The sequence below is a fragment of the Streptomyces sp. NBC_00286 genome, assembly GCF_036173125.1.
In the GTDB taxonomy this organism is placed as follows: Bacteria; Actinomycetota; Actinomycetes; order Streptomycetales; family Streptomycetaceae; genus Streptomyces.
This window is the reverse complement of record NZ_CP108054.1, coordinates 5,536,182-5,589,553: the sequence shown is the minus strand read 5'-3', so window position 1 is coordinate 5,589,553 and position 53,372 is coordinate 5,536,182. Positions and strand designations below refer to the sequence as shown.

Sequence of the window (53,372 nt, the reverse complement as noted above, 5' to 3'; positions counted from 1 at the left end):
GGTTTCCGTACCCGCGCGGACGCCACGTACAAGCTCCTCCAGGCACCCGGCACGGCCTTCCTGGTGGTGGCGGCCCCGGAGCGCGACGCGCTGCGCGAGGCCGCGTACTTCGTGGAGCGGCTGGCCGCCGAGACCATGCCGCTGGCGGGTCTGGTGCTGAACCGGGTGCACAGCAGCGGCGCCGCTCAGCTGTCCGCCGAGCGGGCGCTCGCCGCCGCGGAAAATCTTGCGGAAGCCCGCATTGTCGATCAGGAGGGTGGGAAAGCTGGACTTCGTAACTCTCCCGACACGTATGACAGTTCAGAATCTCCCGCTTCCGCCGTTCCCGAGGCTCCCGCACCCGACGCAGGCTCCCCCGCCGCGGACCGGATCGACGCCGAAGGAGCAGGGACGGCCCGGACCGTCGAGCAACTCACCGCAGGTCTACTGAGGTTGCACGCCGAGCGCATGCGGCTGCTCTTCCGCGAGCAGCGCACGCGCGACCGCTTCACCGCGCTCCACCCCGAGGTGGCGGTGGCAGAAGTGGCCGCGCTGCCCGGCGATGTGCACGACCTCGCAGGGCTGCGGGACATCGGGGACCGGCTCGCGGCCGGTTCGTAGTGCGTGTCCGGCCGGAGCTGCGTGGGCCTCTCGGGGTCGCCTGGACCCGGCTGCGTACGGGACCTCGCGGGCCCATGTTCGCAGACAGCGTCGTATACGGCCCGTACGGCAGCAGTCGTGGACGGCTGCGCACGGTGCTTGTAGGTACGCGCGACCGCGGCGGTACGTACCTGACGTGACCGCGGTTCCGCGGGAGGTGACCGCGGCGAGCGGTCAGCCCACCGCCGCGTAGTGCTCGTACACCTCTTCCTCGTCGAGGGGCAGAATGCCCGCCCCCCGCTCGTACTCAGTGCGCGCTGTCTCGAGCAGCCTGCGCCAGGAGGTGACGGTTGGCCGCCTGCGCAGCAGTGCGCGGCGCTCCCGCTCCGTCATCCCTCCCCACACGCCGAACTCGACGCGGTTGTCCAGCGCGTCGGCAAGGCATTCCGTACGCACCGGACATCCGGTGCACACTGCCTTCGCCCTGTTCTGCGCTGCTCCTTGAACGAACAGTTCGTCCGGATCGGTAGTGCGACAGGCCGCCTGCGCACTCCAGTCGGTTACCCAGCCCATACCGGCGCCGTCCTCTCCCGAATCGAGGCTCCCCCACGGCGGCAGCGGCATATTCACCGCCGCCAGTTGAGGACGTTACGGAAGGTGGGCACAGTCAACCAGCCCCTGCGGGCCCAATCTTGAATGGCCCGAATGGACTATGGGTACGCGGCAGATCACCCAACGGAGTGAGCTGACGGCATACGTAACCTTCCTGGCAAACCAGGACAGTTGAGCTGCGTCACAACGGACGCCAAGTGACACATGAGGCGGATTCGGGCACGAGCCCAACAAAAAAGTTGGGAATCGACTGGAACGATTCGGGGTCGCCAGCCGTATTGATACGTAGCCCTGCTGCTGTGACAGTTGTGAGCAGCTTAGGCCAAGGCCTATACGCGTGTCCGGCGAATGAGAACGTAGGCTGCCCTCATGGCAAACAAGCGATCGGGTGGAGGCCTGTCTCCGGTTCAGCAGGCCGCCAAGTTCCTGGGTGTCAGCGTGCTCGCCGGAGCCGTCGCGGCGGGCATCGCGCTGCCCGCGGCCGGCGCACTCGGGCTGGCGGCCAAGGGCTCGGTCGAGGGATTCGACGAGATCCCCGCCAACCTCAAGCGTCCGCCGCTGAGTCAGCGCACCACGATCCTGGACAACCAGGGCGGGCGTATCGCCACGGTCTACTCGCGCGACCGCACCGTGGTCGAACTCAAGGACATCTCGCCGTACATGCAGCAGGCGATCGTCGCGATCGAGGACTCCCGCTTCTACAAGCACGGTGCGGTGGACCTCAAGGGCATCCTGCGCGCGCTCAACCGGAACGCGCAGAGCGGCGAAGTGTCCCAGGGCGCGTCCACGCTGACGCAGCAGTACGTGAAGAACGTCTTCGTGGAGGAGGCCGGCGACGACCCGACGCTTGTCGCCCAGGCCACGCAGCAGACCCTCGGTCGCAAGATCAAGGAACTGAAGCACGCGATTCAGGTCGAGGAAGAGCTCGGCAAGAAGAAGATCCTCGAGAACTACCTGAACATCACGTTCTTCGGCCAGCAGGCCTACGGCGTCGAGGCCGCGGCCCAGCGCTACTTCTCCACGTCCGCCAAGGACCTGAAGCTGGAGCAGGCCGCACTGCTCGCCGGCGTCGTCCAGTCACCGACCCGCTACGACCCGGTCAACGACGAGCAAGAGGCGATACAGCGGCGCAACGTGGTGCTCCAACGCATGGCCGACCTGGGCAACGTCTCCCAGGCGGAGGCCGACGAGGCCAAGGAGATGCCGCTCGGCCTGAAGGTCAGCAAGCCGAACAACGGGTGTATTACGGCAGTCAAGGGCGCGAGCTTCTTCTGTGACTACGTCCGCGAACTGGTGCTGAACGACAAGGTCTTCGGCAAGACCAAGAAGGCCCGGGCGAAGCTCTGGAACGAGGGCGGCCTGACGATCCGTACGACGCTCGACCCGCAGTCCCAGAAATCGGTCCAGGCCTCGATCAAGAACCACGTCCGGAAGTCGGACAAGGTTGCCACGGCGGCCACGCTGGTCGAGCCGGGCACCGGCAAGATCCTCGGCATGGGCCAGTCGAAGCCGTTCGGCTACGGCAAGAACGAGACCGAGCTCAACTACTCGGTCGACCGCGGTTTCGGCGGCTCGGCCTTCGGCTTCCCGACCGGTTCGACCTTCAAGCCGTTCCTGGCCGCGGCCGCCCTCGAGGAGGGCACCCCGCCGATCCAGGAGTACCCGGCACCGTTCGAAATGCCGTATCCGGAGACGGTGCAGACCTGTGATGGGAGTCCTTGGCGGAACTCGGAAGGCGCCAAGGTGGAGAACGAGGACGAGTCCGAGGTCGGCCCGTACCGCCTGCGGGAGGCGATGGAGAAATCCGTCAACACCTACTTCGTGCAGATGATCGAGGACATCGGCATGTGCCCGGTGTCCAAGATCCTGGACAAGATGGGCGTCGTGCAGGGCAACGGCAAGAAGCTGCCGATCGTGCCGTCTTCCCTCACTCTCGGCTCCACCGGCATCTCGCCGCTGACGATGGCGAGCGCGTACGCGACCTTCGCCAACCGCGGGACGTACTGCACGCCGATCGCCATCGAGTCGATCAACCGGCGGATGGGCGGCGAGACCAAGTCGATCGAGGTTCCGAAGTCGACCTGCAGCAGGGCGATGTCCGAGACCACGGCGGACACCATCAACCAGCTGCTGGGCGGAGTGGTCGACTCCGGTACGGGACAGCAGGCAGGCCTCTCCGACCGCGACAACGCGGGTAAGACGGGTACGACCGACGAGCGCAGGAACGCCTGGTTCGTCGGCTACACGCCGAACATGTCCGGCGCCGTCTGGGTCGGCAGCGCCACCCAGGCCGTCAAGATGTCGAACATCACGATCGGCGGCCAGTGGCACGAGAAGGTTTACGGCGGCAGGGTGCCCGGCCCGATCTGGAAGGACGCCATGACCGGCGCCCTCGAGGGCAAGGAGGCCCCGGGCTTCAACCCCGTCGTCATCCCCGACCCGCCCGACGAGGACAGGGACCGCCCGGGCGACGGCGACAACGGCGACGACCGCGGGAACGGCAACGGTGGGAACGGCAACGGTGGCATAGGTGACCTCCCCATCCCCCAGCCGTCCTTCTCGATCCCGGAGGAGTGGACGATCGGCGGTGGCAACGGGAATGGCGGGAACGGGAACGGCGGTCGGTTCCCGTAGGCCGTAGGCCTCTTGGCCGTTGACGGTAAGCCTCCTGGCCGTTGACGCCGTACGACGGCATTGATGCTCGTACGACGGTGGGGGCGCCCCTTGTTGCAAGGGGCGCCCCCACCGTCGTATCGGCGTATCGCGTACGGCTGTGCAGGCCTCGGAGTACGGCTGTGCAGCCTGGGAGTCCGGATCCTCAGCCCGCGAGCTGCTTCTTGACCAGTGCGGCGACGCGGCCACCCTCGGCCAGGCCCGCCACCTTCGGGTTCACGATCTTCATGACCTGGCCCATGGCGCGCGGGCCCTCGGCGCCGGCCGCCTTCGCCTCATCGACCGCCTGGGCGACGATCTGCTGGAGCTCGTCGTCGGACAGCTGCTTGGGGAGGTACTCGGCGAGGATCTCGCCCTCCGCCTTCTCCCGCTCGGCCGACTCGGCGCGACCGCCCTGCGCGAAGGCCTCGGCGGCTTCACGGCGCTTCTTCGCCTCACGGGTGATCACCTTGGTGATCTCCTCGTCGGAGAGCTCGCGCTTCTCCTTGCCCGCGACCTCCTCCTTCGTGATCGCGGCGAGGGTCAGCCGGAGCGTCGAGGAGCGGAGCTCGTCGCGCTCCTTGATCGCGGCGTTGAGGTCTTCCTGCAGCTTCGACTTGAGCGTGGTCATGGGGTCGATTGTCGCAGGTGTGGTGGGACAACGGCCCGTCGTTTTCCCGCGGCACGCGTTCGGTTGCCCGGGGAAGGCCGCCGTGCGGCTTCGGTCGTACGGCCCTGGGGAGAGGCGTGCGGCTTCGGTCGTACGGCAGTGGGGACAGCCGTGCGGCTTCGGGGTACGCGCCGTCTGACACGATGGGCGTATGCGCGCGCGATACGGAGTACCTTTGGGAATCACGGCGGCCGGTGCCGCCGGTCTGGTCTACTCGGTGGGTTTCGAGGCCCGTTCCTTCCGCCTGCGGCGGGTGACGGTGCCCGTACTGCCGCCGGGCATGCGCCCGCTCCGTGTCCTCCAGGTCTCCGACATCCACATGGTGAGCGGCCAGCGCAAGAAGCAGCGCTGGCTGCGCTCGCTGGCCGGGCTGCGCCCCGACTTCGTGATCAACACGGGGGACAACCTCTCCGACTCGGAGGCGATCCCGGAGGTCCTGGACGCGCTCGGCCCGCTGATGGAGTTCCCCGGCGCATACGTCTTCGGCTCGAACGACTACTACGGGCCCAGACTCCGCAACCCCGCCCGGTACTTGCTGGAAAAGGTGCAGGGACGGCACGGGCTGAACGGCAACCCGCCCGTCGTAGGCGCCCTCCACAACCCGTGGGAGGACCTGCGCGACGGCTTCAACTCGGCGGGCTGGCTGAACCTGACGAACGTCCGGGGTTCGCTGAAGATCGACGGCCTGGAGATCGAGCTGACCGGCCTGGACGACCCGCACATCAAACATGACCGGTACGAGAGCGTGGCCGGCGGCCCCTCCGACTCGGCCGACTTCTCGATGGGCATCGTCCACGCCCCGTACCTGCGCGTCCTCGACGCCTTCACCGCGGACGGCTACCCCCTGACCCTGGCCGGCCACACCCACGGCGGCCAGCTCTGCCTCCCCTTCTACGGCGCCTTCGTCACCAACTGCGACCTGGACACGGACCGCGTGAAGGGCCTGTCCACGCATACGTCGGCCGACCGAACCTCGTACCTGCACGTCTCGGCAGGCTGCGGCACGAACCGCTACACGCCGGTACGGTTCGCCTGCCCGCCGGAGGCTACGTTGCTGACGCTGGCGGGGCGGGAGTAGCGGCCGGCTCCGCACCGCCGGCTCCCGAAAAACCGGATTTCGCCTCCAGCCACCAGTGGGCTAAAGTAATCGACGTCGCCACGACACAGCCCACTCGAAGTGGCCTGCTCAAAGCGACACCGGGGTGTAGCGCAGCTTGGCAGCGCGCTTCGTTCGGGACGAAGAGGTCGTGGGTTCAAATCCCGCCACCCCGACGCTGGTCAGAGGGCCATTCGCATGATCGCGAATGGCCCTCTTTCATGCTCGGGGGGCCAAACGGGGGGCCAAACGAATTTGATCAGGCCACCTCGTCACCCTCTTCCTGGTCTTCCGCCTCCTCCTCTTCCTGATCTTCGGCGAAGATGTCGTCCATCGCTTCGGCACCCTTCGTGATCACGGGCCGGAGCTGTTTTCGGTAGACGGCTTCTGTGGTGGCCTGACTGCTGTGGCCGACCAACAGGGCGATGGTCTCCAGCGGGATGCCGTGGTCGGAGAGCAGGGACACGAAGCTGTGCCGAGCTCTCTGGGCGTCCACTCGTCGGCGTTGATCCCCTCGGCATCCTTGAGCGCCTGGCGGAAGGCCCGTCGGACGTTGGTCGCGTCAAGGCCCGCGCACGGCGCGGGCGCGCGCCGCCTCTGCGGCGCGCTCGGCGGCTGCGGGCATGAAGTGGGAGACACCCTCTGTGGCCGGGGCGGTCGGCTCCGCGACTTCAGCCAGCCACTTTGGGGCGAGCCTCGAAGATCATGGCCCCAACGTCGTGCTTTAACGGGTAGGTCCACAGACTGCCCGACTCGCCATGAGCTTACGGGGCCATGATCACTCGCCCCAAAGCAGCTCCCGGCCAAAGTCGCTCCGCCGACCGCGTGGAAAGGTGCAGGTCGCGGCAGAGAAACAACCCTTGGCAACGAGCGCGATCACCTGTCACGATCTAGCCGTGGCCAGCCTTTCGAAGACCGCGAGGCAGGCAGACGTCCTCCTCGACCTAGGGCGCGCCCTAATGGGCGTGACGGTCGGTTCACTGCTGCTGGTGATCGGTATCGAGACCTACCGCGACGGTGGATCCGTAGGCTGGCCGATCGCCGGATCAGTGCTGTTCTTGGTCAACCTCTGGGTAGCCTGCCGTCGATTTACCCGGCGCGGGAAGCCGACTCCGTCGTCCTAGCCCACACACACGCAGCCATCCGTGCCCCTTGCGTGCCCGACGGGAGAGCAAGCAGCGGGGACCAACGGGGAACGTCGGCGATTCTCCCGAGAACACGCAGGTCAACGTTCTGCCAGGTCAGGTTGGGCCCGCATACGCGATCTTCCAAACTGGCGACGGCCCGGCGCGAAGTCCGCGCCGTCTCTGGGCCGTCCAAGGTCAGCCGACGCTAACCAACGACGACGGAAGCCCACGGCATCTGAGCTGGTCAGAGCCGTGGGCTTCTTCAGCCTCGCTGGTCAGCGAGAACGTTGTTCAGTAGAGCTGTAGGGATATAGCCATTTGGCCTGATCGCACTCATCATGAGCAACATGCAGAAGACACGTGGATCGCTTGGTAACGCCTCGGTCTGCTGGTTCCTGCTGGGAAGCTTTAGCGCGGGGATTTACGTTGCTGAGTTGATCATGGATGGGGACCGCTACGTCGCGATGCTAGAGTCCGCATCTGGCCTACTGTTCGCAAGCTGGATTGCCGGAGCCGTGCACCTTCGCCGGATCAGGAAGGCAGAGAGACAGAACACGTAGGGATCACAGGCGTCCGATTCCTGATCGGTACAGCAGCGAAGTCCTGTCAATCCCCAGTTTTCGTAGAGACGTTGGTTATGCGGCCTGGCCTTCCTGATCGGTCCGGGCTCGCGCTTCCTGGATGATCCGTTCGAACTCAGCGGGCGGTTTCCCGCCGGCCGCGCTGTGGCGGCGCTTGGTGTTGTAGAAGTCTGCGATCCACGTCGCGGTCTTCAGCCGGGCCTCGGCCCGCGTACGGAACGTGTGCCGGTGGACGTACTCGACTTTGAGGACGGAGTGGAACGACTCCGCGGCGGCGTTGTCCAGGGCGGACCCGACGCGCCCCATGGACTGCACCACGCCCCAGCGGCCGCACAGCTGCTGGAACGCCTCGGACGTGTATTCGCTGCCGCGGTCCGTGTGGAAGATGACGCCGTCGACCTGGCCGTCTCTTGTCGCGATCGCCATCTGCAGGGCGGCGCTGACCAGCGCGGTATCGTGCCGCTCGCCCATCGCGTAGCCCAGAGCGCGGCGGGAGAAGGCGTCGTGGACGGATGCGAGGTAGAGCGTGCCCTCACCGGTGTCGATCTCCGTCATGTCGCCCCACCACAGCACGTCGGGCGCGATGGCGTCGAACTTGCGTCGTACCAGGTCAGGGACGGCTTTCCGCTTGCCGGGGCGGGTCAGCGAGCGGCGTCGACGAGGCGGCTTGCGGCCCTGCAGGCCGAGCTCGGCCATGATCTCGGCGACGGTGTTCTGCGACACCTGCCAGCCCTCCTCCCACAGATCCAACGTGATCCTCGGGGAGCCGTACGTCTGGCCGGAGCGGTCGAAGAAGCAGCGGATCCGCTCGGCCAGGGCAGTCCTTCTGACCTCACGCTTCGTCGGCTCGGCCGGGCGGCGGCGCCACTTGTAGAACCATCGCTGATCGCCCCGACCACTGCGGCCGGGTCCGCCGCAGCTACTTCACCCACAAGACCATGCAGCGTTTGAGCACATCACGCTCCATGGCCAGCTCCTTGTTGTCCTTCTTCAGCTGCGCGTTCTCCCGCCGCAGCCGCGCGAGCTCCTCGCTCTCACCAGCCGTCTCGGCCCCTCCCGCCCTGCGGGCCCGGGACACCCAACTGGCCAGCGTGGTCTCGTTGATCCCGAGGTCCTTCGCCACCTGCGTGATCGGCTTGCCGGTCTCGGTCACGATCCGCACAGCCCCCGCACGGAACTCCGCGTCAAACTTCCGTCTCTTGCCCGCCATGACTCCCAACTTCCCCTGCAGTCACGGTCTCTACGCTACGAGGGGAAGGTCAGGTACGGCGTGTACCGCAGCCGCGGTGACGCGGACGGCGGATTGGCTTCCATCGCGTGTCTGAAAGCGCAGAACGACCGGATCGGCGGGTCGCTGCTGGTCGCCCTCCCGACGCTCATGCTGTCCGGTGCGCTGCTGGCGCAGCGGTACATCACCAAGCATCACGAGAACGAACACCTGACGCACCGGACGAGCTGACCTCAGAAGTTCTCCACGAGCAGGGTCGCCAGCCACAGCAGCATTGCCAGGGCGGCGAGCAGGCTGATCGCCTGGGCGAGCCGGCGGGGGATTCCGGACATCCGCGTACCTCCTCACCTCGGGAGCTCGGGTGCTGCCCGGCTTATACCCGGCGTCCCCGAGCCAACCCTGCCGGGATCAGCCGCTTTCGGGGCAGGCCGGGGTCAGGCTGATCCGGTTGTCGGTGCCCGGCTTTTTCCAGGTGGTGGCGTTGGCGTGGACGATGTAGGCATCGCTGGTTTTGTCCAGGCCCTCGACGACTATCAGGCGGCGGCTTCCCTTGGCCGCGCCCATGTCGATCTGGGTGAAGCCGGGGAAGGAACGCAGTATGGGGGTGATGTAGCGGGTGCCGAAGATGTCGAAGACCTGGTACTTCTCGGTCTTGTTGCGCTTTTGGTAGGCCAGGCGGAGATAGTGCGCCCCGGCGCCTTCGACGGCCATGCGGTAGGCGGGGTGGTTCCGGACGGCGCCGAGGGTGGCGTTCTGGACGTTGCCGTAATTGCCGGTCATGCCGAATAAGGGCAGTTCGTCGATCAGCGGGCCGATGGGCTGGGTGCACCAGGAGTCGGCGTCGGTGTAGACGCCGCCGTACTGCGCGAGGATTTCGAGGCGGAGCAGGTCGGCCCGTACGGCGGGCGGCTGGTCGGCGAGGGCGTCGTAGACCCACTGGTTGTGCAGGGTGGGGAGGTTCTTGTCGGTCCAGAGTTGGACCCGGTAGTCGGGGTGGTGCTTCTTCCAGGTGCGGAAGTTGTCCCGGTACGGGAAGGCCTGCTCGCCGATCCAGATGATGTGGATCAACTTGGGCACGCCTGCCTGCGTGGTATCCCCTGCATCCCCGGCATCCGCGGTGTTCATGACGGACCTACGGAATCTGCTGCGGATCACGGTCCCTCTGCCCTCCCCCAGTTCCACCGGCCCCCCAGGCGCGTGGAATGGACTCGATGCTAGGACCGTCGGTGGGGCGGGACAGGACCTCACGTGTTGCTTTTGGGTTCCATCGGCGTGACACGGACGCGGGCAGATCAGGGGCAGATATGCGGCAGACACGGGGCAGATATAGGACAGGATTCGGCCTATACGGCTCCTACTGTCGTGGTGGATTCTCGCTCGTCCGACATCAGGGAGCACGCGATGAGTTACGTCAGCAGCATTCAGCCGGACGGTACGCCCACGTGGATCGACCTCCGGGTGCCCGATCTGGAGCGCGCGATGGAGTTCTACGGTGCGCTCTTCGGCTGGGAGTACGACACGAAGGGCGCGGAGAGCGGCCTCGGCACCGTGTGCCTGCTGCGCGGCCGGCCCGCCGCGGCCCTCGCGCAGGCCCCGGCCACCACGGGCTTCGGCTGGACCATGTACTTCGCCGCCGCGGACTGCGACGGCACCGCCAAGCGCATCGTGGACGCGGGCGGTTCCCTGCTCAAGGCGCCGACGGACGTCGGGGATCAGGGCCGTATGGTCATCGCCGAGGACCCGGTCGGCGCCCGGTTCGGTCTCTGGGAGGGGCGGGCGCACGTCGGCTGCGAGGTCGTCAACGAGCCCGGCTCGCTCGTACGGAACGACCTGGTCACCCCCGACCCCGAACCCGCACGGGCCTTCTACACGGCCGTCTTCGACTACACCCTGGACCTCAACGAGACCCTTCCCGACTTCGACTTCACCTTCCTGCGCCGCGGGGACGGCAAGGAGATCGGCGGCATCTTCGGCTTCCCGGGCGCCCCCAAGTCCGTCTGGGCGACCACGTTCGAGGTGGCCGACACGGACGCGGTGGTGGAGCGCGCCCGCACGGCGGGCGCCACCGCCGACACCCCCGAGGACACCCCTTACGGCCGGAGCGCCACCATCACGGACCCCTTCGGAGTGGAGTTCTCCGTCATTACGAGGCCCTGAGCCCATCACCAGACGCTGGGTCGCGGCTCACCGCCGGCCGGCGGTGAGCCGCGACCTCAGGATTCGAGACGGCGTCGGTCCTCCTCGTCCCACTTCCGGGTGTCGCGCGGCTGCACGTACGGCTCCTTCTCGGCCGGGTGGCCGCCCGCGACGGCGCGCTGGCGGGCCAGCTCCGCGTCGAACTCCAAGCCGAGCAGAATCGCCAGGTTGGTGATCCACAGCCACACCAGGAAAATGATCACCCCGGCGAGCGTGCCGTAAGTCTTGTTGTACGAGCCGAAGTTGGCCACGTACAACGCGAACCCCGCCGAAGCGATCATCCAGATCACCAGCGCCAGGAAACTGCCGGGCGTGATCCAGCGGAAGCCGCGGACCCTCGCGTTCGGCGTCGCCCAGTACAGGATCGCGATCATGACCGTCACGAGGACCACCAGCACCGGCCACTTGGCGTACGACCACACCGTCAGTGCCGTGTCACCAACGCCCAGCGTGGTGCCGACCTGCCGGGCCAGCGCGCCGGTGAACACGACGATCACCGCACTGACCACAGCCATGATCATCAGCGCTACGGTCACCCCGACCCGTACCGGCAGGACCTTCCACACGGGACGGCCCTCGGGAACGTCGTACACCGCGTTCGCGCTCCTGATGAACGCGGCGACATAGCCGGAGGCCGACCACACCGCGAGCACCAGACCCACGATCGCCATGACGGAGCCGATCCCGGCGTTGCCCTGCAACTGCTGCACGGCGTTGCGCAGGACGTCCTGCGCGGCCCCCGGGGCGAGATTCTCGATGTTGTCCAGCACCTGCCGTGTCGCCGACTCCCCGGCGACTCCGATCACCGAGATCAACGCCAGCAGCGCCGGGAACAGCGCCAGGATCCCGTAGTACGTCAGCGCCGCGGCCCGGTCGGTCAGCTCGTCCTTCTTGAACTCCTTGAGGGTCCCTTTCAGCACCGCCCACCAGGAGCGCTTGGGCAGATCCGTCGGCGTGTCCGGCGCCTGCCGCTCCACCTGCTCATCCGGCCCGGCGTCCGGTCCGGCCTCCGGGGCCCGTACGGTCCCGGCCTGCTGGTCGGCCGTACTGTGCCCGGCGTGCGTGCCGTGTCCGTCGTGCCTTCCATGCCGTCTCAGTGTCCGTACCATGCCGCACGGGTATCCGGCTGAGCGCCCACCCATTCGTTCCGCGTATGCCTACTTTTACGGCATTCGAGGGATAGCCGGGGAATCACGCAACCAGCGGCAGCCACCGGGCGACTTCAACGGGCAGACACACACCCGAGCAAGGGAGATCCGCGGTGACCGCATTCAGCGACACCCTCGCCCCGACCGAGGACGTCTGGCCCGGCTACGCCCCCATCTGCGACCCCGTCCGCGACCCCATCGGCACCAGCGACCACCTGTTGCCGCCTCCCGATCCCGCTCAGCGTCTGGACTTCACCGTCCTCAGCGCCGCCGACCAGCGCCGGCTGGACCTGTACGCCGCACTCACCGTCCGCGGTATCGCACCGCGCCCCGGCGACCGGTACGCCGTGGACGCCATCAGCTCCCTCGGCGACGCGGTCACCGATTCCGTCCTCCGCTGGATCACCCACCGCTCGTGAAGGGGCCGGCGGGAGTGAGTCACCGCCGGCACCCCGCTCCTGGGTGAAGCCTGAGCCACCCTCCGCGCCGCGGGGCATGCATGGAGATCCCGGCCGGATTCGGCCGAGTCGGTGGACACGACACACTCTGGAGGCGCGTGATGAACGTAAGAGCCGATCGAGCCGGCCCGAGAACCCACCAAGTGCCGGTCCTCATCGTCGGCGGTTCCCTCGTCGGCCTGTCGACCTCGCTCTTTCTCGGCCGGCTGGGCGTGCGGCACACGCTGGTGGAGCGTCATGCCGGTACGTCCCTCCATCCCCGCGGCCGCGGCAACAACGTACGCACGATGGAACTGTTCCGGGTGGCCGGTGTCGAGCCGGCCATCCGGAAGGCCGCGGAAACCCTCGCCGAGAACCACGGCATCCTGCAGACGCCCACCCTCGTCGGCGACGCGGGCGAGTGGCTGTTCAAGGAGATCGACCCGGGCGGCGGGCTGGCCCGCTTCAGCCCGAGTTCCTGGTGTCTGTGCAGTCAGGACGACCTGGAGCCGGTGCTCCTCGAGCGTGCTACGGCACTCGGCGGCGACCTGCGGTTCTCCACCGAACTGATGTCGTTCGACGCCGACTCCACCGGAGTCAGCGCGGTGGTCAAGAGCCGGCAGACGGGCGAACACACCACCATCCGCGCGGACTATCTCGTCGCCGCCGACGGCCCCCGAAGCCCCGTACGGGAACAGCTCGGCATCGGCCAGAGCGGCCCCGGCGACCTGTTCCACAACATCAGCGTGACCTTCCGTTCCCGTCGCCTCGCCGAGGTGGTGGGCGACCGTCGCTTCATCGTCTGCTACCTGACCAACCCGGAAGCCGACGGCGCGCTGCTGCCGGTGGACAACCACGAGAACTGGGTCTTCCACGCCCCCTGGCACCCCGAACTCGGCGAAACGCTCGAGGAGTTCACCGACGAGCGCTGTGCCGACCACATCCGCCGCGCGGTCGGCGACACGGACCTCGACATCGAGATCACCGGCAAGGCGCCCTGGCACGCCGCCCAGCGCGTGGCCCGCAGCTACGGGTCGGGGCGGGTCTTCCTGGCCGGCGACTCGGCCCATGAGATGTCCCCGACCGGCGCCTTCGGCTCCAACACCGGGATCCAGGACGCCCACAACCTGGCCTGGAAGCTGGCCGCGGTGCTCGGCGGCTGGGGAGGGGAAGGGCTGTTGGAGACGTACGACATGGAACGGCGTCCGGTGGCGGAGGCGACCAGCGCCCGCGCCGCCGTCCGGTCGGCCGAGCACAGCCACCCCGGTTTCGCCCCGCCGCCCGGCGTGGGCGGCGGGCCACGGCAGGGCATCCTCAACGTCGTCCTCGGCCACCGTTACCCGCAGGGCGCCGTCGTCGGCGCCGATCCAGCGGCCCCGGTCGTCCCGGAGAAGCTCGACCTGACCGGGGCACCCGGCAGCCGGGCGCCCCACCTGTGGGTACGGCACGAGGGCAGGCGCGTCTCCACCCTCGACCTGTACGAGCGGTCCCTGGTCCTGCTCAGCGATGCCGGCGCCAACGCCGAGGCCGACGAGGCGAGCGGCTGGCATCAGGCCGCCCTCCGCATCGCCGAGGAGTCGCCGGTGCCGCTCGTCTCGTACCGGCTGGGCTCCGGAGACGACTGCGAGCTGACGGTCGAGGACGGTGCGGACTGGGCGGAGCGCCATGGCACGACTCGTACGGGCGCCGTGCTCGTACGGCCCGACGGGTTCGTCGCCTGGCGGTCGTCAGGTCCCCTACAAGATGCGGAGTTGACGCTGCGCCAGGTGCTGACGACGGTCCTGGCACTGGGCTGAACGGTACCGGCGATCACCCGGCTGAGCGTCCCGAGTGGTGGGCGGCTGACAACTGACTGACGGTGGTTCACATCGGGGTCGGGTGACTCAGCTGACGCAGTGTCAGCTGCCCGGCCACGCCCGGAAGGAACGTCAGATGCGCTCTGCTCGAATGATCCTGGCCACCGCGGCGGCTTCGGCCGTCCTGGCTCTCGGCGCTCCCGGCGCCTACGCGAGTGACTGGGACCCGTCCTCCAAGGGCGAGAACTCCTCCTCCTACGGCAAGGAGCACGACAAGCACGACAAGCACGACAAGCACGGCAAGCACGACTGGCCGCACGGCGGTGTGAAGGCCGGCGGTGGCGCGCTGACCTCGGTCGGCGCGGACGACTGGAGCAAGGAGAACGGGGACAAGGGGTACGGCAAGGACGGGCACGGCAAGGACGGGCACGGCAAGGACGGGTACGGCAAGGACTGGAAGGACAAGCACGACAAGCCGCACGGTGGCGTGCACACCGGTGGGGGCGGGCTTTCCGAGCCGTCGGTGACGGCGGGTGGGCTGGCCGTTCTGGGCGTTGCCGCCGCGGGGCTTTTTGCGGCTCGCCGCAGGAAGACTGCCGGCAGCGTGGCCTGACCCCGATGCCGTCCGCCATAGCCGTCGGGGCCGCCACCTGCACGCCGCGTGGCGGCCCTGACGCTCCGCTGGAAGTGCGGTTCGAAAGCTGCGGGTCCGTTGTGGCTGGTCGCGCCCACGCGGCGGAGCCGCATATGTCACAGCCCCGCGCCCCTAAAAGGAAGGCCTTCGGCCTCCTTTTAGGGGCGCGGTACCGCACGGGCCCGCCACGAGAACCGCTCTCCCCCTCCCCTGCTGCCGCGTCCTAATGAGGTGGTCCCCGAATGGCAGCCCCCCCTTCCTCTTATCCGTCCCCTCCCCCTTATCCGCCCGCTCCTCCGCCCTATCCCCCCTCTACCGACCGCACCCCCTTCACCAACACCTCCCCCAGCGACGACCCGCCCCCGCCCCCGAGTCGGCTGCGCACCGCCCTGACCATGCTCTGCGCCGCGGTCTTCGTCGTCCTCGCGGCCACCCTGTACGAGGGCTTCAACTCGGCCTCCGAGACCCCGCAGCGCTCCCTTGTCCCGCCCACAGCCCAGCAGGCCCCGCCCGCCGCGCCCCAGGCGGAGACGCCCACGCCCCAGACGCCTCCCCAGGCCGTGAAGCCGGAGAAGCAGCTGCCTCGCTCGCAGCCCACTCGGCTGCATATCCCGAAGATCCTGGTCAACGCCCCGTTCACCGACCTCGGCCTCGACGCCAAGGGCCAGCTCGAAGCGCCTCCCGTCAACAACACCAACCTCGTCGGCTGGTACGCCGCGGGGGCCTCGCCCGGTGAGCTGGGTACGTCGATCATCGCGGGGCATGTCGACACCACCACCTCCGCGGCCGTGTTCGCGCGGCTGCGTGAGCTGAAGAAGGGGGATGTCCTCCACGTCGCGCGGGCCGACGGGCGTAGGGCGTCGTTCGTGGTCGACAGTGCGGAGACGTTCAAGAAGGACAAGTTCCCCAACGATCGGGTCTACGGCGACACGAACCGGGCCGAGGTACGGCTCATCACATGCGCGGGTGTCTACGACCGTTCGGCCAAGGACTACCCGGAGAACCTGGTGATCTTCGGCCATCTCGTCTGAACCCCGGCATCCGAAGCCCCGGCCACCTCAGTGCAGTTGGGTGCCGGGGTTCCCTCATGGCCCATCACCCGCGTAGTCCATACGAGTCGCGCGCTCCCGCAGGCGGACACAGGATCGAGGCACGCCGATGTCGCAGCACCGCGGCCGACGTCCACCTCTGCCCGCGAAGGAGATGTGAGCAGGATGACCACCACGTCCGCACCTGCTTCAGAACGGCTGACACGCCAGGTCTCGCAGCGTGTCTCCCAGTCCGTGTTCGACGGCTCCCGGCTTCGTGTCGTCCTGCTGGTGGACGTCCATGACGGGGCCCAGCAGCAATTTCTGGAGGCGTACGAACAGCTGTGCAACCAGGTCGCGTCCGTTCCCGGGCATGTCAGCGACCAGTTGTGCCAGTCGATCGAGAACCCCTCCCAGTGGCTCATCACGAGTGAGTGGGAGAGCGCCCCGCCGTTCCTCGCCTGGGTGAACAGCGAGGAGCACGTCCGGATGGTGGAGCCGCTGCACAGTTGTGTACGGGACACCAGGTCGCTGCGCTTCCATGTCGTACGCGAGACCGGTGGCCCGGCGGAGGCCACTCCCGCGAAGCGCCGGCTGCAGGCCTCGCCGCGGATCGGTGACGGGGTGATCCGGCACGCTCTCACCTTCACGGTGAAGCCGGGCAGTGAGGCGGAGGTCGCGAAGATCCTCGCCGACTACGCCTCGCCCGAGCCGCGGGTCGACGACACGACCAGGCTGTGCCGTACGTCCCTGTTCATGCACGGCAACCGGGTCGTGCGGGCCATCGAGGTGCGGGGCGACCTGCTCACCGCGCTGCGTCATGTCGCCCGGCAGCCCGAGGTACGGGCCGTGGAGGAGGCCATCAACCCCTACCTGGAGCAGGACCGGGATCTCGACGACCCCGAGTCCGCGCGGGTCTTCTTCACCCGGGCCGCGCTGCCCGCCGTACACCATGTGACGGCGGAACGGGACAACCCGCGGGCGGAGCGGCATGCGCTGTACTACCCGGCGCGGCCGGGTCTCGGCATGCGGCTGGCCGAGGTTCTGGCGCGGCAGGACGAGGCGGCGGCGGGCAGTCCGTACAGCCCGATTCTGCGCAGCACGATCTTCCACCGCGGCGATGTGGTGGTCCGGCTGATCGATGTGCTCGGCGGCCTCGAGGCGGCCGACCCGGTGCTGGCTCTCGGCTTCCCGGACCCCGGTCCCGCGGCCGAGCTGACGACGCTTGTGGACAAGGCCGCCGACACGGACCTCAAGCGCCTCATCGGCCTGGCCCGGATGGACCTCGTCACCGACCGCCGCTCGCCCGAAGTCTGACTCGACCGAAGCCTGATCCGTCCACCACGCGGGTCGCGGCGACCACGGCCCTCAAGCCGACCGGCTCTCAGGTCGGCACAGCACACGATCGGAGCAACGTCGTGATCAAACCCCGTCCCAGAATCGTGGATCTCAGCGAGGTTGAGCCCAACACCCGGCGCGGCGGCGATCTCCGCGCCATGCTCACCCCCGCTACGGTCGGCTCCACCAGCGGTTTCATGGGCGTGGCCATCGTGCAGCCCGGCGACCGCATCGGTGAGCACTACCACCCGTACTCCGAGGAGTTCGTGTACGTCCTCTGCGGGGAGCTGGAGGTCGACCTGGACGGCGACCCCCTTCCGCTGCGGCCCGAGCAGGGGCTCATGATCCCCCTTCGTATGCGGCACCGTTTCCGCAACGTCGGCAAGGTGGAGGCGCGCATCGTCTTCCACCTCGGTCCGCTGGCGCCGAGCCCGCCGCTCGGTCACGTCGACACCGAGGGGACCGAGGCCGTCGCGGTCGCGTCGGAGGGGGCCTGCACGACCGGGGGCCGGACGGTCGACCGACGCAAGGTCGGTTCATGACCGGGCGCGTGGCGGTCACCGGCATAGGCGTCGTCGCCCCGGGCGGCATCGGTGTACCGGCGTTCTGGGATCTCCTGGCGGGCGGGCGTACCGCGACCCGGGGCATCACCTTCTTCGACCCGACAGGCCTGCGTTCGCGGATAGCCGCCGAGTGCGACTTCGATCCGGCGGCCCACGGGCTGGACGCGGAGCAGATCGCACGCTCCGACCGGTACGTACAGTTCGCCCTGGTCGCCGCGGAGGAAGCGATACGCGACGCCGGCCTGGACCTCGGCCGGGAGGACCCCTGGCGGGTCGGGGTCTCCCTCGGGACCGCGGTGGGCGGCACGACCCGCCTCGAGCACGACTATGTCCTGGTCAGCAACCGCGGAGAGCGCTGGGACGTGGACCACCGGGAGGCCGGCCCGCATCTGGAGCGGGCGTTCTCGCCGAGCACGCTCGCCTCGGCGGTGGCGGAGCGGTTCGGGGCGCACGGGCCGGTGCAGACCGTCTCCACGGGCTGCACCTCGGGCCTCGATGCGGTCGGCTACGCCTTCCACACCGTCGGGGAGGGCCGGGCGGACATCTGCATAGCCGGTGCCTCGGACTCGCCGATCTCACCGATCACCATGGCCTGCTTCGACGCCATCAAGGCCACGTCCGCGAACAACGACGACCCCGCCCACGCATCCCGCCCCTTCGACGCCAACCGTGACGGGTTCGTCATGGGCGAGGGCAGCGCCGTACTCGTCCTGGAGAAGCTCGAACACGCCCTGGCCCGCGGCGCCCACATCTACTGCGAGCTCAGCGGCTACGCCACCTTCGGCAACGCCTACCACATGACCGGCCTGACCAAGGAGGGCCTGGAGATGGCCCGGGCGATCGAGTCCGCCCTCGGCCACGCGGGGCTCGCCGGCACGGCGATCGACTACGTCAACGCGCACGGCTCGGGCACCCAGCAGAACGACCGGCACGAGACCGCCGCGGTGAAACGAGCCCTCGGACAGCACGCGTACGACATCCCGATGAGCTCCATCAAGTCCATGGTGGGCCACTCCCTCGGCGCGATCGGGGCGATCGAACTCGTCGCCTGCGTGCTGGCCCTGGCCCACCAGGTGGTCCCGCCCACCGCGAACTACGAGACCCCGGACCCCGAATGCGACCTGGACTACGTCCCGCGCGTCGCCCGCGAACGGAGACTCAACAACGTGCTCTCCGTGGGCAGCGGGTTCGGCGGATTCCAGTCCGCGGTGATCCTGACCCGGCCAAAGGAGGCACGATGAGCGAACCGCAGCCACGGCGTGCGGCCGTCACCGGAATCGGTGTGATCGCGCCCAACGGACCCAGCACCGAGTCCTTCTGGAAGTCCACGCAGGAGGGCATCAGCGTCCTCGACCGGGTCACCCGCGAGGGCTGTGAGCATCTGCCGCTGCGGGTGGCGGGCGAGGTACGGGGCTTCGAGGCCTCGGAGGCGGTCGAGGAACGCCATCTCGTACAGACCGACCGGTTCACGCACTTCGCGCTGGCCGCGTCCGACCTCGCGCTGGACGACGCCCGCCTCGGCCAGGCCGACACCGGCGAATCGCCGTTCTCCGTGGGCGTGGTCACCGCGGCGGGTTCCGGCGGCGGTGAGTTCGGGCAGCGCGAGCTGCAGCAACTGTGGGGGAAGGGCAGCCGGTATGTCGGCCCGTACCAGTCCATCGCCTGGTTCTACGCCGCCAGCACCGGCCAGATCTCCATCCGCCGCGGCTTCAAGGGCCCCTGCTCGGTCGTCGCCGCCGACGAGGCCGGCGGCCTGGACGCCCTCGCGCACGCGGCGCGGGCCGCACGCCGCGGCACCGATGTGATCGTGGCCGGCGCGACCGAGGCACCGCTGGCCCCCTACTCGGTGGTCTGCCAGCTCGGCTACCAGGAACTGAGCACCGCTCAGGACCCGGCCCGCGCCTACCGCCCCTTCACCGCCGAGGCCTGCGGATTCGTACCCGCCGAGGGCGGCGCCATGCTCGTCGTGGAGGACGAGCGCGCGGCCCGGGAGCGGGGCGCGAGCATACGGGCCACCGTCGCCGGACACGCCGCCACGTTCACCGGCGCCTCCCGCTGGGCCGAGTCCCGGCAGGGGCTCGCCCGGGCCATCGGCGGCGCCCTGGAGGAGGCGGGCAGCGCCCCCGGAGAGATCGACGTGGTCTTCGCCGACGCCCTCGGCGTACCCGAGGCGGACCGCGCCGAGGCCCTGGCCATCGCCGACGCCCTCGGCGCGCACGGCGGACGCGTACCCGTCACGGCCCCCAAGACCGGGATCGGCCGCGGCTACTGCGCGGCGTCCGTGCTGGACGCCGCGGCGGCCGTACTCGCGATGGAGCACGGACTGATCCCGCCCACCCCCAACGTTTTCGACGTCTGCCATGACCTCGACCTCGTGACCGGCCGGGCCCGCGCCGCCGAGCTGCACACGGCGCTGATCCTCAGCCGGGGCCTCATGGGGTCGAACTCGGCGCTCGTACTGCGGCGTGGCACCCCATAGGCGAACGACCAGAAAGATCGAGCATCGAGCGCCGGGAGTGAACCGGAGGAGCGCGCCGGTGTCGAGAGCGCGTGGGGGTCCCCCCGGACGAAGTCTGGGGGAGCGCGGAGTGCCCGACGAAGGAGGGTCGAGCACGGTCGTGCTCTCGACACCGGCTCCAGCGCTCCGTAGGCGAACGACCCAACAAAAAAGGAGATGAACGGCATGAGTGATCACATCACCGTGGAAGAGCTGGCCGAACTCATGAAGAAGGCAGCCGGAGTCACCGTCGCCCCGGGCGAACTGCAGGAGCGCAGCGACTCCGGCTTCGACGCCCTCGGCATCGACTCGCTCGGTCTGCTCGGCGTCGTGGGCGAGCTGGAGAAGCGGTACGGCACCCCGCTGCCTCCCGACGCGGAGCGCTGCAAGACCCCGCGGCAGTTCCTCGACCTCGTCAACGGTGCCCTCGTGGCGGGAGCGTGACATGACCGGACACACGGAGAACGACATCGTCATCGCCGCCCCGCTGGACCTGGTCTGGGACATGACCAACGACGTGGCGAACTGGCCTCAGCTGTTCAGCGAGTACGCCTCGGTCGAGATCCTCTCCCAGGAGGGGAACAAGACCACGTTCCGGCTGACCATGAAGCCCGACGAGAACGGCACCGTCTGGAGCTGGGTCTCGGAGCGCGAAACGGACCGCGACGCGCGCAGCGTGCGCGCCCGCCGCGTGGAGACCGGCCCCTTCGCGTACATGAACATCCGCTGGCAGTACAAGAAGGTGCCGGAGGGCACCCGGATGGTGTGGACGCAGGACTTCTCGATGAAGCCGGACGCACCGGTCGACGACGCCTGGATGACGGACAACATCAACAAGAACTCCAAGGTCCAGATGGCCCTGATCCGGGACCGCATCGAACAGGCCGCCACTCAGCGCCGCCGCGAGCCGTCCCTCACCGACTGACCCGGACGGAGAACAGGCCGATGCCCCAGTCCAAGTCCAAGTCCAAGTCCATGCACCAGAGCCTGATCGTCGCCCGGATGACGCCGGGCTCTGCCCCCGACATCGCCAAGATCTTCAAGGAGTCCGACCGGGGCGAACTGCCGCACCTCGTGGGAGTCGCCCGCCGCAGCCTCTTCCAGTTCGGCGAGGTGTACCTGCACCTCATCGAGTCCGAACAGGACCCCGGCCCGGCCATCGCCAAGATGGCCGGACACCCCGAGTTCCGGGACATCAGCGAGCGCCTGTCGGCGTACGTCACCGCGTACGACCCAGCCACCTGGCGCTCCCCGAAGGACGCGATGGCCCACTGCTTCTACCGCTGGGAGCGTGACCCCACCGCCTGAACCGCGCAACGCCGAACGGCCGCCGGGCCCGCGACAGTCAGTCAGTCGCGGGCCCGGCGGCCGTCAGGTCAAGCTCTCGTCCGAGGCACCCGCCGATCACCCGGGCACGGTGCAGTCGAACGCGTGCAGATACGGATTGACCGGTCGTACGTCCCCGATGGCCAGCCCCGCGTCGGTCAGCCGCCGGGTCATGCTCTCGGTGGTGTGCTTGGCCCCGCCGACGTTGAGGAGCAGCAGCAGGTCCATGGCGGTGCTGAACCGCATCGACGGCGTGTCGTCGACGAGGTTCTCGATGACGACGACGCGCGCCCCGGGCCCGCCCGCCTCGATGACGTTGCGCAGGGTCCGGGCGGTGCTGTCGTCGTCCCACTCCAGGATGTTCTTGATGATGTACGCATCTGCCCTGATCGGAACGGCCACCCGGCAGTCCCCGGCCACGATGCGCATCCGGTCGCCGAACTCGCCGCCCACACGAAGCCGCGGATCGGCGTTGTCCACCACGCGCGGCAGATCGAGCAGCGCGCCGTGCATCGAGGGGTACTTCTCCAGCAGGCTCGCCACCACATGCCCCTGACCGCCCCCGATGTCGGCCACCGATGAACTCCCGGACAGATCAAGGAAGTTGGCGACGTCCCGCGCGGACTGCACGCTGGAGGTCGTCATGGCCCGGTTGAAGACGTCGGCCGATTCCGGGGCGTCCTCGTTGAGGTAGGTGAAGAACTCCTTGCCGTACAACTCCTCGACGACATTGCGGCCGGTGCGTACCGCCTCGTCGAGCCTGGGCCACGCGTCCCAGGTCCATGGCTCGGTGCACCACAGCGAGATATGGCGCAGGCTGTGCGGGTCGTCCTCGCGCAGCAGCCGGGACATGTCGGTGTGCTCGAACGTCCCGTCCGGCCGCTCGGCGAAGACGCCGTAACAGGACAGGGCCCTGAGCAGCCGCCGCAGCGGCCCCTGTTCGGCCTTCACGGCGCCCGCGAGATCCTCCACGGCCATGGGGCCGTCACCGAGAGCGTCGGCGACGCCCAGCCGGACGGCGGCGCGGAGGGCGGCGGCACATGCCGCTCCGAACACGAGCTCCCTCAGCCTCATGGGGGGCGGCGGGGCGGTCTGTGCGGTCGTCATGTGCCGCGTTCCTTCCTTCACTTCTCTTGATCCTCGGGTGGATACGGCCGGCGGGTCAGCACAGTCCCGCGGGCCTGGAGGCCATGCAGGAGTTGCCTTCGAAGGTGTTGCCCTTGCCGGCGGTGTCTGTGTTGACGATGTCGGCCGGCGCGTTGCCCTCCAGCCAGTTGCCGCTGATCCGGTTCCGCTCGCTGGTGACGCCGACCATGCTCTTGAACAGGACGATGCCGCCCGACAACGGCGAGGTACCGACGTTCTCCGAGATCTCGTTCCCGCTCACGAGCGTCTGCTCGGCGCCGGTCAGCACGATGCCGGAGCCCTGCAGGAAGGGCAGCCGTTCGGTCTTCGGGCAGTACGCGTTGTTCCGCGAGATGTGGTTGTCGCGTACGGCCAGATCGCCGGCCCTCGGCTTGTTCTCGTCGCCGACGACGAAGACTCCGGCGCAGTTGCCGGTGACGTGGTTGCCCACGACGCCGAGGTTGCGCAGGCGCCGGACGGTGACGCCGATGCGGTTGTCCTCCAGCCGGTTGTGCTCCACCATCGTTTCCCGGCTGTCCGCGGCGCCCTTCTCGGCCGTGACCGTGTTGGCGAGGAACAGGCCCGCGTCACCGTTGTCCCGGGCGGTGTTCCACCGGAACACACCGCGTACGGAGCTCTCCTGGGCGATGCCCCACACCCCGTTGTCCGCCGCGGTCACGTTCCGCACGGTCAGATGGTCGGTCCGCGCGCTGTACACGCCGTTCTTGGCGAAGCCGGCCACCTTCAGGGAGGCGATGGTGACGTCCTCGACTCTGCGGTCCTTCGTCCCCACCACGCAGATGCCGTTGCCGTTCGCGGCACAGCTGTTGGCGGCCTTCTTCGCGCTGGGCTTCGCGCTGGGCTTCGCGCCGGGCCTGATCACGACGCCGCGGTCCATGCCGCGCAGCGTGAGCCCGGGTGTGCTCACGTTGACGCTCTCGCGGTAGGTGCCGCGTCTCAGGAGGACGGTGTCTCCCGGTTCGGCGGCGTCCACCGCCTTCTGGATCGACTGTCCCGGTTGGACCACGTGGACCGTATGGCCGACGGCCGGCGGGGCGGCCCCGAGCCCCGTCCCGATGACCGCTGCTGCGCATGCCAGGTAGGCGATATTACGTTTCTTCATATTCCGCACTTTATGCACCAGTTGCGGCAGCGCAGTCCGGATGCGCCATCCGGCGGCGTGTCCCGTACGGCAGCGGGGTCGACAACGACATTGCCGGTACCGCTGGATCACCAGTGGCCTGGATCACACGTACCGGATTGAGTGGCCCACCCGGTGGTTGTCCGTATTGGGCTGTGACGGCCCAGTTGCCGGTGCAAGGATGAAGCCGCCATGAGTGCTGGACGGAGTGTTCGTACGCTGAGGGCCGCGATGTTCGCGGTCGTCTGCGTGCTGTTCGCTGTCCAGGGGCATGTGATGACCTCCGGTGTCGCCGTGCCCGGCTGGGCGCTGGCCTCCGGAGCCGTGGCCGCGGGCGGCATGGCATGGGGATTGGCCGGCCGGGAACGCGGACTCTTCGTGGTCGGTTCCCTCGCGGTCGCCACCCAGGTGCTCCTCCACGCGGTGTTCTCGCTCGCGCAGGCGGTCGTACGGCCGGATTCGGCGTCGCTCGCCGAGAGTTGGGTGCGCCGTCTGCTGTGCACGCCGCCGGGGAGCGGCACGCACTCCCACGAGGCGCCGGCGGGCGCGCACTCCATGGGCCATGACATGGCGGGCATGACGTCCTCCATGGACTCGTCCACGGCCCACGCGGGTCACCTCATGGACGGCATGTCCACCACGAGCATGCTCGCCGCTCACCTGGCCGCCGCCCTGCTGGGCGGACTGTGGCTCGCCCACGGTGAGCGCGCCGCCTTCCGTATCCTGCGGGTCCTCGCCGGATGGCTCGTCGCACCGCTGCGGCTGGCGCTCCGGCTGCCCGCGCCGCCGTACCGCCCGCGCGTCCGCGCCCGCCGGGGCCGTACGGCTGACGCGCTGCGGCAGCTTCTCCTCGTATACGCGATCACTTCTCGGGGTCCGCCCGCCGGTCCCGCTGTCCTCTGACGACAGCCGGAGCCACCCACAGTCACCGGAACCGCCGAGCCCTGTGCTGCGGCCTGGTTCCCGGACCCCGAGAAGGACACCCGTGTTCACTCCTGCTCTGCACAGCACACGCAGCGCCGATCGCCCGCACGACGAGTCGATAACGTCCTGGGCGCTCGCCGCCCGTGGCGGTGACCTGGACGCCGTCGAGAAGTTCGTGCGCGCCCTCCACCGGGACGTCAGCCGTTACGTGACGTACCTCGGCGCCGACCCGCAAGCCGCCGACGACCTGACCCAGGACACCTTCCTGCGGGCCCTCGGCAGCCTGCACCGTTTCGAAGGCCGTTCCTCGGCGCGGAGTTGGCTGCTGGCCATCGCGCGCCGCGCGGTCGTCGACAACCTCCGGTACGCCTCCGCCCGGCCCCGCCTGTCGGACCGGGACAACTGGCAGTCGGCCGCCGAGCACGCCCAGCCGCGCGGCCTGCCCGGCTTCGACGACGGCATCGCCCTCGCGGAACTCCTGGCCGCACTGCCCGACGACCGCCGCGAGGCCTTCGTACTGACCCAGATGCTGGGCCTTTCCTACGAGGAGGCGGCCCGGTTCAGCGGCTGCCCGGTCGGCACGGTGCGCTCACGCGTGGCCCGCGCCCGCAGCTCACTGATCGAGTCACTGTACGAGGCGGAAGGCCATCGGCCGCTGGCCGCGGTGGCTGCCTGAAATTCCGTACGGCCCCTGTGCGGCCGTACGCCGCTGCCGCCGCCCGGCCTCATGGGCTGGGCGGCGGCGCCCAGAGACCCGAACCAATCCCCCTACACCACCGCTACTAGGAGCCCCCGTGCAGTACGCGAGCCCCGCCCTCCCCCTCCCCCGCAGCCTGCGCCGAGTCGGCACTCTCGGCGGCCTCACGGCAGCCGCGTTCGTGGTCGCCGTCGTCACCGCGGGGCCGGCCGCCGCCCATGCGCACGTCGAGGCGGAGGGCGCCCGGGCCCTCGACCAGAACGTCGCGCTGACCTTCTCCGCGGCATCGGAGTCCGGCACGGCCGGCATCAGCAAGCTGGAGGTGATCCTGCCCAAGGGCATCGCGCCCGGCGACGTCACCTACAAGAAGGGCCCGACCGGCTGGAAGCTCACCGCCACCGACCGGGGTTACACCGTCTCCGGACCGAAGCTGGCCGTCGGGGAGGACGCCGAATACGTCGTCAACGTACGACAGTTGCCCGACGCCAAGTCGCTGGTCTTCAAGACCGTGCAGAGCTACAGCGACGGCAAGGTGGACCGCTGGATCGAACTCGAGGAAGAGGACAGCTCGGACGGTCACGGCCACGGTCACCCCGCGCCCCGCCTGGACCTGAAGCCCGCCGCCCCCGGCGCCAAGCCCGTGAGCCCGACCCCCTCGGAGGAGCCCACACCCTCGGCCCCCTCGTCCGACGCGGCCGCGAGCGAACCGAAGACCGGCACGTCGACCCCGGCGGCGGAGCCCGCGGCGAACAACGCGGAGGGCGACGACGGCATGCCCGTCGCCGTACCGGTCGGCATCGCCGCGACTGTCCTGGTACTCGGCGGCGGGGCGTGGTGGCTGCGCAGCCGGCGCAACGAATCGGCCTGAGGCCGAAGGGCTCAGGGGCTCAAGGGCTCAAGGCCCAGTGCCCGAAGGGCCAAGGGCACCTTCGAGAGGCGGGCAGGCGCCACCGCCATGACGCGGACAGGCCCGGCATACCCACACGGGCATGCCGGGCCTGCCTGTTCCCTACCTGGCGCTCTCCGTCAGGCGGTCGGCGCCCCCGTCAGCACCTCCACCCGCCCCGAGTCCAGCGAGTAGTAAGCACTGACGACCGCCAGCTCGCCCTTCTCCACCAGCGGCCCCAGATCCCTGTTCGACCGCAGGTCGGCGGAGGTCTTCTTGATGTGCACCCGAGTCATGGCGTCGACCGGATCCGCCTGCTTCTCCTTGGCGATCACCTCGTACGCGGGGCGCAGGGCCTCGGCGATCGAGTGGAGGTTGCCGGGCAGCGGCTTGTTGTCCTTAAGCGCCTTGTGCGCCGCCTTGACCGCGCCACAGCGCTGGTGACCGAGTACGACGATGAGCGGGGTGCCGGAGGTCATGGGGCCGTACTCGACGGAACCGGTGACCACGTCGCCGACCACCTGCCCGCCCGTACGCATCACGAACAGGTCCCCGAGCCCGGTGTCGAAGAGCAGCTCCGGCGGCACCCTGGAGTCGATGCAGGAGAGGACCACGCCGAACGGGTCCTGCTCCTCGGCGACGAACTCACGCCGACGGGGATCCCGGTCCGGGTGCCGAAGCTGCCCGTCCACCCAGCGCTCGTTGCCCTCCATGAGCCTCGCGAACGCCGCCCACGGCGAGTCCGGCCGCTCGCCCGCGGCCGGTGGGCGCGTGGCGGGACTCTTCTTCGCCGCCCCCGCGGCCGCAGCCGGGTCCGCCGCCCCGCCGCCGTCCGTCTTCGACGAACAGCCGGTGAGGAAGGCCACGGCGGCCGCCGCCAGTCCTCCGGTGAGAACGGCCCTGCGCTGTGGTCGCACAGCACTACGCATGTGTCTTGCCCCTTCCAGTGTGGTGCGGGAAGGCCACTCTGGCGGGCTGTCGATCAGCGTCTGTACAGCTCTGAAGCAGGGCGAAAGAAGGGCTCAGCCAGCGCACCCGGCGTCACATCGGGTGACGCCGGGTAACCCAGGCCGAGCAGGGCCGAACCAGGCCGATAATCGTCACTCGTACGGGCGGTGCGGCTCGACGCCGACAAGAACTCGACGCCAACTCGACGCCGCCTCAGACAAGCAGGTCGTCCACGCGCGCTTCGCCCTCGCGGTACCGGCGCGCGATCTCCGCGCCACAGTCGTCGGCCGTCCGCTGCAACTGGCGGCGCCGGCGCGAGACTTGCTGCTCGTACCGGACGAGGCGGCCCATCGCGGTGTCCAGCTCCAGATCCGTACGGGCCTCGAGGTCGGACAGCTCCACCTCCGCGAGCATGTCCGCGGCCTGCCGCCGGTACTCCTCGCTGTGCGGCGTGCCGAGCGTGACATGCCGGGCCGACGAACGCTGCCGCGCGGGCATGTCCGTAAGGATCTCCGACAACCGCGCCACGACAGATGAGACAGAAGAGACGGATGAGCCGACCGACTCCCCCTCGGCAGCCGTTGCCGCGGCGGACGACCCGGCGTCCCGGGCGGGCTCGGCCCGTCGCCCCAGTTCCGCGCGCAGGATGTCGATCCGCCCCTGGACGAGCCGCCGTACGTAGCTGAGATCCGCCTCGTCCCGCTGCGCGCCCCGCCGCATGGTGCGCAGTTCGGGCAGCCCCAGGCCCGACAGATCGCGTTCGACCGGCGGGCTGTCGGTCCGCTGCGCGGGCGGTCGTACCCCTGCGATGGCCCCCGCGACCGCAGGTGGTGACTGCCCCATACCCGATGTGCTCATGGTGCTCATATGCCTCAACCGTCCCCTCGACCGGCGTGTGGATGCATCGTGCCAGCTCCGCAGGCTGCTATGAGCCGGAGTGCATCCGATACGCCCCAGATGGAGGCTTAAGGAGTGATAAACAGACCTCAGAGAACCCCCTACGGAGGTCAAGCCGACGCACGGCATGATGGTCCGTATGCGTGCGGTGGTACAGAGGGTTGACGGCGCGAGTGTGGTCGTCGACGGCGAGACGGTCGGAGAGATCAACGGCGAGGGGCTGTGCGTCCTGGTGGGCGTCACCCACGAGGACACCAAGGACAAGGCGGCCCAACTGGCCCGCAAACTCTGGTCGATCCGGATGCTGGACGACGAGAAGTCGTGCAGCGACATCGACGCGCCGCTGCTCGTCATCAGCCAGTTCACGCTCTACGGCGACGCCCGCAAGGGCCGCCGCCCCACCTGGAACGCCGCCGCCCCCGGCGACATCGCCGAACCCCTCGTGGACGAGGTCGTCGCCCAGCTCCGTGCCCTCGGCGCGACGGTGGCGACGGGCCGCTTCGGCGCCAAGATGCGCGTATCGCTGACGAACGACGGCCCGTTCACGGTCCTGCTCGAGATGTGAACCCCGCGAAAGATCCCGTGCCCTACACCTCGACGACGGCCTCCTGCGAGGCAGCCGTCGAGTCCGCCATCAGCGGCGCGTCGACCGGCACGTTCCGCTTCACCAGCGCCAGGGCGACCGGGCCGAGCTCGTGATGACGTACGGACGTCGTGATGAAACCGATCTTGCGCCCCTCCGGGCCCTCCTCCGCGAGCCGGATCTCCGTACCGTGCGGCGGCAGATGCACCTCGCTGCCGTCCAGGTGGAGGAAGACCAGCCGCCTCGGCGGCTTGCCCAGGTTCTGGACGCGGGCGACGGTCTCCTGCCCCCGGTAGCAGCCCTTCTGCAGATGCACCGCCGTACCGATCCAGCCCAGCTCGTGCGGAATGGTCCGGTGGTCGGTCTCGAACCCGAGCCGCGGCCGGTGCTGCTCGACGCGCAGCGCCTCGTAGGCCAGGAGCCCGGCGGCCGGCCCGTGCTTCTCGGCGTACGACTCCAGATCGCCGCGCGGCAGGAACAGATCACGCCCGTACGACATCTCTCGTACGACGACACCGTCCGGCACCTCGGCGATGGAACCCGCCGGCAGATGCACGACCGCGAATTCGCTTGTCCCGTCCGCGACTTCGACCCGGTAGAAGAACTTCATCGACTCCAGGTACGCGATCAGCGCCTCCTGCGTACCCGGCTCCACATGGGCCCACGTGGTCGTCCCGTCGTCGACGAGATACAGCGCGTGCTCGATATGGCCGTGCGCGGAGAGGATCAGCGCCTCGGTGGCGTGGCCGGGCGGGAGGTCGGAGACGTGCTGGGTGAGCAGCAGGTGCAGCCAGCTGAGCCGGTCGTCGCCGGTGACGGTGATGACGCCGCGGTGCGAGAGGTCGACGAAACCCCTGCCGTCGGCGAGGGCACGCTGTTCGCGGAACAGGTCGCCGTAGTGCGCGGCGACGCCTTCGTCCACGCCCTCGGCGGACACGGCACCGGGCAGGGACAGCAAGGGGCTCTTCATGGGCATACACCCTACGACCGAGTAGTTGCGTGTTTTATTTCCTGCTCGCGCTCTTGCCCGCGCAGTCCTTGCACCGGCCGAAGATCGCGAAGTGCTTCATATCGGTGTCGAACCCGAAGCTCTCCCGCAGCTGCGCCGTGAAGTCCGCGGCGACCGACACATCCGCCTCGATGACGTTCCGGCAGTCCCGGCACACCAGGTGGAGATGGTGATGACGGTCGGCGAGATGGTACGTGGGCGCCCCGTGCCCGAGGTGGGCGTGCGAGACGAGCCCGAGCTCCTCGAGAAGCTCCAGCGTCCGGTACACGGTGGAGATGTTGACCCCCGACGCCGTCTTCCGCACTTCCCCGAGGATGTCGTCGGGCGTCGCATGCTCCAGCGAGTCCACAGCCTCCAGCACAAGCTGCCGCTGCGGCGTCAGCCGGTACCCGCGCTGCCGCAGATCACTCTTCCAGTCAGTGCCTTCGGCACTGCTTCCGGTGCTTCCGGTACTGCTCTGAGTGCTCACCACACTGGAAAGTCTATGGCTACTTGAAGAACGCGATCCCGTCGTCCGGCATGTCGTCCGGAAGGGCCTTGGCCCAGCGTTCGACGTCCTCGGGGCTGACGACCTTCTTGAGCTGGGCGGACATGTAGGGACGGAGCGGTACCTCGGGGGTCTGCTTCTCGCCGACCCACATGAGGTCGCTCTTGACGTAGCCGTACAGGCGCTTGCCGCCGCTGTACGGGCCCGAGGCCGCCGTGCGCGCGACCGCGTCCGTCGCCAGGTCGATCTGCGGCTTCTTGTCGGCCAGCTCGCCGTACCAGACCTCGACGACGCCGTCGTCGCGGACCATCACGACCTCGACCTTGCGGTCGGCGTCGATACGCCAGTAGCCGGTCTCGGTCTCCAGCGGCTTCACCTTGTTGCCCTCGGAGTCCAGCACCCACGTACGCGAGTGGTACTCGAGGAAGTCCCGCCCGTCGTGGCTGAAGCTGACTTCCTGGCCGAAGTTGCACTTCTCGGCACCGGGGAAGTCGTGGACGCCCGCGCCGGTCCAGCTGCCGAGCAGGAAGGCGAGGGGGACCAGGTCCTTGTGGAGGTCGGACGGGATCTCGATCATGATCAGCTCAGAAGTCTCGTACGTGGGTGATGGGGGCGTCCGTGACGGCGCTCAGCGCTGGCCCTGGTACAGCTTCTTCACGGTCAGCCCGGCGAAGGCGAGAACGCCGACGCAGACCAGGATCAGCAGAACCTCGAAGAAGATCTCAAGCACAGGGTGCTCCTTGAATGAGCGGGGTTGGGCGTAGGGCCCGTACACAGAGCCGGGCTCCAGCTTACGCGGCCGTGGAACGGCGCTCCGTGCGAGGTGCCGCGACCAAGCAACCATGCTGAAGTCCGATGCGGTTCGGGCAGCGCCCCAAAGGGGCGCGGGGCTGTGACATATGCGGCTCCGCCGCGATGGGGGTCCCCCCGCTCGAGCGCAGCCGAGAGTGGGGGAGCGACCAGCCCCCACCGGCCCGCGGCCTCATCACTGCACTTCCAGCGGAGCGCCTAGGCTTCTTCCTATGGCGAAGAAGCTCGTGATCAAGGTGACGGCCGGGGCGGACGCTCCCGAGCGGTGCTCGCAGGCGTTCACGGTGGCGGCGGTCGCCGTGGCCAGCGGGGTGGAGGTCTCGCTCTGGCTGACCGGTGAGTCGGCGTGGTTCGCGCTGCCGGGCCAGGCCGCCGAGTTCGAGCTGCCGTACGCGGCCCCGCTCCCCGACCTGCTCGAATCGGTACTGGCCGGCGGCCGCCTCACGCTCTGTACGCAGTGCGCGGCCCGGCGGGACATCACGGAGAAGGACGTGATCGAGGGCGTACGGATCGCGGGGGCGCAGGTCTTCGTGCAGGAGGCGCTGGCGGACGACACCCAGGCGCTCGTCTACTGACCTGTTGGGTCTGTCTGTGTCCACAGGCAGAACGGGTGCCCGGAGGGGTCCAGCAGCACCCGTACATCGTCCTGCGGCTGATAGTCGGCGAGCGTCGCGCCCGCCGCGACGGCCCGCGCGGTCTCGCCCTCCAGGTCGTCGACCTCGATGTCGAGGTGCAGCATCATCTGCTGGTCACCGGGTTTGCGGGTGGGCCAGACGGGCCGGACGTACTCCCGCTCGGTCTCGAAGGCGAGCGAGACGCCGTCCCCGTCCGGGGGCCCGATGAGCACCCAGTCGGGCTCGTCGCCACGTACCTCGTACCCGAGCAACCGCACGTAGAAATCGGCCAGTTGATGCGCGTCGTGCGCGTCGAGCACGACGGTGGACACCTTCGTACGAGTCATGGCCCCGTTCTAGCGGCGGCGCTTCGTACCGTCGAGTCTTACCGCTCTTACCGTCCAGGCCGCCGCTTCTTGCCGTCCAACTCGTCCCACCACTCGTCGGACTTCGGATCGCCGGAGGGGTCGTCCCACCAGCGGTCGTCCGGGCCGCGCCGGTTGGCGACCATGGCGGCGAGGGGCGGAATCACCATCGCCACGACGCACATCCCGACGGCCACGGGCATCGACCAGAGCCGCACGACTCCCCAGGCCAGGACGAAGAGTCCGATGCACGTGCCCATCATGGCGAAGTAGGCGTGACGCCGTCGTGCGTACATACCTCCAGCGTAGGCCCGGAGAGGCCCGGAGTTCCGGGCAGGCCGAAGGGCCGCACCCCGACCAAAAGTGGTGGCGTCCAACTCCCAGGGGTGCGGCCCTTCGGCCCTTTCATACGGTGCGTGCCGTCGGACCGTTCAAACGGCGATCCGACGGCAATCAGGCGTCGTTCAGACGGCGATCGCGACCTCGGACAGCCCGCCCGTCTGGGCGACGACCGTACGGTCCGCGGTACCGCCCGGGACGAGGGCGCGTACGGTCCACGTGCCCTCGGCCGCGTAGAAACGGAACTGTCCGGTCGCCGAGGTCGGGACCTCGGCGGTGAACTCGCCGGTCGAGTCAAGCAGGCGGACGTAGCCGACCACGGGCTCGCCGTCCTTGGTCACCTGGCCCTGGATGGTGGTCTCACCGGGCTTGATCGTCGAGGCGTCGGGGCCGCCGGCCTTCGCTCCACACATGTGCTGCTCCTGAGAGTCTGAGAGGTAGTTGAAAGGTCGGGGGCTTACTTGTTGGCGCCGAGCTCGATCGGCACGCCGACGAGGGAGCCGTACTCGGTCCAGGAACCGTCGTAGTTCTTGACGTTCTCGACGCCGAGCAGCTCGTGCAGGACGAACCAGGTCAGGGCCGAGCGCTCACCGATGCGGCAGTACGCGATGGTGTCCTTGGCGAGGTCGACCTGCTCCTCGGCGTAGAGCTCCTTGAGCTCGTCGTCCGACTTGAAGGTGCCGTCGTCGTTGGCGTTCTTGGACCACGGGATGTTGCGGGCGCTCGGCACGTGGCCGGGGCGCTGCGACTGCTCCTGCGGCAGGTGGGCCGGGGCGAGCAGCTTGCCGCTGAACTCGTCGGGCGAGCGGACGTCGACCAGGTTCTGCGCGCCGATCGCGGCGACGACATCGTCACGGAAGGCGCGGATCGAGGTGTCCTGCGGCTTGGCCTTGTACTCGGTCTTCGGGCGGTTCGGCACCTGGGCGCCGTCGACGAGGTCGCGGGAGTCCAGCTCCCACTTCTTGCGGCCGCCGTCGAGGAGCTTGACGTTCTCGTGGCCGTACAGCTTGAAGTACCAGTAGGCGTACGAGGCGAACCAGTTGTTGTTGCCGCCGTAGAGAACGACCGTGGTGTCGTTGGCGATGCCCTTCTCCGACAGGAGCTTCTCGAAGCCCTCCTGGTCGATGAAGTCACGGCGGACCGGGTCCTGGAGGTCCTTGGTCCAGTCGATGCGGATCGCGTTCTTGATGTGGTTCTTGTCGTACGCGGACGTGTCCTCGTCCACCTCGACGACGGCCACACTCGGGTCGTCCAGGTGCTCCTGGACCCAGTCCGCGTCAACCAGGACGTCGCTGCGGCTCATTCTGTTTCTCCTCCGGGGCAGTTACGGCGGGGCGGTACGTCGATGAGTGGGTGCGGTACGCGCAGGACAGCGGCGGCGTACGTGGCGCACGGGGGTGGCCCTGACCTGGTGAGCGCGTCAAAGGGCCCGGGGATCGCGGAAGACGGCGCTTCCGCTCAGAAGGTGCGACAGAGCATGGCGGCGACACGGCACAGGTCTACTGCCCGCCGCTTCGTCAGATCCGCCTGCTGTCGCTTCATGGGGTCGATCGTAGGGAGGGTGGGGCTGGCATGTCACCGGCGTGTCGGATGATGAGACGTGATTGTCCGCGATGCGGGATGAAGGGGCGGGGAAGTCGTGCTCGGTCGCGTTCGTACGGGCCTTGCAGACGCGTCGCCTTCATCGCATCTGCTGGGCGGACGGGGGCGTCTCGCCTTTCGGACAGCGGAGGGTTTCGTACGCGCGCCCCCGCCCCGCATCGACTGCCGTCTTAAATCGACTCGACTGCCGTCTTACATCGACTCCCGTCCTACCCGGCGAGTGTGACGTCCGAACCCTTCACCGTGATATCGACGCCGTTCGAGGCCGCCTCGACCTTGTCGAGCTTGATGCCGCCGGGGAGGCCGTCGATGCGCTGCTGGAAATCGGTGACCGTACGAGCCTTGTCCTCGGCGAGCTGGACGCCGAGGTCGGGGAGCGAGTCGGCGCGCGCCCTGACGACGTCGCCCTCGACGCTGACCGTGCTCAGTACGGAGACGGGCTGGGGGAGCTTGGTGCCGAGCACCGTGGCCTCGACCTCGACCTTGATCTTGCCGTTGCCGCCGTCCGAGAGGCCGACGACTTCGGCGGTGACTCCGCTCGCGAGCTGTACCGGTTCGGACTTGGCGGCCTTGAGGAGTTCGTCGTACGAGATCGTGGCCGAGCCGGTGGCCGAGTCGGCGGTGGCGGAGCTGTAGTCGCCGGAGAAGGCGACGCCGCGCATCTGGGCGGTGAGGTCGTCGATACGGATCTTGTCGGGGCCGGTGTTCTGGACAGTGCCGCCGGTGTCCGCCTCGTAATTCTGGATGCCGACCTCTATCTCGTCGAGTTCGCCGCCGACGATCTGGGTGAGGAAGGGGAAGCCCTTGATCGACACGTCGGGGGTGCTGGCCAGGCCCTCGCTGGTCTTCAGCTGGTCCGCGGCCTCGTCCTCGGCGAAGCCGACGAGTACGCGGTCGGCGATGACGAAGAGTCCGCCGAGAATGACGGCGACGATCAGGAGTATTCGCAGTGCGCGCATGTCTTGGTGTTCCCCCACCTCGGCATCGACGGCCTCTGGTGGCCGTCGAGCGAGGGTAACTCGGGTGGGGGGTTGGGGGGTGGGGATTGGGTTGGGTTGTCGATCACCTTTGAATCCTCCCCTCCCTGAAGAGGGGATTCCTGGCTCAGGCCGCCTCCTGGAGCAGCGCTCCAGGAGGTCTTGTGCCCTCGGCACCAGCCGGGTTGAGACCAGCCCGGACGAGCATCACGCGGGCGGAGTTCTTGTCCCTCGGACGGGACACTCCGCATGCGGTGCAGGTGTAGGTGCGCTCACCCAGCGGCAGTGCGTGCTTGGCTCTCGCTCCGCACTGCGCGCAGTCCATCGTGGTGTGCGCGGGGTGGACCAGGCGGAGGTCCCGCCCGTGCTTGCGGCCCATCTCGATCAGGGCCTGTTTGGTGGCGCCGATGGCGGCGTCGGCGGCCTTGCGGGCCGTGGTGGCCCTGGCCAAGAACTTCGGCTGCTCGCCAAGGCTGGCAGCGGTACGGGCGCTCCACGCCTTGAACCGGATGCGGCGACACTCCGCGTCGCGACACCCGAATGCGCTTCCTCCCCGGCGTGGACACCGGGACCTCCTCGCAAAGAAGGGGTGACAGGTGGGGGTTGGGGGCCTGGGGTTTTCGCCCCCGCCGCCCTTACCCGTCCGGCTATCCCCTCAGACGCCCTTCGGGGCTCCGCCCCGGACCCCGCTCGGGGGCCAGCCCCCGGACCCCGCTCGGGGGCCAGCCCCCGGACCCCCGGTCCTCAAGCGCCGGACGGTCTGTTTTTTCAGCCCGTCCGGCGTTTGAGGACGAGGCCGTTCAGGCCGATGGGGTCCAGTGGCGGAGCCCCTGGTGGGGTCTGGGCCGAGCCCCAGCGGGGTCGAAGGGGCGGAGCCCCTTGGTATGGGACGGGTAGGGGCGGCGGGGGCGAGACAACCCCGCCCTCAGCCCAGCGCCCTGCCCAGCAAGTACACCGCCGGAGCCGCCGCCGCCAGCGGCAAGGCAACTCCCGCCGTGAAGTGGACGAAACGGGACGGGTAGTCGTAACTGGCGACCCGGTGGCCGATCAGGGCACAGGCGCCGGCCGCGGCACCGAGGAGGGCACCGTCCATGCCCAGGTCGGTCAGACCGCCGGCCACGAGGCCAACACCCGCCGCCGCCAGCAGGGCAACAAGCACCGACGCCGGCGTCGGCAGGGGAAGCGCGCGGGCCAGGATCGCCGCCGCAACCGCCGCACCACCCACCGTCACCGCATCCGCGACCGCCGCGAGATGCCCAGTCGCGAGAATGGCCAACGCCGCAGAAGCAACCGTGGCCATCAGCCCGTACATCCGCTCATCGGGTTCGGCCCGGCTACGGAGCTGCAGGACCAGTACGAGCAGGACCCACACTCCGAGCGTGCCGAGAATCGCGGCGGGGGCGTGTTCACGCCCAGCCGAGAGCAGCACGGCATCCGCCGTGAGCGCACCCGCGAAGGCCAGCGCGATGCCCTGCCGGGCGGGCCACATGCCGTTCAGCCGGAACCAGCCCGCCGCGGTCACCGCCTGCAGGATCACCAGCGGAACGACGAGTGCGTACTCGCCGACCGCCGCCGTTCCCGCAAGCAGCAACCCGAGTACCGCCGTGAGCACGGCCGGCTGCCCACCCGGTTCGATGATCGGCGAACGCCCCTCGGCGCGGGCCCGCTGGGCGTCGGTGACGCGGGGGTTGCCGGTGAGGGTGGGCGGCCCGTAGGCGGGGGCGGAACCGGAGGCAGGGACAGCGGCAGCCGGATCGCCAACTGCCGCCGACGCGGGCGCAGTTGCGGGCACAGTTGCGGGCACGGACGCAGGTGCAGCGGCAGACGCGGGCGCGGGCGCGAAGTCCCCGTACGCGGGCCCCTGCACGTACCCCTGGCCCTGGTCCGCGTGATCCCAAGCCGAAGCCGGAGCCCCGTACACCTGGGACGGCTGATCCGAAGCAGAACCCGGAGCTGGAGCCCCGTACCCCTGAGACCCCTGGTCCGAGGCCAGAGCCCCGTACTCCCGGGACCGCTGGTCCGACACCGGAGCGGGAGTGGGAGCCCCATATCCCTGAGGCCGCAGATCCGAAGCCGGAGCCCCGTACTCCTGCGACCGCTGGTCCGAAGCCGAAGCCGAACCCGGAGCCGAACCCGGAGCTGGAGCCCCGTACTCCCGGGACCGCTGGTCCGACACCGGAGCGGGAGTGGGAGCCCCATATCCCTGAGGCCGCAGATCCGAAGCCGGAGCCCCGTACTCCTGCGACCGCTGGTCCGAAGCCGAAGCCGAACCCGGAGCCGAACCCGGAGCTGGAGCCCCGTACTCCCGGGACCGCTGGTCCGACACCGGAGCGGGAGCTCCATATCCCTGGGACCGCTGGTCCGATGCCGGAGCTTGAGCTCCGTACCCCTGCGGCCGCTGATCCGACGCCGGCGCCGCATAACCCGACGCCTGGCCCTGAGCCCCGTACTCCCCAGCCCCGCGATCCCACCCGGAACCAAGAACCCCGTACCCCTGCCCCGTCCCATACACCGGCTCAGCCGGAGCCTGACCAGGAGCCGGAGCCGGACCCGGATTCGAACCCGCAGCCGGAGTCGGAGCCGGACCCGCATCCGGCGCTGCAGCCGGAACCGCGTTCGGCGCCGCAGCCGGAGTCGGGGTCCGAGCCGGAGACGGCCCCACACCCGCACCCGGAGGCGGAGCCGCAGCCGCATTCGGCCCGCCAGCCGGAGGCGCAACCCGCACCGGACGCGCATGCGTCTGCGTGTCCCACGTCTGCCCCTCCCACTGCTGCGTCTGCTGCTGCGGGTCCTCGTCGGAGGCCTGCTGCCCGGGCCAGCGGGGCTGCTGCTGATGGGAGCCGTGCCCCTCACGGGAGCCGCGGCCCTCGTGGGAACCATGCCCCTCACGGGACCCAAGGCCTTCACGGGAGCCGTGGACCTGATGGGAGCCGTGGCCCTCCTCGGACCCACGCCCCTCACGGGACCCGTGGCTCTGATAGGAGCCGTGGCCCTCCTCGGACCATCCCCCGCCCTCGGCGTCGCTCGAGCGGGGCGCCCGCCACTGCTGGTTGCTCATGATGCCCGTCACCCTCCTGCGAACGGCGGGAGCACCTCGACCGTGCCGCCCTCGGCCAGCCGTACCGTCTCATGTCCGCGGGTGCCCACGGGGTCACCGTCGATGAGGAACGAGCATCGCCGCAGGACGCGGACGAGTTCGCCGGGGTGTCGTTCGCGCGCCGCGTCGAGCGCTTCGGCGAGGGTCTCCGCGTCGTACGGCTCCTCGGCGACTCCGGCGGCGGCCTTGGCGGCGGCCCAGTAACGCACCGTGCCCTGTGCCATCAGGTTCCTCGATCAGTCAGTCAGTGAGTCAGTCGGTAACTGTCATGGTTACGGTCGGCACGGACAGGCTAGTGCGCGGCCGACGCCGCCCACGCACCGATCCGCCCCAGCAGCGCATCGTCCGCCGCGTGCTCCGCGTGCCCCATGCCCGCCTCCAGCCACAGCTCTGCGTGGCCCTCGCCCGCGGCGGCCAGCATCCGGGGGTGGTCCAGCGGGAAGTAGCCGTCGAGTTCGCCGTGGACGATGAGCAGGGGTGTGGGGGCGATCAGGGGGACCGACTCGACCGGGGAGAGGGGGACCGGGTCCCAGTCGCGGTGGTGGATCCGGGTGCGCAGGCCGTAGCGGCTGATCGTGCGGCCGAGCGGGCGGGTCACCACCCAGTGCAGGCGGCGCATGGGCTTCGTACCGCGGTAGTACCAGCGCGCGGGGGCGCTCACCGACACGACCGCGTCCGTATACGCTCCCGTGCGCCCCACTTTCTCCTGGGCTGCCCCTCGGCGGTGCATCGCCGCATGCCGGAGCACCACCGATCCGCCCATCGAGAAGCCGACCGTGGCGACGCGGGTGTGGCCGAGCTCTCGTGCCCAGGCGACCGCCGCCGCCAGGTCGAGCACCTCCCGGTCGCCCACCGTGGAGAGCCCACCGGAGGCCCCGTGGCCCCGGAATGAGAACGTGACGACGGCCGCGTGCTCCGCGAGAAAGCCTGCCACCCGACGTACATGTGGCCGGTCGAGATCTCCGGTAAAGCCGTGCGCGACGACGATCGCGAGGTCGCCGGAAAGACCGCTGGAATGATCGCCGGGCGGAGCCCCCGAAAGCTCGGAAGGCGGCGCTGACGTGCCCCTTCCAGGCTCGTACAGGGCATCGATCGTGACCCCGTCGACCGTGCGCAGAAACGTCCGCTGTTCGGCTCGCGGGGCTGTCTCAGGTAGTGGACGATTGAAAGATCGCGTCACATGACCTGCCGGACCTTGGTTCATGTGGGCTATTCTGCTGGGCATGAAGGACTCGGGCAGCGTAGCCCCCGGGTCCTTTTGCGCTTTCAGGAGCGATGTATACGAACGCTGTATACGACGCGAAAGTACGACGTGAAGTCGTGAAAGCGCGAGCCGCGGCGCCCGGGGGCGCGGGAGCCGCACAGTGTTCGAAGCAGTGCCGTAAACGTCCTCGCAGGGACCGAGGAGGAACCAGACGTTATGGGCGAGCGAACCATGCACGACCGTAGGACGACCCGGGTAGGTGGGACACGATGAGTTCTCTGCTGCTCCTGACCAATGCCCTTCAGCCGTCGACGGAGGTGCTCCCCGCTCTCGGCCTGCTTCTGCACAATGTGCGCGTGGCTCCGGCTGAGGGCCCCGCTCTCGTCGACACCCCTGGTGCCGACGTCATCCTCATCGACGGCCGCCGTGATCTGCCGCAGGTACGCAGCCTGTGCCAGTTGCTGCGGTCGACCGGCCCCGGCTGTCCGCTGATCCTCGTCGTGACGGAGGGCGGTCTCGCGGCCGTCACCGCGGACTGGGGCATCGACGACGTACTGCTGGACACCGCCGGCCCGGCGGAGGTCGAGGCGCGGCTGCGGCTGGCCATGGGCCGCCAGCAGATCGTCAACGACGACTCCCCGATGGAGATCCGTAACGGCGATCTGTCCGTCGACGAGGCCACCTACAGCGCCAAGCTCAAGGGCCGGGTCCTGGACCTGACCTTCAAGGAGTTCGAGCTGCTGAAGTATCTGGCCCAGCACCCTGGTCGCGTTTTCACCCGCGCCCAGCTGCTCCAGGAGGTCTGGGGTTACGACTACTTCGGCGGTACGCGCACGGTCGACGTGCACGTGCGGCGGCTGCGCGCGAAGCTCGGTCCGGAGCACGAGTCGCTGATCGGGACCGTCCGGAACGTCGGTTATCGATTCGTTACGCCGGAGAAGCTGGACCGCACCGCGACCGAGGTCAAGGCCCCGGCAGAGCGGTCAAATCCGGAGGATGCGGACGAGACGGCGCACCTGGACGCCACCTCGGACGCCGGGCTCACGGCGGAGGCCGAGGAAGCCGCCGTACGACCTGCCCAGAGGTAGGTCCATCCGCGTAGACTCCGCGCGTGGCCAAGGTGACTCGGGATGATGTGGCGCGGCTGGCGGGTACTTCCACCGCCGTCGTCAGCTATGTCATCAACAACGGACCCCGGCCGGTCGCCCCGGCCACGCGCGAGCGTGTACTCGCCGCGATCAAGGAGCTGGGGTACCGGCCCGACCGGGTTGCCCAGGCCATGGCCTCGCGGCGGACGGACCTCATAGGCCTGATCGTGCCGGACGCGCGCCAGCCGTTCTTCGGCGAGATGGCGCACGCGGTCGAACAGGCCGCCTCCGAGCGCGGAAAAATGGTGCTCGTCGGCAACTCCGACTACGTCGGCGAGCGCGAGGTCCACTATCTGCGGGCCTTCCTCGGCATGCGGGTCTCCGGGCTGATCCTCGTCAGCCACGCGATGAACGACCTCGCCGCCGCCGAGATCGAGGCGTGGGACGCCCGGGTGGTGCTGCTGCACGAGCGGCCCGAGGCGATCGACGACGTCGCCGTCGTGACGGACGACATAGGCGGCGCCCAGCTCGCCACGCGTCACCTCCTGGAGCACGGTCACGAGTACGTGGCCTGTCTGGGCGGTATTCCCGAGACCCCGACCGTCGGTGACCCGGTGTCCGACCACGTCGAGGGGTGGCGGCGTGCGATGCAGGAGGCCGGCCGGTCGACCGAGGGCCGCCTCTTCGAGGCCCCCTATAACCGTTACGACGCCTACAAGGTGGGCCTCGAGCTGCTGTCCGGGCCGCAGCGGCCGCCTGCGATCTTCTGCTCCACCGATGACCAGGCGGTCGGTGTGATGCGGGCGGCGCGTGAGCTGCGTATTGATGTGCCGGGGGAGTTGGCGGTTGCCGGGTTCGACGACATCAAGGAAGCGGCGCTTACTGATCCGCCGATGACGACGGTTGCCTCCGACCGGTCGGCGATGGCGCGCGCCGCGGTTGACCTCGTCCTTGACGACGGGCTGAGGACGGTCGGCTCGCGCCGGGAGCGATTGAAGCAGTTTCCTTCGCGGTTGGTTGTGCGGCGGTCTTGCGGCTGCGAGTAGCTCCGCCGGTTGGCGCAGTTTTTCGGGTGCGGGTCCGTTGGGGCTGGTCGCGCAGTTCCCCGCGCCCCTCACGGGGCTGAGGGAGCCGTCTGCTTGACAGCCGCGCACCCCTGACGGGGCCCGGAAGCCGGAAGGCTGTTCTTCGACTGCAGGTCCGTCGTGGCTGGTCGCGCCCACGCGGCGGAGCCGCACATGTCACAGCCCCGCGCCCCTAACGGGGCGCTTTTATATCGGGCAAACGCGGTTCTGGCGGGCTTCTCAGGAGGGACTCAGGGAGCTCTCATGGTTGGGGGCCAAGCTCTGAGTCATGACCGAGAGCTTCCGCCGCAACGGCGAGTACCCCCAGGGCGAACAGCAGCAGCAGTCCGCGTACTCCCAGCAGGAGCACGCCACTTCCCAGCAGGAGCCCCCCGCTTTCGCGGGACCCTCCGCGGGATCCCCCGTAAACCCGGAGTGGCCGCCTCCGCCGGCGCACGAGCCGCCGACGCACAACCCGGCGCCGCCGTACGAGCCGACGCATAACACGGCCTCGACGCACGACCCGATGCACAACGCGGCCTCGGCGCACGAGCCGGCGTACAGCGCCGCGCCGACGCACGACCCCTCGCAACCGGCCGCCACCCCCACCGCTCTCCTCAACGAGCCGGTCTCCGCCGGCGCCCACCGCCGCGGGCGTGCCCGGGGGCCGTTGGCGTTGCTGGCCGCCGTGGCGATAGCCGCCGCGGCTGTGGGCGGCGGTACCGCGTACGCCTTTCAGGAGCTGAGCGGGAACGACACCGGGGTGACCACCAGTTCCACCGCGAACGTCGTGCCCACCGCTCAGAAGGGCACCGTCGCCGGGGTCGCCCAGGCCGTCAGCCCGAGCATCGTTGAGATCAACGCGACCTCTGCGGTGGGCGAGTCCACCGGGTCCGGAGTGATCATCACCGGCGACGGCGAGATCATCACCAACAACCACGTCGTCTCCGGCGCCGACTCGATCAAGGTGCGTACGAGCGACGGCAAGTCGTACTCCGCGGAGGTCGTCGGCACCGACAGCAAGAAGGATCTCGCGCTGATCAAGCTGAAGGACGCCTCCGGGATGAAGGCCGCGACGCTCGGCAACTCCGACGGCGTCAAGGTGGGCGACCAGGTCGTGGCGATCGGCTCCCCCGAGGGCCTGACCGGCACCGTGACCAGCGGCATCATCTCCGCGCTCGACCGTGACGTCACCGTCTCCACGGAGCAGGACCAGGGTCAGGGCCAGGGCGGCGGCAACGGCCAGTGGCCGTTCGGCTTCGGCGGCCAGGAGTTCAACGGTGACACCGGTTCGTCGACGACGACGTACAAGGCGCTCCAGACGGACGCCTCCCTCAACCCCGGCAACTCCGGCGGCGCGCTCATCGACATGAACGGCAACATCATCGGCATCAACTCCGCGATGTACTCGCCGGCTTCCGCCACCTCGGCGAACGCGGGCAGCGCCGGCCTCGGCTTCGCCATCCCGATCAACACCGTCAAGTCCGACCTGAACACCCTGCGCGCCGGCGGCTCGGACAACTGAGCCACCCACACCGAGCTGCGGCTCAGCGGCTCCGGACGACCTTGGAGGTCGCCATGACCAGGAACGTATCGATCAAGCAGGTGTCGCATCACGCGGCAGACGAGGCGGCCCGGCCCGCCGCCACCGGGCCGGCCGCCTTCGCCCTCGCCCTCGACGTGGCCCGCGCCCTGCACCCGCCGCTCGCGCGGGCGCCCGAGGTGGCCCCGGCGCCCGCCACCGCCGCCCGGCCCGCGCGCAGGGCGGCGGCCCGTCGCCGTACCGTACGGAGTTGAGCAGGTTTACGAGCTTGATCCGTACGACGCCGCAAACGTTCCCGGAAACGTGCGACGCTGAAGGCGGCCCGAGCCGGCCCCCACGACCCATCTCACCCGAGGAACTGACCCCGATGAGCTCCGCCGAAGGCGACCGTGACATCCAGCGCATCCTGATCGTCGACGACGAGCCCGCGGTGCGCGAAGCACTCCAGCGCAGCCTCGCCTTCGAGGGATACGACACCGAGGTCGCCGTCGACGGTGCGGACGCGCTGGAGAAGGCCACCGCGTACCAGCCCGACCTGGTCGTCCTCGACATCCAGATGCCCCGCATGGACGGCCTCACCGCCGCCCGCCGGATGCGCGGCGCCGGCACCACCACGCCCATCCTCATGCTCACCGCCCGCGACACGGTCGGCGACCGCGTGACCGGGCTCGACGCCGGCGCCGACGACTACCTGGTCAAGCCCTTCGAACTAGACGAGCTCTTCGCCCGGATCCGTGCCCTGCTGCGCCGCAGCTCGTACGCGGCGTCCATCGCGGGCGCCACCCAGGACGACGAGGCCATGACCTTCGCCGACCTCCGCATGGACCTCGCCACGCGCGAGGTCACGCGGGGCGGGCGGCAGGTGGAGCTGACCCGTACGGAGTTCACGCTGCTGGAGATGTTCATGGCGCACCCGCGCCAGGTCCTCACCCGCGAACAGATCCTGAAGGCCGTCTGGGGCTTCGACTTCGAGCCCTCCTCCAACTCCCTTGACGTGTACGTCATGTACCTCCGCCGCAAGACCGAGGCGGGCGGCGAGCCGCGCCTCGTGCACACGGTGCGGGGGGTCGGGTATGTGCTGCGATCGGGCGGCGCGGAATGAAGGGAGTCCCGAAGGTCGTACGGCGCCTGCGGTCGCTGCCGATTCGCTCGCGCTTGGCGTTGCTGGTTGCGGCGGCGGTGGCGTTCGCGGTAGCGGCGGTTTCGGTGGCTTGCTGGTTCGTTGTGCAGACGAAGTTGTATGACGAGCTGGACGACGATCTGACGGCGAAGTCGCACAAACCACAATCGATCGCAGAGATCCAGAGGCTCCTCAGCACCTGCCCCGAGACACCGGGCGACACGGATGGCTACCAGCGCCGGAGCGACTACTACTTCCAGTTGGTCAAGGCCGATGGCACCCCCTGCGCCTTTGGCGACTCCGCGGGCACGGTGAAGGTCACCGACAGCGACATCGATGCGATCGAGAACGCCTCCTCCGGCGGGCGATTCCGCGACGGCACCGACAGCGACGGCAATCACGTACGCGTGCTGACGATTCCCCTCGGCGAGGTGAGCATCGGCGACCAAGTTGTGTCCGAGGGCACCGCCCTCCTCGTCGCCTACCCCCTCCACAGCACCGAGTCCACCCTCAATGAACTCGCCCTGCTCCTCCTCGCCGTCTCCGGTATCGGAGTGGCGGGCGCGGGAGTGACGGGCCTGTGGGTCGCCCGCGCCGGCCTCCGCCCCGTAGACCAACTCACGGACGCGGTAGAGCACGTGGCCCGCACCGAGGACCTCACGATCCGCATCCCGGTGGAGGACAACAGCGAGGACGAGATCGCCCGCCTCTCCCGCTCCTTCAACTCGATGACGGCGTCCCTGGCCTCCTCCCGCGACCTGCAACAGCAACTGATCGCGGACGCCGGCCATGAACTCCGTACGCCCCTGACCTCGCTCCGTACGAACATCGAACTCCTCAGCCGCAGCGAGGAGACAGGCCGGGCGATCCCGCCGGAGGACCGCAAGGCGCTGCTCTCCTCCGTGAAGGCCCAGATGAGCGAACTGGCGTCCCTGATCGGCGACTTGCAGGAACTGTCCCGCTCGGACTCGGGCCAGCAGGGCGACCGCGTCCAGATCCTGGACCTCCAGGAAACGGTGGAGTCGGCCCTGCGCCGCGCCCGCCTGCGCGGCCCGGAACTGACGATCACGGCAGACCTCGAGCCCTGGTACGTACGCGCCGAACCCACCGCACTGGAGCGGGCGATCGTGAACGTCCTCGACAACGCCGTGAAGTTCAGCCCCGACGGCGCCACGATCGACGTAAACCTCAAGGCCGGCGAACTGACGGTCCGCGACCACGGTCCCGGCATCCCCACCGAAGACCTCCCCCACGTCTTCGACCGCTTCTGGCGCTCCCCGTCCGCCCGCGCCCTCCCAGGCTCGGGCCTGGGCCTGTCCATCGTGGCCCGCACAGTCCAACAGGCAGGCGGCGAAGTGACATTGACCCCGGCGGAGGGCGGCGGAACGGCCGCGACCATCCGGTTGCCCGGCGCCCCGACGCCGCCGCCCGCGCTGGACTGAGCCGATTCTTCCGGACCGCGCCGGACGGACGTGGGCCGGAAGGGTCGGACGGACGCGGCCCGGAGGGTTCGGTCTCAGCCCGCCTGTGACGGTGTCTGCTTCATGCCGTCGACCACGGCGCGGTTCTTGATGGCCATGGTGAAGTTCACCGTGCCGGGCTTGATCAGGGCGTCCACTCCGTTGAGCTGCTTCACCTGGACATTGCGCGAGCCAAGGAAGACATGGGTCTTCTTGTCGAAGATCCACTCCTCGCGCTGCCCGCTCGTCTCGTCCAGCCGGGCCACCGCCACCCCGTGCCGGCCGGCCGCGTCCACCGCGTCGTCGACGACGACGACGCCGGGAATCCTGGCGGCGGCCTCGAACAGTGTCGAGTAGAGCTCCGGCGGCGGGTAGCTCTCGCTGAGCAGGTCACCGATGGTGGCGAAGGCCTGCTGGTCGGGGGTGTTCCCCTGGCCCTTGGTCTCCTTGTAGATCTTGGCCAGCAGTGCGTCGGGGTCCGTGGTCAGCTTGGCCAGGTAGTCGTACGACGGGTTGCCGAGATCCGCCTTCGGGGTGTTGCCCTGCTCGTCGGGCAGGCTCAGGGTCTCGCCCTCCGGGCTGCGGTTGACGGCGGGGTCGATCAGCCAGCCCTTGACGCCGTCCGGGGACTTCCAGATCTGGCGGCGGTGCAGTTCGTGGCTGGCCAGGCTGGTCTTGTCGTCGACGGTCTTCAGGAAGGTGTCGGCCGCCACGGACTCGATGTAGATGTACTGGCCGGGCTTGACGGTCGGGTGATCGCTTTCTGCCGCCGCCAGTGAGATCTGGTCGATCAGCTGGGGCACTCCCTTCGTGGTCGCGGTACCGACGTCGGTGGTCAGGGCCGGGCCGGTGGCGAGGCCGCTCTCCCGCACTCCCTCGTCACCGCCGGATGTCACCATGCCGCCGACGACCACCGCGGACAGGGCGGCCGCCATCGCGGGCAGCGTGATCGCCGGGCGCGGCAGCCGGAATCGCCGTACCTTCCCGGGCGTCGCCGCGGCCGCCGCGGGCGCTTCCCGCTCTCCCTGCTCTTCCCGCTCTTCGCGCTGGATCTGCTCGTGGATCTGGGCCATCAGATGCTCCTTGTGGAACTCGTGGCGGCCCGTCGGCAGGTCACGCGCCGTCTGGGAGAGAAGCTGTGCCTCCCGATCCCCCTCGGCAGGGTGCTGCCGGGACGTGTTCGCGTTCATCGGTTTCCTTCCTGTGCGGGCCGGATCGCGTTCATGTGGTCGCCTCTTGTCTGTCGGGCGGGGCGGGGGGCTTCCCGTTTTCCACGAACTTTCTCGAGTGCGGTTTCGGGAGTGGGGCGACCCAAGTCGCTTACGGGGCGCGCCAGTTGGGCCTCGGCGATCGCGCGCAGCTTCTTACGGGCCCGGGAGAGCCGGGAGGCGACGGTGCCCACCGGGATGCCCAGTGCCTCGGCCGCGGCCTCGTAGTCGAGGCCCTCCCCCAGGCAGAGCGTGATGACCTCGCGTTCGGGTCTGCGCAGGGCTGCGAGCGCGGTGAGGGCGGTGGCGAGGCGGTGCCGGTCGTCGACGCGGTCGACGACCTCCTCGGCATGGTCGGGCACGGAGAGTTCCGCCGCCGCGGCGGCGTTCGCGGCACGGCGGTAGCGCCGGTTGCTGCGGAATTGATTGCGTGCCGTGTTCGTGGCGATGCCCAGCAGCCAGGGCCGTAGGGAACCGCCCTCGGGGTCGACTCTGTCCCGCAGCCGCCACGCCTCCATGAAGGTCGCGGCCATCACGTCCTCGGCCGTCGACCAGTCCGCGGTCAGCCGGAACGCGTGGTTGTAGACCGCGCGGGAGTACGTGTCGAAGAGCTCGGCGTAAGCGCTCGGATCCCCGGCCCGTACCCGGGTTCGCATATGAGTGGTCACCTCTATGAGCTGTACGGCACGAGGCACCGCCTTCCCGTGACGTGCGTCACGCCTCGTCCATCAACTGCCCCGCGGGGGCAGGGCTGTTGCGGGAACTTGTGACACTTGGACGTGTAAGTGTCACAAGTTCCCGCAACAGCCCACCCACCCCACCCCTCAGCTGCGGCGCGTCCTCGGCGATGGCCCTGCGCAACGCCGTCGGGGTCCGCTCAGGCATGAGCGGCACGATCGGATCGGGTTCCGCAGTCTGGGCAGCCATGACCGATGTCCTCCCAAGCGCCGTGTCTACGACCGTAGCCACGCTCACCGTCCCGGAGCGGCTTGTCCGCGCACGGGATCCGGCGGAGGCAGCAGGCCCTGGACGAGGACCTTCTCGACGGCCAAGGCGTACAGGTTGGCCAGTACGTCCGGCCCTTGACCGAACTCCTCGTCGGTCAGCGTGCACCCCATCCGCTCACGCAGCACCTTGCGCGTGGCGGCGACACTCCGCGATCTGGTCTGCGGCGAGCTGCTGGGCTGCCAGCCCCTCGACGAGTTGCCCCAGGGCCCCCCGGCCCCTTGGCGACCTGGGCGAGATGGTCGCGGGCCCGCCGGGACACCTGAATGGTCGTGATCTCTGCCATGGCATCACCGTGACCGGACCGCACGCCTTCCCGTCCCGGCTCCTCCCCCACTGCACCCGATGGTGTTTACGCCCGCCGCACCCTTGACACCCTTCGCATACGCGGACCAGTCGCTTGGTGCAGTCTGGCACCCCTGGCTCATCGGCGGAGCCGTCACCGTGGTTGCCCCCACGGCCGGGGCCCGGCCATCCGCTACGACCCCCGACAGCACCCACCCGAAGCTCACCCCGTCGAAAGCCCGCCGCCCACGCGATCTAGGCTGGGGCCGGATCTTGAACAGGGGGACACGGGGACAGGGGGAGCGGGCAGTGCGAGTGGAGCGGATAGAGCGGCATCGGGTCGGTGAGGCGGCGGTTTCGGCCGTACGGGAGGACTTCAGCAACCGCATCGGCTCGCAGGTCCATTCGATGTCGAAGGCCGGGCCGGTGACGTCGTACGAGTGGTGGATGGTGGCCGAGGAGTTCGTCGACTACCTCGGCGCGCTCTCCGTCGAGACGCCGGATCTCCACACCCCGGAGGCGAAGGCGGTGTTGCAGGACGCCGCCGAGGCCGCCGCCGGAGCCGTGGCGTATGCGGCGTACTACCCGCACGCCCAGTTCCAGGTCTTCCTCAACTACGTCAACTGGGGCATGGTCTACGAGGCCGGATCCGAGGGCAGCCCCACGTCCGTCACCGCTGCCAAGTGGCTCGACGCCTTCTGCCTGGCCGTTCTCGCCGACAAGGCCCAATGGCACGGCGAGGCCTTCCACTTCGCCCGCGAACATCCCCAGAGGGGGCGGGCCGGACACCCCGAAGCCGAGCTGATCAACGGTTTCATGGCGTACGTCATCGGCGACACCGGAGACGACGACGCGAACTACCCGCCGTCCCGCGAGGAGAAGCGCGCCGCGATCGACGCGGCCCTCGCTCGAATGCGGTCCCGCGCTGCCGAGAGCGCCGAGAGCACCGGGAGCGCCGAGAACCTCGTCGACCATCCGTACAGCATCGGCCTGTACGCCCTGCGCGCGCTGACCGTCGGCGACCAGGACGAGTTCGGGAGGGCGGTCGTACGGCTGCTGCTACCCCTGACCGACATCCCCGGTCCGGGAGCACGTCCGAACAGCCTGCTGCCGCTGCTCCCCCTCGCGCTCACGGCACTGGCGTACCGCCGCGAGGGCTGGCCGTCCCCCGTCGACACCGGCTACCTTCCGCACGCGCTGATCACCGGTTTCGAGACCGCACCGCCGAGGGTGGGCCCGTACGGCCGTGACCGGCGCGCGGACGCGATCACCGAACTGGCCCACGGTGTGGTCGAGTTCGTGCGCCCCATGGATCCGCAGCCGCTGACGCTGGAGAGCGCGGCTCAGTTCGAGCGGTTCACCAGGGAGGCCTTCACGCCGGTGCCCGGCGAGCAACTCGCCGTCTGGCAGCTGACGCACGCGATGACCGACCAGGAGATCCTCTTCAAGACCCGCGCCTCGCACTCCGCCGACGTCACGGACCTCCAGCTCGGAAACCTGCGGCTCGCCGCGGAGTTGGGCGCCGCGCTCTTCCGTACGACGCTCGCGGAACCCGGCACCGATGTCGAGGTGACGATCGACGGTACGACGGTGAGGTATCCCGCGGGCCTCGACGAGGAAGCGAGCCCCGGCGCCTGGCACAAGGCCGTCGGCTTCGCCCTGATCACGGGCCGCCGCGAGGACCTGGCGCCGCTGGTCCTCGCCGGCCCGACGTGCGCCCGCAAGGACGGTTCCCTCTTCGCCTCGTACCGCGAGGCCCTGCACGACTACCTGCGCGGCGAGGACCCGGAACCCGCCACGGACCGCGCGCTACAGGACTGCGAGAAGGCGAAGAACCAGACCTTCCTCCCGCCCCCGGCCGTCCTCTTCTCCCAACTCGTCGAAGGCGACGAACAAAGCTTCAACCTGGCCCTCCTCGACGCCCTCGAAGCCCACCGCGACCACCACCGCATCGCCGACCGCGCCACAGACTGCGACGCCGCGATCAACCTGGACATCCTGGCCCTGACCTGCCATGCACGCCGCCGCGGCTGGAACATCCGGGTCACGTCGCCGTACCTGCCGGCGCGGATCCTGAGGGCAGCGGAGCCGTTCTAGGCCCGCACTTCGTGCTTGACCTGTGCCAGGAACGACGCCCATGAGGTCGCGCCGAACACGAGCACGCCGCCGTCCGGGGTCTTGCTGTCGCGGACCGGGACTATGCCGAGGTAGCCGTCGGCGACCTCGACGCAGTTGTTGGCTCCCCCGTCGCTATAGCTCGACTTGCGCCAGGCAGCGGCGCTGAGGTCGGGGATCACGCGGTCTCCTTCACCGCGCCCACGAACGCGGACCACGACGACGTCCCGAAGACCAGCGCGCCGCCGTCCGGGGCTTTGCTGTCACGGACCGGGACTACGCCGACATAGCCGTCGGCGACCTCGACGCAGTTCGAGGCTCCCCCGTCGCTGTAGGACGACTTGCGCCACACGGCGGTGCTGAGGTCCGGGGTTCGGTTCATGATCTGCACTCCTCCAGAAGTCGCTTGATGAACGCCGTCGACTCCACCGGAGTCAGGGCCGCGTCCCTGACCAGATCGTAGGACAAGCGGTAGGACAGGACCTTGTCCGGATCGTCGATCAGAACGCCGATCCCGTTGCCTTCCACGTAGGCAACGGGATCGCCGACTCGCTGCCACAACAGGATGAGGTCGCTGTTCATGAGGTCGTGCACGCCAGCGGTGTAGGGCAGCACCTGGAGCGCGACATTCGGGAGTTCCGCCGCGTCCAGCAGATGCGACAGCTGGTCTGTCCACACCTTCGCGTCGGGAACCGCGCGCCGCAGCGCCCCTTCGTCCAGGATCACGCGCACGCTCGGCGCCGTACCCCAGTACAGCAGCTCCTGCCGTCCCAGGCGCAAGGCCACCTGCTCCTCGACTTCCTCGCCGTTGCCAGCCGTTGTCTGCGCGCCAGACAACCCTGACAACACCGCTCGGGCGTAGTCCTCGGTCTGCAACAGCCCCGGCACCCGAAGTTGGAACAGCCACATGACGCGCGCCGTGGCTTCCAGTTCCATGAAGGCCTTGTACTTGTCCTTGATGACCTCCTTGCGCGCGGCGCGCCACAAGCGAACCAGCAGGTCATCTGTGCCGTGATACCTGTCCAGGTCCTCCATGACCGCCCGTTTGGAGAGCCGTTCCCCCGTTTCCAGGCGGTACAGATAGCTCTTGTCGTACGCCGTCTCCTCGGCCAACTGCCCCAGCGACTTACCGGCCTTTTCCCGCAGGAGCCGCAACGTCCGCCCGAGGGCTGCGCGCCCCGACTGCCCTTCCGCGTCAACCTGTTCGCCCACGTCACCCCTCCCCGTTGTCTGGCGCTCCAGACAACACCAAACCTCTTCCGCAGCGTACGTCGCATCAGTGACCATCGAGACACGAACGGTAATCACCGCTCGTCACGAGGACGCCAACCGGCAAGAAGGAGCCCCGACATGCGCACACGTACCGCGGATGTCTGCGAGTCACTGCTGACGTGTTTGCTACGCGTACTGCTGCCCGCCCGAGGCCGCCACCGAGCCGCCCCGCCCCAACTGACCTACCGCGAACGGCGTTTGCAACGCCGTCGCCGCCGCGAGCTCTGGCTGGCCGTGCAGGGCATCGACGTCGGCCCCCGCTGCATCCACGGAGTGGAGCTCCGCGTATGACGCCCCTCCGCCTGCTGCCCTGGACCACCCCCGAGGGCAAGCCCTGCTACCTCAGCACCGACAACGACGAGAGCATGCTCTCCCTGCTCGCCGACGACGTAGAAGAGGCCCAACTCCACTCCGGAGAACAGGTACTCGCAGGAGCCAGAGCAGTACTGGCAGACACCAAATCCGGCGAACGAGCCGTCCGCTTCGCCCTCACAAGGGCAACGGAATCCCTGAGCGACGTACTGCGCATCGCGGCCAGCCGAGGCGCGCGCATCCAGACGACCGATTGCCGAGGCGAGTAAACCGTGACAGTCGCATCCATCAGCGATCAACACCCGCAACGCTCTACCGTGGAGCTCCGGTCACCACACCCGCCCCACGCCGGAGAAGAGAAACCGATCATGGTTCACGAGGTGGATCCGAACTCCTGCGAGAGAACGCCGGAGGCGATTCGCGCAGCTCTGCAGCGGCGCCCCGACTGGTTGCAGGCCTTCGAGCAGGACTGGCTGAGCGCGGCGGCGGACTTCGATCACTCGGCGCTCGACGGCGTGATCGACAAGTGGTTCCCCTTCGCCTGTGCCTGCGCGACGCCCGGCTACCTCGACGAGGTGGAGCAGACCGTCAAGGCCATGGCCGAGGGCGACACCGAGGGCCTGGTCTTCCGCGACGCGGACGGCAACGCGTACGACGCCGACAACCAGCCCATCGATGCGGGCAGGTGTGGGTGAGCGCGTACGCCATCAGGTACGTGGATCGTGCGGCACAGCGCAAGGCGGCTTTGGCTTCGCCCCAGCGGGCATCGCTGGAGGAGCTCGAGAAGCGGCTCAGCCTGAACCCGTTCGGTCCGCCCGCGATCAGCAACCGGGACAACAGTTGGTCGGCCGCTTTCCAAGGCGGATTCATCACCTACGTCGTATCGAACCGCCACGTCGTGATCAACGTCGTCGATCTCGTGGCCCTCTGACGCCGCGATCCGACCGCCGCCCGGGCTCTCCCCCCCCTCGGGCCGCCCAGTCGGCCGTATGTCCGGGGCGGGATGAGATCACCCCGCCCCGGACATACGTTCCCCCGTTCCGTCCCCCGTTCTCCCCCGGCAAAGGAACGGACCACGCACACGCTAGGGATCGTCTGCGATCCGTGCCATGTCACGTGTGCACGGTTACCGGGGGTCGCACCCACCCGGTGCACGGGCGGCGGCCCGCGCGCACAACCGGAGGGGCGAAGTCCTCAGCCGTGCACAGGGCGGGACGGCAGGAGCGGGCGGCCGGTCGTGGCGTGGAGGGCGAAGGCGAGGGGGCGTACTCCGCTCAGTACGTGGTCGTCGTCGTCCGGGAGGGTGTCGCCGTCCAGGTCCAGGGTCAGTTCGCGTTGGATGAGGGGGGCGGCGGTGCGGAGGTGGGCGCGTACCGTCACCGGGGAGATGCCGAGAGCCGTGGCCGTCGACTCCACGTGGGTGTCGTTCTCCAGCCACGCGCGCAGTGTGCGCGGGAGGTCACGCGGGTCGTCCTTCAGCGGGCGCAGGAACGACTCGGCCCAGGCCCGCACCTCCGGTACCGACACCATCGCCGCGAAGTCGGCCTCCGGGTCGGCCGAGAGGTCGTCGTGGCCGTGCGCCATGACGATCTTGAGGGCTGTGGACACCGCGATCTGGTTCAGAACGCGGTCGCGGTCGAGGCCGAGCAGGTCGAAGCAGGTGTTCATGCGGTGCGTCACGGTGTTG

At 69.1% G+C, this 53,372-nt stretch carries 61 protein-coding genes, 1 tRNA gene and 3 pseudogenes (2 of these 65 cut by a window edge); 34 read left to right on the top strand and 31 right to left on the bottom strand.

Going from position 1 to position 53,372, the window contains the following annotated elements; all coding sequences use genetic code 11:
• Positions 1-600: the 3' portion of an ArsA family ATPase gene (locus OHT21_RS25775; protein ID WP_328770703.1), read on the top strand. Its footprint begins 705 nt before the window's first position; the window shows 600 of its 1,305 coding nt (coding positions 706-1,305); the start codon falls outside the window, past its left edge; its stop codon occupies positions 598-600.
• A gap of 213 nt (positions 601-813) precedes the next feature.
• Here OHT21_RS25775 and wblA read toward each other — a convergent pair whose 3' ends face one another.
• Positions 814-1,152, bottom strand: coding sequence for a transcriptional regulator WblA (gene wblA / locus OHT21_RS25770; protein WP_033321758.1), 339 nt, complete (start codon positions 1,150-1,152; stop codon positions 814-816).
• A gap of 408 nt (positions 1,153-1,560) precedes the next feature.
• On the opposite strand from wblA, the gene OHT21_RS25765 reads away from it, so the two are divergent.
• Positions 1,561-3,825: a transglycosylase domain-containing protein gene (locus tag OHT21_RS25765; protein ID WP_328770702.1), complete on the top strand. Its 2,265-nt coding sequence runs from the start codon at positions 1,561-1,563 to the stop codon at positions 3,823-3,825.
• Positions 3,826-4,009: 184 nt separating this feature from the next.
• Here OHT21_RS25765 and OHT21_RS25760 read toward each other — a convergent pair whose 3' ends face one another.
• Positions 4,010-4,474 carry a GatB/YqeY domain-containing protein gene (locus OHT21_RS25760; protein ID WP_328770701.1) on the bottom strand — a complete coding sequence of 155 codons (465 nt, stop codon included), beginning with the start codon at positions 4,472-4,474 and terminating at the stop codon, positions 4,010-4,012.
• 190 nt (positions 4,475-4,664) lie between these two features.
• Here OHT21_RS25760 and OHT21_RS25755 point away from each other — a divergent pair, with 190 nt between their 5' ends.
• Both OHT21_RS25755 and OHT21_RS25750 read left to right on the top strand, forming a co-directional pair.
• Complete coding sequence (locus tag OHT21_RS25755; protein WP_328770700.1) at positions 4,665-5,591, top strand: metallophosphoesterase; 927 nt, start codon at positions 4,665-4,667, stop codon at positions 5,589-5,591.
• 120 nt (positions 5,592-5,711) lie between these two features.
• Positions 5,712-5,785, top strand: a tRNA-Pro gene (locus OHT21_RS25750).
• Positions 5,786-5,868: 83 nt separating this feature from the next.
• Here OHT21_RS25750 and OHT21_RS25745 read toward each other — a convergent pair.
• Positions 5,869-6,176: pseudogene (locus OHT21_RS25745) on the bottom strand (tyrosine-type recombinase/integrase); the annotation flags it as partial.
• Positions 6,177-6,505: 329 nt separating this feature from the next.
• Between OHT21_RS25745 and OHT21_RS25740 the strand changes: the two are divergent.
• Positions 6,506-6,733: a hypothetical protein gene (locus tag OHT21_RS25740; RefSeq protein ID WP_328770699.1), complete on the top strand. Its 228-nt coding sequence runs from the start codon at positions 6,506-6,508 to the stop codon at positions 6,731-6,733.
• 638 nt (positions 6,734-7,371) lie between these two features.
• On the opposite strand, the pseudogene OHT21_RS25735 reads toward OHT21_RS25740, so the two are convergent.
• Positions 7,372-8,181, bottom strand: a pseudogene (locus OHT21_RS25735) (IS3 family transposase); the annotation flags it as partial.
• A 55-nt stretch (positions 8,182-8,236) separates the two neighbouring features.
• Positions 8,237-8,527, bottom strand: coding sequence for a transposase (locus OHT21_RS25730; RefSeq protein ID WP_328770698.1), 291 nt, complete (start codon positions 8,525-8,527; stop codon positions 8,237-8,239).
• A 60-nt stretch (positions 8,528-8,587) separates the two neighbouring features.
• On the opposite strand from OHT21_RS25730, the gene OHT21_RS25725 reads away from it, so the two are divergent.
• Entirely contained in the window at positions 8,588-8,776 is a 189-nt protein-coding gene (locus OHT21_RS25725; protein WP_328770697.1) for a hypothetical protein, read from the top strand.
• Positions 8,777-8,953: 177 nt separating this feature from the next.
• Here OHT21_RS25725 and OHT21_RS25720 read toward each other — a convergent pair whose 3' ends face one another.
• A complete protein-coding gene (locus tag OHT21_RS25720; protein WP_328774219.1) occupies positions 8,954-9,670 on the bottom strand; it encodes a glycosyltransferase family 32 protein in 717 nt (238 codons plus the stop codon).
• Between the two features lie 276 nt (positions 9,671-9,946).
• On the opposite strand from OHT21_RS25720, the gene OHT21_RS25715 reads away from it, so the two are divergent.
• The gene (locus OHT21_RS25715) at positions 9,947-10,702 is read left to right on the top strand and encodes a VOC family protein (RefSeq protein ID WP_328770696.1); all 756 of its coding nucleotides are present in this window, start codon (positions 9,947-9,949) and stop codon (positions 10,700-10,702) included.
• 56 nt (positions 10,703-10,758) lie between these two features.
• On the opposite strand, the gene OHT21_RS25710 is transcribed toward OHT21_RS25715, so the two are convergent.
• Complete coding sequence (locus OHT21_RS25710; RefSeq protein ID WP_328770695.1) at positions 10,759-11,850, bottom strand: YihY/virulence factor BrkB family protein; 1,092 nt, start codon at positions 11,848-11,850, stop codon at positions 10,759-10,761.
• Between the two features lie 152 nt (positions 11,851-12,002).
• Here OHT21_RS25710 and OHT21_RS25705 point away from each other — a divergent pair, with 152 nt between their 5' ends.
• The 11 genes from OHT21_RS25705 to OHT21_RS25655 all read left to right on the top strand — a co-directional run bounded on the left by OHT21_RS25705 (position 12,003) and on the right by OHT21_RS25655 (position 21,490).
• Positions 12,003-12,308 (top strand): hypothetical protein, encoded by a 306-nt coding sequence (locus OHT21_RS25705; RefSeq protein ID WP_328770694.1) that lies wholly within the window; start codon positions 12,003-12,005, stop codon positions 12,306-12,308.
• 140 nt (positions 12,309-12,448) lie between these two features.
• Positions 12,449-14,122 (top strand): FAD-dependent oxidoreductase, encoded by a 1,674-nt coding sequence (locus OHT21_RS25700; protein ID WP_328770693.1) that lies wholly within the window; start codon positions 12,449-12,451, stop codon positions 14,120-14,122.
• Between the two features lie 136 nt (positions 14,123-14,258).
• A complete protein-coding gene (locus OHT21_RS25695; RefSeq protein WP_328770692.1) occupies positions 14,259-14,735 on the top strand; it encodes a hypothetical protein in 477 nt (158 codons plus the stop codon).
• A 416-nt stretch (positions 14,736-15,151) separates the two neighbouring features.
• On the top strand, positions 15,152-15,787 hold the full coding sequence (locus OHT21_RS25690; RefSeq protein WP_443050660.1) for a class F sortase: 636 nt from the start codon (positions 15,152-15,154) through the stop codon (positions 15,785-15,787).
• Between the two features lie 183 nt (positions 15,788-15,970).
• A complete protein-coding gene (locus OHT21_RS25685) occupies positions 15,971-17,101 on the top strand; it encodes a SchA/CurD-like domain-containing protein (RefSeq protein WP_328770690.1) in 1,131 nt (376 codons plus the stop codon).
• A gap of 101 nt (positions 17,102-17,202) precedes the next feature.
• Entirely contained in the window at positions 17,203-17,664 is a 462-nt protein-coding gene (locus OHT21_RS25680; protein WP_328770689.1) for a cupin domain-containing protein, read from the top strand.
• Positions 17,661-18,926 carry a beta-ketoacyl-[acyl-carrier-protein] synthase family protein gene (locus OHT21_RS25675; RefSeq protein ID WP_328770688.1) on the top strand — a complete coding sequence of 422 codons (1,266 nt, stop codon included), beginning with the start codon at positions 17,661-17,663 and terminating at the stop codon, positions 18,924-18,926. Before OHT21_RS25680 ends, OHT21_RS25675 begins: the two co-directional genes overlap by 4 nt.
• On the top strand, positions 18,923-20,164 hold the full coding sequence (locus OHT21_RS25670; protein WP_328770687.1) for a ketosynthase chain-length factor: 1,242 nt from the start codon (positions 18,923-18,925) through the stop codon (positions 20,162-20,164). Before OHT21_RS25675 ends, OHT21_RS25670 begins: the two co-directional genes overlap by 4 nt.
• A gap of 204 nt (positions 20,165-20,368) precedes the next feature.
• The gene (locus tag OHT21_RS25665; RefSeq protein ID WP_328770686.1) at positions 20,369-20,626 is read left to right on the top strand and encodes an acyl carrier protein; all 258 of its coding nucleotides are present in this window, start codon (positions 20,369-20,371) and stop codon (positions 20,624-20,626) included.
• Position 20,627: 1 nt separating this feature from the next.
• Positions 20,628-21,107 carry an SRPBCC family protein gene (locus OHT21_RS25660; RefSeq protein WP_328770685.1) on the top strand — a complete coding sequence of 160 codons (480 nt, stop codon included), beginning with the start codon at positions 20,628-20,630 and terminating at the stop codon, positions 21,105-21,107.
• A gap of 50 nt (positions 21,108-21,157) precedes the next feature.
• Positions 21,158-21,490 (top strand): TcmI family type II polyketide cyclase, encoded by a 333-nt coding sequence (locus OHT21_RS25655; protein WP_328774218.1) that lies wholly within the window; start codon positions 21,158-21,160, stop codon positions 21,488-21,490.
• A 96-nt stretch (positions 21,491-21,586) separates the two neighbouring features.
• Here OHT21_RS25655 and OHT21_RS25650 read toward each other — a convergent pair whose 3' ends face one another.
• Positions 21,587-22,615: a methyltransferase gene (locus OHT21_RS25650; protein ID WP_328770684.1), complete on the bottom strand. Its 1,029-nt coding sequence runs from the start codon at positions 22,613-22,615 to the stop codon at positions 21,587-21,589.
• 55 nt (positions 22,616-22,670) lie between these two features.
• The gene (locus OHT21_RS25645; RefSeq protein ID WP_328770683.1) at positions 22,671-23,756 is read right to left on the bottom strand and encodes a right-handed parallel beta-helix repeat-containing protein; all 1,086 of its coding nucleotides are present in this window, start codon (positions 23,754-23,756) and stop codon (positions 22,671-22,673) included.
• A gap of 210 nt (positions 23,757-23,966) precedes the next feature.
• Here OHT21_RS25645 and OHT21_RS25640 point away from each other — a divergent pair, with 210 nt between their 5' ends.
• The 3 genes from OHT21_RS25640 (at position 23,967) to OHT21_RS25630 (ending at position 26,263) form a co-directional block, all read left to right on the top strand.
• Positions 23,967-24,677: a hypothetical protein gene (locus OHT21_RS25640; RefSeq protein ID WP_328770682.1), complete on the top strand. Its 711-nt coding sequence runs from the start codon at positions 23,967-23,969 to the stop codon at positions 24,675-24,677.
• An 82-nt stretch (positions 24,678-24,759) separates the two neighbouring features.
• Positions 24,760-25,374, top strand: a complete 615-nt coding sequence (locus tag OHT21_RS25635) for a sigma-70 family RNA polymerase sigma factor (protein WP_328770681.1) — start codon at positions 24,760-24,762, stop codon at positions 25,372-25,374.
• A 118-nt stretch (positions 25,375-25,492) separates the two neighbouring features.
• Positions 25,493-26,263, top strand: coding sequence for a DUF1775 domain-containing protein (locus OHT21_RS25630; RefSeq protein ID WP_443050427.1), 771 nt, complete (start codon positions 25,493-25,495; stop codon positions 26,261-26,263).
• A 158-nt stretch (positions 26,264-26,421) separates the two neighbouring features.
• On the opposite strand, the gene OHT21_RS25625 is transcribed toward OHT21_RS25630, so the two are convergent.
• Together OHT21_RS25625 and OHT21_RS25620 are read right to left on the bottom strand one after the other, a co-directional pair.
• Complete coding sequence (locus OHT21_RS25625; RefSeq protein WP_328770680.1) at positions 26,422-27,210, bottom strand: carbonic anhydrase; 789 nt, start codon at positions 27,208-27,210, stop codon at positions 26,422-26,424.
• Positions 27,211-27,442: 232 nt separating this feature from the next.
• Positions 27,443-28,087 (bottom strand): RsiG family protein, encoded by a 645-nt coding sequence (locus OHT21_RS25620; RefSeq protein WP_328770679.1) that lies wholly within the window; start codon positions 28,085-28,087, stop codon positions 27,443-27,445.
• A gap of 178 nt (positions 28,088-28,265) precedes the next feature.
• On the opposite strand from OHT21_RS25620, the gene dtd reads away from it, so the two are divergent.
• Entirely contained in the window at positions 28,266-28,691 is a 426-nt protein-coding gene (dtd, locus tag OHT21_RS25615; RefSeq protein WP_328770678.1) for a D-aminoacyl-tRNA deacylase, read from the top strand.
• Positions 28,692-28,713: 22 nt separating this feature from the next.
• Here the strand turns inward: dtd and ygfZ are convergent, their stop codons facing one another.
• Genes ygfZ through OHT21_RS25600 form a run of 3 tightly spaced genes read right to left on the bottom strand, consistent with a single transcriptional unit; the run spans position 28,714 to position 30,782 of the window.
• Positions 28,714-29,679, bottom strand: coding sequence for a CAF17-like 4Fe-4S cluster assembly/insertion protein YgfZ (gene ygfZ, locus OHT21_RS25610; RefSeq protein ID WP_328770677.1), 966 nt, complete (start codon positions 29,677-29,679; stop codon positions 28,714-28,716).
• A 34-nt stretch (positions 29,680-29,713) separates the two neighbouring features.
• Positions 29,714-30,187 carry a Fur family transcriptional regulator gene (locus tag OHT21_RS25605; RefSeq protein ID WP_328774216.1) on the bottom strand — a complete coding sequence of 158 codons (474 nt, stop codon included), beginning with the start codon at positions 30,185-30,187 and terminating at the stop codon, positions 29,714-29,716.
• Positions 30,188-30,206: 19 nt separating this feature from the next.
• Positions 30,207-30,782 (bottom strand): FABP family protein, encoded by a 576-nt coding sequence (locus OHT21_RS25600; protein ID WP_328770676.1) that lies wholly within the window; start codon positions 30,780-30,782, stop codon positions 30,207-30,209.
• A gap of 445 nt (positions 30,783-31,227) precedes the next feature.
• On the opposite strand from OHT21_RS25600, the gene OHT21_RS25595 reads away from it, so the two are divergent.
• Positions 31,228-31,590: a DsrE family protein gene (locus OHT21_RS25595; protein WP_328770675.1), complete on the top strand. Its 363-nt coding sequence runs from the start codon at positions 31,228-31,230 to the stop codon at positions 31,588-31,590.
• Here the strand turns inward: OHT21_RS25595 and OHT21_RS25590 are convergent.
• The 10 genes and pseudogenes from OHT21_RS25590 to OHT21_RS25550 form a co-directional block, all read right to left on the bottom strand.
• On the bottom strand, positions 31,584-31,976 hold the full coding sequence (locus OHT21_RS25590) for a VOC family protein (protein ID WP_328770674.1): 393 nt from the start codon (positions 31,974-31,976) through the stop codon (positions 31,584-31,586). The genes OHT21_RS25595 and OHT21_RS25590 overlap by 7 nt on opposite strands.
• A 47-nt stretch (positions 31,977-32,023) precedes the next feature.
• A complete protein-coding gene (locus OHT21_RS25585; RefSeq protein ID WP_328770673.1) occupies positions 32,024-32,290 on the bottom strand; it encodes a DUF3099 domain-containing protein in 267 nt (88 codons plus the stop codon).
• Positions 32,291-32,458: 168 nt separating this feature from the next.
• Positions 32,459-32,746: a DUF1416 domain-containing protein gene (locus tag OHT21_RS25580; protein ID WP_190087958.1), complete on the bottom strand. Its 288-nt coding sequence runs from the start codon at positions 32,744-32,746 to the stop codon at positions 32,459-32,461.
• A 44-nt stretch (positions 32,747-32,790) separates the two neighbouring features.
• Positions 32,791-33,636, bottom strand: a complete 846-nt coding sequence (locus OHT21_RS25575; protein ID WP_328770672.1) for a sulfurtransferase — start codon at positions 33,634-33,636, stop codon at positions 32,791-32,793.
• A 155-nt stretch (positions 33,637-33,791) separates the two neighbouring features.
• A complete protein-coding gene (locus OHT21_RS44745; RefSeq protein WP_352376456.1) occupies positions 33,792-33,875 on the bottom strand; it encodes a putative leader peptide in 84 nt (27 codons plus the stop codon).
• A 269-nt stretch (positions 33,876-34,144) separates the two neighbouring features.
• Positions 34,145-34,894, bottom strand: coding sequence for an LmeA family phospholipid-binding protein (locus OHT21_RS25570; RefSeq protein ID WP_328770671.1), 750 nt, complete (start codon positions 34,892-34,894; stop codon positions 34,145-34,147).
• A gap of 145 nt (positions 34,895-35,039) precedes the next feature.
• Positions 35,040-35,375: pseudogene (locus OHT21_RS25565) on the bottom strand (zinc ribbon domain-containing protein); the annotation flags it as partial.
• A 462-nt stretch (positions 35,376-35,837) separates the two neighbouring features.
• Positions 35,838-37,088, bottom strand: coding sequence for a hypothetical protein (locus tag OHT21_RS25560; protein WP_443050426.1), 1,251 nt, complete (start codon positions 37,086-37,088; stop codon positions 35,838-35,840).
• Positions 37,089-37,978: 890 nt separating this feature from the next.
• A complete protein-coding gene (locus OHT21_RS25555) occupies positions 37,979-38,233 on the bottom strand; it encodes a MoaD/ThiS family protein (RefSeq protein ID WP_328770670.1) in 255 nt (84 codons plus the stop codon).
• A 68-nt stretch (positions 38,234-38,301) separates the two neighbouring features.
• Complete coding sequence (locus tag OHT21_RS25550; protein ID WP_328770669.1) at positions 38,302-39,213, bottom strand: alpha/beta hydrolase; 912 nt, start codon at positions 39,211-39,213, stop codon at positions 38,302-38,304.
• Between the two features lie 269 nt (positions 39,214-39,482).
• Between OHT21_RS25550 and OHT21_RS25545 the strand changes: the two genes are divergently transcribed.
• The 6 genes from OHT21_RS25545 to OHT21_RS25520 all read left to right on the top strand — a co-directional run bounded on the left by OHT21_RS25545 (position 39,483) and on the right by OHT21_RS25520 (position 45,470).
• The gene (locus OHT21_RS25545; RefSeq protein WP_328770668.1) at positions 39,483-40,301 is read left to right on the top strand and encodes a winged helix-turn-helix transcriptional regulator; all 819 of its coding nucleotides are present in this window, start codon (positions 39,483-39,485) and stop codon (positions 40,299-40,301) included.
• Between the two features lie 23 nt (positions 40,302-40,324).
• Entirely contained in the window at positions 40,325-41,347 is a 1,023-nt protein-coding gene (locus OHT21_RS25540) for a LacI family DNA-binding transcriptional regulator (protein ID WP_328770667.1), read from the top strand.
• Between the two features lie 307 nt (positions 41,348-41,654).
• Positions 41,655-42,890 carry a S1C family serine protease gene (locus OHT21_RS25535; RefSeq protein WP_328770666.1) on the top strand — a complete coding sequence of 412 codons (1,236 nt, stop codon included), beginning with the start codon at positions 41,655-41,657 and terminating at the stop codon, positions 42,888-42,890.
• Positions 42,891-42,943: 53 nt separating this feature from the next.
• Entirely contained in the window at positions 42,944-43,162 is a 219-nt protein-coding gene (locus OHT21_RS25530; protein ID WP_328770665.1) for a hypothetical protein, read from the top strand.
• A 113-nt stretch (positions 43,163-43,275) separates the two neighbouring features.
• Positions 43,276-44,010 (top strand): response regulator transcription factor, encoded by a 735-nt coding sequence (locus OHT21_RS25525; RefSeq protein WP_328770664.1) that lies wholly within the window; start codon positions 43,276-43,278, stop codon positions 44,008-44,010.
• Positions 44,007-45,470 carry a sensor histidine kinase gene (locus OHT21_RS25520; protein ID WP_328770663.1) on the top strand — a complete coding sequence of 488 codons (1,464 nt, stop codon included), beginning with the start codon at positions 44,007-44,009 and terminating at the stop codon, positions 45,468-45,470. Before OHT21_RS25525 ends, OHT21_RS25520 begins: the two co-directional genes overlap by 4 nt.
• A 74-nt stretch (positions 45,471-45,544) precedes the next feature.
• Here OHT21_RS25520 and OHT21_RS25515 read toward each other — a convergent pair whose 3' ends face one another.
• From OHT21_RS25515 to OHT21_RS25505, 3 genes are all read right to left on the bottom strand, one after another.
• Positions 45,545-46,678: a CU044_5270 family protein gene (locus tag OHT21_RS25515; RefSeq protein WP_328770662.1), complete on the bottom strand. Its 1,134-nt coding sequence runs from the start codon at positions 46,676-46,678 to the stop codon at positions 45,545-45,547.
• Positions 46,675-47,352, bottom strand: coding sequence for an RNA polymerase sigma factor (locus OHT21_RS25510; protein ID WP_328770661.1), 678 nt, complete (start codon positions 47,350-47,352; stop codon positions 46,675-46,677). The genes OHT21_RS25515 and OHT21_RS25510 overlap by 4 nt, the downstream gene beginning before the upstream one ends.
• Positions 47,353-47,667: 315 nt before the next feature.
• The gene (locus tag OHT21_RS25505; protein WP_328770660.1) at positions 47,668-47,814 is read right to left on the bottom strand and encodes a hypothetical protein; all 147 of its coding nucleotides are present in this window, start codon (positions 47,812-47,814) and stop codon (positions 47,668-47,670) included.
• 481 nt (positions 47,815-48,295) lie between these two features.
• On the opposite strand from OHT21_RS25505, the gene OHT21_RS25500 reads away from it, so the two are divergent.
• A complete protein-coding gene (locus tag OHT21_RS25500; protein WP_328770659.1) occupies positions 48,296-50,083 on the top strand; it encodes an immunity 49 family protein in 1,788 nt (595 codons plus the stop codon).
• Here the strand turns inward: OHT21_RS25500 and OHT21_RS25495 are convergent.
• Genes OHT21_RS25495 through OHT21_RS25485 form a run of 3 tightly spaced genes read right to left on the bottom strand, consistent with a single transcriptional unit; the run spans position 50,080 to position 51,313 of the window.
• The gene (locus tag OHT21_RS25495; RefSeq protein ID WP_328770658.1) at positions 50,080-50,283 is read right to left on the bottom strand and encodes a DUF397 domain-containing protein; all 204 of its coding nucleotides are present in this window, start codon (positions 50,281-50,283) and stop codon (positions 50,080-50,082) included. The genes OHT21_RS25500 and OHT21_RS25495 overlap by 4 nt on opposite strands.
• On the bottom strand, positions 50,280-50,483 hold the full coding sequence (locus OHT21_RS25490) for a DUF397 domain-containing protein (RefSeq protein ID WP_328770657.1): 204 nt from the start codon (positions 50,481-50,483) through the stop codon (positions 50,280-50,282). Before OHT21_RS25490 ends, OHT21_RS25495 begins: the two co-directional genes overlap by 4 nt.
• Positions 50,480-51,313, bottom strand: a complete 834-nt coding sequence (locus OHT21_RS25485; protein WP_328770656.1) for a helix-turn-helix domain-containing protein — start codon at positions 51,311-51,313, stop codon at positions 50,480-50,482. Before OHT21_RS25485 ends, OHT21_RS25490 begins: the two co-directional genes overlap by 4 nt.
• 138 nt (positions 51,314-51,451) lie before the next feature.
• On the opposite strand from OHT21_RS25485, the gene OHT21_RS25480 reads away from it, so the two are divergent.
• The 4 genes from OHT21_RS25480 (at position 51,452) to OHT21_RS25465 (ending at position 52,616) form a co-directional block, all read left to right on the top strand.
• The gene (locus OHT21_RS25480) at positions 51,452-51,664 is read left to right on the top strand and encodes a hypothetical protein (RefSeq protein WP_328770655.1); all 213 of its coding nucleotides are present in this window, start codon (positions 51,452-51,454) and stop codon (positions 51,662-51,664) included.
• Positions 51,661-51,954 carry a hypothetical protein gene (locus OHT21_RS25475; protein WP_328770654.1) on the top strand — a complete coding sequence of 98 codons (294 nt, stop codon included), beginning with the start codon at positions 51,661-51,663 and terminating at the stop codon, positions 51,952-51,954. Before OHT21_RS25480 ends, OHT21_RS25475 begins: the two co-directional genes overlap by 4 nt.
• A gap of 99 nt (positions 51,955-52,053) precedes the next feature.
• On the top strand, positions 52,054-52,380 hold the full coding sequence (locus OHT21_RS25470) for a DUF6247 family protein (RefSeq protein ID WP_328770653.1): 327 nt from the start codon (positions 52,054-52,056) through the stop codon (positions 52,378-52,380).
• Complete coding sequence (locus tag OHT21_RS25465; RefSeq protein WP_328770652.1) at positions 52,377-52,616, top strand: hypothetical protein; 240 nt, start codon at positions 52,377-52,379, stop codon at positions 52,614-52,616. Before OHT21_RS25470 ends, OHT21_RS25465 begins: the two co-directional genes overlap by 4 nt.
• A gap of 263 nt (positions 52,617-52,879) precedes the next feature.
• Here the strand turns inward: OHT21_RS25465 and OHT21_RS25460 are convergent, their stop codons facing one another.
• Positions 52,880-53,372: the 3' portion of a helix-turn-helix domain-containing protein gene (locus OHT21_RS25460; protein WP_328770651.1), read on the bottom strand. 1,478 nt of this gene lie beyond the right edge of the window; 493 of the gene's 1,971 nt are visible here — the last part of the coding sequence; its start codon lies beyond the right edge, outside the window; it ends in the stop codon at positions 52,880-52,882.

Excerpts from the sequence above, each read along its gene's own strand:
- wblA (WP_033321758.1), bottom strand. The coding sequence starts at position 1,152 with ATGGGCTGGGTAACCGACTGGAGTGCGCAGGCGGCCTGTCGCACTACC.
- OHT21_RS25765 (WP_328770702.1), top strand. The coding sequence starts at position 1,561 with ATGGCAAACAAGCGATCGGGTGGAGGCCTGTCTCCGGTTCAGCAGGCC.
- OHT21_RS25760 (WP_328770701.1), bottom strand. The coding sequence starts at position 4,474 with ATGACCACGCTCAAGTCGAAGCTGCAGGAAGACCTCAACGCCGCGATC.
- OHT21_RS25755 (WP_328770700.1), top strand. The coding sequence starts at position 4,665 with ATGCGCGCGCGATACGGAGTACCTTTGGGAATCACGGCGGCCGGTGCC.
- OHT21_RS25730 (WP_328770698.1), bottom strand. The coding sequence starts at position 8,527 with ATGGCGGGCAAGAGACGGAAGTTTGACGCGGAGTTCCGTGCGGGGGCT.
- OHT21_RS25720 (WP_328774219.1), bottom strand. The coding sequence starts at position 9,670 with ATGAACACCGCGGATGCCGGGGATGCAGGGGATACCACGCAGGCAGGC.
- OHT21_RS25715 (WP_328770696.1), top strand. The coding sequence starts at position 9,947 with ATGAGTTACGTCAGCAGCATTCAGCCGGACGGTACGCCCACGTGGATC.
- OHT21_RS25710 (WP_328770695.1), bottom strand. The coding sequence starts at position 11,850 with ATGGTACGGACACTGAGACGGCATGGAAGGCACGACGGACACGGCACG.
- OHT21_RS25700 (WP_328770693.1), top strand. The coding sequence starts at position 12,449 with ATGAACGTAAGAGCCGATCGAGCCGGCCCGAGAACCCACCAAGTGCCG.
- OHT21_RS25695 (WP_328770692.1), top strand. The coding sequence starts at position 14,259 with ATGCGCTCTGCTCGAATGATCCTGGCCACCGCGGCGGCTTCGGCCGTC.
- OHT21_RS25690 (WP_443050660.1), top strand. The coding sequence starts at position 15,152 with ATGCTCTGCGCCGCGGTCTTCGTCGTCCTCGCGGCCACCCTGTACGAG.
- OHT21_RS25685 (WP_328770690.1), top strand. The coding sequence starts at position 15,971 with ATGACCACCACGTCCGCACCTGCTTCAGAACGGCTGACACGCCAGGTC.
- OHT21_RS25675 (WP_328770688.1), top strand. The coding sequence starts at position 17,661 with ATGACCGGGCGCGTGGCGGTCACCGGCATAGGCGTCGTCGCCCCGGGC.
- OHT21_RS25670 (WP_328770687.1), top strand. The coding sequence starts at position 18,923 with ATGAGCGAACCGCAGCCACGGCGTGCGGCCGTCACCGGAATCGGTGTG.
- OHT21_RS25665 (WP_328770686.1), top strand. The coding sequence starts at position 20,369 with ATGAGTGATCACATCACCGTGGAAGAGCTGGCCGAACTCATGAAGAAG.
- OHT21_RS25660 (WP_328770685.1), top strand. The coding sequence starts at position 20,628 with ATGACCGGACACACGGAGAACGACATCGTCATCGCCGCCCCGCTGGAC.
- OHT21_RS25655 (WP_328774218.1), top strand. The coding sequence starts at position 21,158 with ATGCACCAGAGCCTGATCGTCGCCCGGATGACGCCGGGCTCTGCCCCC.
- OHT21_RS25650 (WP_328770684.1), bottom strand. The coding sequence starts at position 22,615 with ATGACGACCGCACAGACCGCCCCGCCGCCCCCCATGAGGCTGAGGGAG.
- OHT21_RS25645 (WP_328770683.1), bottom strand. The coding sequence starts at position 23,756 with ATGAAGAAACGTAATATCGCCTACCTGGCATGCGCAGCAGCGGTCATC.
- OHT21_RS25640 (WP_328770682.1), top strand. The coding sequence starts at position 23,967 with ATGAGTGCTGGACGGAGTGTTCGTACGCTGAGGGCCGCGATGTTCGCG.
- OHT21_RS25625 (WP_328770680.1), bottom strand. The coding sequence starts at position 27,210 with ATGCGTAGTGCTGTGCGACCACAGCGCAGGGCCGTTCTCACCGGAGGA.
- OHT21_RS25620 (WP_328770679.1), bottom strand. The coding sequence starts at position 28,087 with ATGAGCACATCGGGTATGGGGCAGTCACCACCTGCGGTCGCGGGGGCC.
- dtd (WP_328770678.1), top strand. The coding sequence starts at position 28,266 with ATGCGTGCGGTGGTACAGAGGGTTGACGGCGCGAGTGTGGTCGTCGAC.
- ygfZ (WP_328770677.1), bottom strand. The coding sequence starts at position 29,679 with ATGAAGAGCCCCTTGCTGTCCCTGCCCGGTGCCGTGTCCGCCGAGGGC.
- OHT21_RS25600 (WP_328770676.1), bottom strand. The coding sequence starts at position 30,782 with ATGATCGAGATCCCGTCCGACCTCCACAAGGACCTGGTCCCCCTCGCC.
- OHT21_RS25595 (WP_328770675.1), top strand. The coding sequence starts at position 31,228 with ATGGCGAAGAAGCTCGTGATCAAGGTGACGGCCGGGGCGGACGCTCCC.
- OHT21_RS25590 (WP_328770674.1), bottom strand. The coding sequence starts at position 31,976 with ATGACTCGTACGAAGGTGTCCACCGTCGTGCTCGACGCGCACGACGCG.
- OHT21_RS25585 (WP_328770673.1), bottom strand. The coding sequence starts at position 32,290 with ATGTACGCACGACGGCGTCACGCCTACTTCGCCATGATGGGCACGTGC.
- OHT21_RS25580 (WP_190087958.1), bottom strand. The coding sequence starts at position 32,746 with ATGTGTGGAGCGAAGGCCGGCGGCCCCGACGCCTCGACGATCAAGCCC.
- OHT21_RS25575 (WP_328770672.1), bottom strand. The coding sequence starts at position 33,636 with ATGAGCCGCAGCGACGTCCTGGTTGACGCGGACTGGGTCCAGGAGCAC.
- OHT21_RS44745 (WP_352376456.1), bottom strand. The coding sequence starts at position 33,875 with ATGAAGCGACAGCAGGCGGATCTGACGAAGCGGCGGGCAGTAGACCTG.
- OHT21_RS25570 (WP_328770671.1), bottom strand. The coding sequence starts at position 34,894 with ATGCGCGCACTGCGAATACTCCTGATCGTCGCCGTCATTCTCGGCGGA.
- OHT21_RS25555 (WP_328770670.1), bottom strand. The coding sequence starts at position 38,233 with ATGGCACAGGGCACGGTGCGTTACTGGGCCGCCGCCAAGGCCGCCGCC.
- OHT21_RS25550 (WP_328770669.1), bottom strand. The coding sequence starts at position 39,213 with ATGAACCAAGGTCCGGCAGGTCATGTGACGCGATCTTTCAATCGTCCA.
- OHT21_RS25545 (WP_328770668.1), top strand. The coding sequence starts at position 39,483 with ATGAGTTCTCTGCTGCTCCTGACCAATGCCCTTCAGCCGTCGACGGAG.
- OHT21_RS25535 (WP_328770666.1), top strand. The coding sequence starts at position 41,655 with ATGACCGAGAGCTTCCGCCGCAACGGCGAGTACCCCCAGGGCGAACAG.
- OHT21_RS25530 (WP_328770665.1), top strand. The coding sequence starts at position 42,944 with ATGACCAGGAACGTATCGATCAAGCAGGTGTCGCATCACGCGGCAGAC.
- OHT21_RS25525 (WP_328770664.1), top strand. The coding sequence starts at position 43,276 with ATGAGCTCCGCCGAAGGCGACCGTGACATCCAGCGCATCCTGATCGTC.
- OHT21_RS25520 (WP_328770663.1), top strand. The coding sequence starts at position 44,007 with ATGAAGGGAGTCCCGAAGGTCGTACGGCGCCTGCGGTCGCTGCCGATT.
- OHT21_RS25515 (WP_328770662.1), bottom strand. The coding sequence starts at position 46,678 with ATGAACGCGAACACGTCCCGGCAGCACCCTGCCGAGGGGGATCGGGAG.
- OHT21_RS25510 (WP_328770661.1), bottom strand. The coding sequence starts at position 47,352 with ATGCGAACCCGGGTACGGGCCGGGGATCCGAGCGCTTACGCCGAGCTC.
- OHT21_RS25505 (WP_328770660.1), bottom strand. The coding sequence starts at position 47,814 with ATGGGGTGCACGCTGACCGACGAGGAGTTCGGTCAAGGGCCGGACGTA.
- OHT21_RS25490 (WP_328770657.1), bottom strand. The coding sequence starts at position 50,483 with ATGAACCGAACCCCGGACCTCAGCACCGCCGTGTGGCGCAAGTCGTCC.
- OHT21_RS25480 (WP_328770655.1), top strand. The coding sequence starts at position 51,452 with ATGCGCACACGTACCGCGGATGTCTGCGAGTCACTGCTGACGTGTTTG.
- OHT21_RS25475 (WP_328770654.1), top strand. The coding sequence starts at position 51,661 with ATGACGCCCCTCCGCCTGCTGCCCTGGACCACCCCCGAGGGCAAGCCC.
- OHT21_RS25470 (WP_328770653.1), top strand. The coding sequence starts at position 52,054 with ATGGTTCACGAGGTGGATCCGAACTCCTGCGAGAGAACGCCGGAGGCG.